Consider the following 40882-nt stretch of genomic DNA (forward strand, 5'->3'; position numbering starts at 1 on the left):
ATATCGAGGTGCTGGTGGGGGAGGACAAGCTCAGCTTCAACGGCTTTGGCCTGAGCGCCGACTTGCAGGGTCAGGTGCATATCGGCGACAACCTCGACACCCGGGGTGAGCTGCGCCTGAATGACGGACGCTACAGCGCCTATGGCCAGCGCCTGACCATTCGCCGGGCGCGATTGCTGTTCGCCGGTCCCATTGACCAGCCTTACCTGGATATCGAGGCGATTCGCCAGACCGGTGACGTGATTGCCGGTATTCGCCTGAGCGGCAGCGCCGAGCAGCCCACCACGCAGATCTTCTCGGAACCGGCCATGAGCCAGGAGCAGGCATTGTCCTACCTGGTGCTGGGACGCCCCTTGAGCACCACCGGCGAAGACAGCAATATGCTGGCCCAGGCGGCGTTGGGCTTGGGTTTGATGGGCAGTGCCGGGTTGACCGGCGACCTGGCGAAGAACCTGGGCATCGAGGATTTTTCCCTCGATACCCAGGGCAGTGGCAGCACCACGTCGGTGGTGGCCAGCGGCAAGATCACCGAGAAGCTGAGCTTGCGCTATGGGGTGGGGGTGTTCGAACCGGCCAATACCATTGCCTTGCGTTATATGTTGAGCAAGAAGGTTTACCTGGAGGCGGCGAGTGGCGTGGCCAGTTCCCTGGATATTTTCTACAAGCGCGATTTTTGAGGGGCCGATTTTTGAGGGACAGCATCCATTTCCTTGAGGGGATGGCGCTTTTTGTGGGAGCGGAGCTTGCCCGCGAAGGGGCCCTGGAGGGCGCTAAAAGCTTCGCGGGCAAGCTCCGCTCCCACAGGGCTGCGTTGTGTTCTCGGGACCAGGGGTCACAGGCGGTTACTCAGCGATTGAGGCCCTGCATCACCGCCTCCGGATAGCGCAGCCCGGCGATGGCACCGGCCGGGAAAATCGCTTCCAATACCTGCAACTCGGCGGAGCTCAGCTTCACCTCCAATGCCGCGACGTTCTCTTCCAGGTACTTGCGCTGCTTGGTCCCGGGGATCGGGATCAGGTAGTCGCCCTGGGCCAGGACCCAGGCCAGCGCCAGTTGCCCGGCGGTCACGCCTTTTTCCGCGGCCAACGCCTGCACTTGCTCCACCAGCCGCAGGTTACGGACGAAGTTCTCGCCTTGGAAGCGTGGGCTGAAACGCCGATAGTCATCGGCGGCGAAATCCTCCGGGCTCTTCAACGCACCGGTCAGGAAACCGCGACCCAACGGACTATAGGGCACAAAGGCAATCCCCAGGCGTTGGCAGGCGGCCAGGCAGCCGTTGTCTTCCTGGTCGCGACTCCACAGCGAGTACTCGCTTTGCAAGGCGCTGATCGGATGCACCCGATGGGCCCGCTCCAGGGTCTCGGCCGAGGCCTCGCTCAGACCCAGGTAACGGACCTTGCCGACCTTGACCAGTTCGGCCATGGCGCCGACGGTTTCCTCAATGGCCACCTCCGGATCGATACGGTGCTGGTAGTACAGGTCCAGGGTCTCGATGCCCAATCGCTTGAGGGTGCCGTCGATGGCCGTGCGAATGTACTCCGGCTTGCCGCTGACCCCTCGGTACGCCGGGTTGGCCGGGTCGCGCAGGATGCCGAACTTGCTGGCCAGGAACACCTGCTCGCGTTTGCCGGCGATGGCCTGGCCGATCAGTTCCTCGTTGCTGTGGGGGCCGTACATGTCGGCGGTGTCGAGCAGGGTCACGCCCAGTTCCAAGGCCCGATGCAAGGTGGCGATGGCTTCGCGGGTGTCGTTGCCGGTGGTGTAGAAATCGGTCATGCCCATGCAGCCGAGGCCGATGGCGGAGACCTGTGGACCGTTCTTGCCGAGTTGACGGGTATGCATGGTGTGGCTCCTATGGGATTTCCAACAGTGTGAACCTCGACAAAAGTGCGATAAACCGGCTAAAAGCACTATCACTATTCATTAATTCACAATAATGGAGGGCCGATGGATCGCTTCAATGCCATGCGGGTCTTTACCCGGATCGTCGAACTGGGCGGTTTCGCCAAGGCCGCCGACAGCCTGCAACTGCCTCGCGCTTCGGTGACAGTGCTGGTCAAGCAACTGGAAGCGCATCTGGGCGTGCAGTTGCTGCACCGCACCACCCGCCAGGTCAGTACCACCCTCGATGGCGCGGCCTATTACCAGCGCTGCGTGCGGTTGCTGGCGGACCTTGAGGAAACCGAGGCGGTGTTTTCCACGGCCCGGCAGAATCCGCGCGGTACCCTGCGGGTCGATATGCCGGCGGGTATCGGACGCTTGATCGTGATCCCGGTATTGCCTGAGTTCACCGAGCGTTATCCGCTGATCGAGCTGGAAATCGGCCTGAACGACCGGCCGGTGGACCTGATCCGCGACGGTATCGATTGCGTGCTGCGCGGTGGCCTGGCCCTCGACGATTCGCTGGTGGCGCGGCCGTTGGTGCTGGTCGAGCAAGTGACCTGTGCCAGCCCGGCCTATATCGAACTCATGGGCATGCCGACTTCACTGGCGGACCTGGCGGGGCATCGGATGGTCGAGTATTTTTCCAGTGTGACTGGCAAGCGCTTCGGGCTGGAGTTCCAGCAGGGCGGGCAATTGCAGGCGATCGACCTGCCCAAGCACCTCTCGGTGAGCAGTGCCGACGGTTACCTGGCAGCCTGTGAGGCTGGCTATGGGCTGGTGCAGATTCCCTATTACCACGTGACCGAACAACTGCGCAGTGGTCAGTTGTGCGAAGTGTTGCGCGATTATCCCGCGCCCGGATTGCCGTTGAACGCAATGTATCCGCCGCACCGACAGATGTCGGCGCGGGTACGGGTGTTTGTCGATTGGCTGGTGGAGATCTGTACCCGACCGGGTACCGGGTTTCGGCGCTGAGGGGGCGGCTGATCACCATCCCCGGCAGCCGTGATCAGCGGCGGTAGTAGTGCTCACCACCATAGTAACGATGGTCACCATCATAGTAACGATGGTCATGATCGTGCCAGCCGCCACCATGGGGAAAGATGATGCAACCGCTCAGGGACAGAATGATCAGCAGGGGAATCAGCAGTGTGATTCGACGAAACATGGATAGATCCTCATGGGTGAAGCCGGGAAGCTAAAACATTTCCGCGGCTGTAATATGAGACCCCGTTTGTGTCGTTTCATTCATCGACCTTTGTAGGTCATTGGTATGTATTCTGATACAAGCTGGATACATTGACCGCTTCAGGCTTTAACTTTCAGGAATACCCAATGACTCAATCGCAGCGTCTGAAATACTCGATTCTGATTTCCCTGGTGGTACTGGGGATCATGTTCGGCCTGTCCTATCTGCAAAACACCGGAGTCATCAGCGAGAAGCTGTTCCAGTACATCGCCATTGGCGTGGCGGTGCTCGTGGTAGTGATCAACGGTGTCATGCGTCGCAAGGTCAAGCCCTGAACTCAGCTGTCGAGGTCCGGGGCCTGGGGCTCGGCGTCCTGTAGTTCCAGGGTCGTGATCGCGTCCGGGTGCAGGCTGTAGCTCTTGTCCGCGTTGAGCAGCACGACGCCCTCGCTGCACAGGCGCTTGAGCACCTCGCGCACGCTGAGAAAGGACAGGGGGATACCCAGCTCCAGCAAGTGACTGTGAACCCCGCGCACACCCAGCCGGCGATTGTCTTCGCCGGCACTCAGCAGTGCATCGATGACTTTGAGTCGGATCAGGCTGGTGCGCAAACCGAAGTGTTTGAGCAACTGACGAATACGGTTGTTACCGCTGCGTTCGGCAGGTTTGGCCAACATGGCGCCCGAGCTGTAGGAAGGATCGCGTTGCAAAGAATTACCGTCCGTTGACCTGTGCTGGTCGTACATGCAAAAACTCCTTTTCAGAACCTGATCAGGAATGTGATGTCGGCGCTCCTCGATAAGGACGAGCGAGACGGATAAATCATGAAGCCTCGAATGTAGAAAATTTGTCGATATCGAGTCACAGACAGGTGATGGCACCTGGATATCGCTCAAGTTTCATGTTCAGACGCCTGGATATCCCTGACTTTTCATGTCCAGGCTCGTCTCTACCAGATGCACCTGAGCATTCCTGGCCTGCTATTGATATCGTTCATATCATTCAGTTCTGAAAGTGACTTTATTCATGATCCAGGCTGCCATGACAATCGGCGGCACACTTTCATGGAGTTCACGTCATGCCCAAGTCCATCGTTGCGGCGTTGCAAATCGGTTCCCTGCCGGGCGGCAAGGGAGACACCCTGGAACAGATCCTCGGCTATGAACATGCGATCATCGAGTCCGGCGCCTGTCTGGTGGTGATGCCCGAAGCCCTGCTGGGCGGCTACCCCAAGGGCGAAACCTTCGGTACCCAGTTGGGTTACCGGTTGCCCGAGGGCCGCGAGGCCTTCGCCCGTTATCACGCCAACGCCATCGATGTGCCGGGTGCCGAGACCGACGCCCTGGCACAGTTGTCCGCCCGCACCGGGGCGAGCCTGGTGCTCGGGGTCATCGAGCGCTCGGGGTCTACCTTGTATTGCACGGTGCTGTTCTTCGAACCCCGGGGCGGACTGGTGGCCAGGCATCGCAAGCTGATGCCCACCGGCACTGAGCGGCTGATCTGGGGCAAGGGCGACGGCTCGACCCTGCCGGTGGTGGAGGGCAAGGCCGGGCGCATCGGTGCGGCGGTCTGCTGGGAAAACTATATGCCGTTGCTGCGCACGGCCATGTATGCCAAGGGCGTGGAGGTCTGGTGTGCGCCGACGGTGGATGAGCGGGAGATGTGGCAGGTGACGATGCGCCATATCGCTTGTGAGGGCCGTTGCTTTGTGATCAGTGCCTGCCAGGTTCAGCCTTCGCCGCAGGAGTTGGGCGTCGAGGTGGCCAATTGGCCGGCGGAGCGTGCGTTGATCAACGGTGGCAGTCTGATTGTCGGACCCATGGGCGAGGTGCTGGCCGGACCCTTTGTCGGCCAGGCTGGCCTGCTGACCGCGCAGATCGACACCGAGCAACTGGTCCGCGCCCGTTATGACTTCGATGTCACCGGCCACTACGCCCGCCCGGATGTGTTCGAGTTGCAGGTCGATGAGCGGGCCAAACCTGGCGTGCGTTTTATCCAGGACTGATCCGCGCAACCACCGCCGTTATATTGACGGTCTACAACTATTACCTACACTTGAATAGCACCTGCTACAGCATTTTTCGCAGTCCGTTGGTTTTCCTACGTTAAGGAGAAGACAAATGGCTCGCTCGAAAAAATGGTGGTGGGGTTTACCGTTGCTTGCTTTGCTGTGGTTGGCTGCTCTTTGGATAACAACGCCTGAAGTCGAACAGGATTTGCAGACCCGCGTGGGGAGTGCAATTGATAGTGCTCCCGTTGCTGTCGCAGGACGTGACGTGACCCTGCCCAATGCAACATCGAAAACCCGTGACATGGCCGATCAAACCTATGGTGTCAGGCAGGTTGTCGGCACCCTGGGCGACCTGCCCGTGGCCCCGGCCGATAGCAATGTCGGCCGCCCTCCCGAAGTTGTCCCGCCCGCGCCGCCCGCTCCGGTCGTACCGCCGACCAGCGTTGTCGATGAGCCCCCGGCCAATCTGCAAAGTTCAGCCGCTGCCATGGATGCCAAGGCCTGCGAACAACAGTTCGCCGCTGCGTTGAGTCAATACAAAGTGCTGTTCGACACGGCCCAGGCCATCTTGTCACCGGCTTCGCAAACGGCCTTGGATGCGCTGGTGGCCACCGCCAGACAATGTCCCGACGAGCAGTTCGAAGTCGATGGCTACACCGACAACACCGGCAAGACGGCGTTCAACCTGGCGCTTTCCACGCGCCGGGCCGAAGCCGTGGTGGCTTATCTGGCGCAACATGGTGTCACCCCGGAACACCTGAAAGCCGCCGGATTTGGCGAGGCTGATCCGGTGGCGTCGAACGATACGCCGCAGGGTCAGGCACAAAATCGGCGGATAGAAATAAAGGTAACTGACGGCAATGCTGTGACTGCCCCGACTGATGCTAAATAACCAGGAGCAACCATCATGAGTTATTTACTTGAACAGTATTGGGGCTGGATGCTGGTGGCCGGGATCCTCGGCTTGCTGGTGGGCTGGCTCGCCAGTCAGACCGCGCGTCATGTCCACTGGGTCGCCGGTTGGTTGCATGCGGCGTTATGGGTTTTTGCCGTCGGTGTGCTGGTCGCCCTGCTCAAGTTGTTACCGGGGCGTGCCGGGTTATGGCTGGAAATTGCCTTGTTGTTGTTTGTGGCTTACCTGGTTGGTTGCTGGCTTAGTGCCTGGATTCGTTCCATGCTGGCGGCCGATGTCGCCACCAGCAGCGCCGGCTCGCGGCCTGGCACCCGGGCGGCGGAAACCGATGCTGCTGGCGCGGGCAACCGTCCGCTGGTCATGGAAAAACCCACGGGGACCCTCGATAACCTGAAGTTGATTTCAGGGGTGGGCCATAAGAATGAAGCGCTGCTGCATGAGCTGGGCATCTACCGATTTTCCCAGATCGCCCAATGGACCGATCCGCAGGTGCACTGGATAGAGCATTACTTCAGCTTTCCCGGGCGGGTCGAGCGCGAGGATTGGCGAGGTCAGGCGCGGATACTGGCGCAAGGCATTGAAACCGAGTTTGCCAAGCGGGTGAGAAGGGGCGAGGTCGATACGTCTGAAGATTGAGGCCCCGATACCCGGCGTCCCGACCAGCCCGCTCGCCACAAGCCCGCGTTCGCGTCAACGTTCGGGTATCTGGCCTTGCTCCGCAATGCCAGGGCGCTGAGTGCATCCAGGCCACTGCGCTCCTGACAATTGCTGACAGGGGGCTCTGCTAAACTGCACGCCCCCATTCGGCCAGAGCTTGCCCACCGTGTCCCGCACTTCGCGTTTACTGACCTTGCTTCAGGTACTGCGCGCCAAGAGCCGTCCGACCACCGCCGCGGCCCTGGCTTGTGAGCTGGAAGTTTCCGAGCGCACGGTCTATCGCGATATCGCCGAGCTCACGGCCCTCGGCGCGCCGATCCAGGGCGAGGCGGGCGTCGGCTACGTCCTGCGCAGCGGTTTGTTCCTGCCACCGCTGATGCTCAATGCCGATGAAACCGAGGCCATCGTCCTCGGCCTGCAATATGTCGATCAACGGGGTGATGAGGTGTTGAGCAAGGCCGCTTCCGATGCCCTGGCCAAGATCGCCGCGGTGCTGGCGCCAGCCGCCCAGGAGGCCCTGCGCAATCCGACCCTGCTGCCGGGGCCGCGGGGTTATGGCTACCCGGACAATGCGGTGCCGTTGAATGTGTTTCGCCAGGCCATCCGTGACCAGGCCAAGTTGCATATCGACTACGCCGACGTGAACCGGGTGCCCAGCCAGCGACTGATCTGGCCTCTGGCCCTGGGCTTTATGAACGAGGCGCGGGTGGTGGTCGCCTGGTGTGAGTTGCGCCAGGCCTTGCGGACCTTTCGCACCGACCGCATCGCCACGGCCCGCGAGCAGGGCGAGCGTTATCCGGGCCGGCGCAGCGACCTGCTAAGGCAATGGCGCAAGCTGTTCGACCAGGACGAACACGAGCGCTTCACTCCTGACAAGAACTGACGGAGCCCTGTACTAGGATGGCTCCACCTTCTACCAGCAAGGAGCTGTGAACAGCATGACCATTCAAACTTCGGTGCTCGCCCCGGCCATCGAGGCCTATATCAGCGCTGCCAATGCCCGCGACAGTTCGGCGGTGGCGAGTTTCTTCGCCGAGGACGCGAATGTCTTCGACGAAGGCCATCATCGGGTCGGCACCCTCGCCATCGCCCAGTGGATGGATGAAACCGCACGTAAATACCAGCCACGGGTCGAAGTCCTGGACGTGGCCCAACGCACCGGCAAAGTGCTGGTCAAACAGTTGGTCTCAGGGACTTTTCCCGGCGGTTCGGTGGAGTTGCGCTACGTGTTCCGGCTCAACGAGCAGGGCAAGATCGCCCGGTTGGATATTTCCCTCTAGGACAAGCTGGCATACTGCACGGCCTCCCGGTTGCGAGCCTGCACGACGCCATGACTGTCGATTCTCCCCTGAGTGCCTACCGCGCTGCCGTCGAGCAGCGCGGCTTTCTCCATGACCAGGCCCAATGGCAGGCGGTGCAGGCCTTGCAGCGCTGCCACGAGGCGTTGCACCAGGGCCAGGTGCCCAAGGGCGTTTATCTCTGGGGGCCGGTCGGGCGCGGCAAGACCTGGTTGATGGATCAGTTCCACCAGACCTTGCGCGTGCCGTCGCGGCGCCAGCATTTCCATCATTTCATGGGCTGGGTCCACCAGCGTTCGTTCCAGCTCAGCGGCATCGCCGACCCGCTGCGGGCCCTGGCCCGTGAGCTGGCCGTGGAGATCCGGGTGCTGTGTTTCGATGAGCTGTTTGTCAACGATATCGGCGATGCGATCATCCTCGGACGGCTGTTCCAGGTGATGTTCGACGAGGGCGTGGTGATCGTCGCCACTTCCAATCAGCCACCACAGAAGCTCTATGCCGATGGTTTCAACCGCGAGCGTTTCCTGCCGGCGATCGCTGCCATCGAGCAGCATATGGACGTGGTCGATGTCGATGGCGGCGAGGATCATCGCCTGCATCCGGGGGCCGGTGTACAGCGTTACTGGGTCGAACCCGAGGGGCCGTCGGCTCCGCTTGCCGAAGCGTTCAAGGCGCTGACCGCCGGGCAACCGCTGTCTGCTGAACCGGTCGCCATGGGCTATCGGACCCTGGCGGTGCTGCGGGCCTCGCCGACGGTGCTCTGGTGCCGCTATGCCGAGCTGTGCGAGCAGCCCCTGGCGGCCATGGACTTCATGGCGCTGTGTGATCGTTACACGGCGATTTTCCTCAGCGAGGTGCCCAACCTCAGTGCCCGCCAGCGTCCCGGGCGGATCGCCCGCGGCACCGAGGACGCGGCGCGGCGTGTCGATGCCGGCGACCGCGAGTTGCCGCAATTGTCGGTCCATGACGATAGCGTTCGGCGCTTCATTGCCCTGGTGGACGAGTGCTACGACCGCAAGGTGCCGCTGTATATCGCCGCCCAGGTGCCGCTGGATGAGCTGTACACCGAAGGTTACCTGGCATTCCCGTTTCGCCGCACCCTCAGCCGTTTGCGCGAGATGCAGTTGCAGCGCTTCACCCCGGTATCAGCCAGCCCTGAATAAGCGTGCCGGCCCACAAGGCCAGCAGGATCAGCAATTGCGCCGGCACCACCTGCCGGGCGAAGGCCGCGCCGCCGCTGGACCAGGCCATCACACACTTGGACAGGGTATTGGTACCGAAGGCCGCCAGAATCGGCCATCGGGCGCTTTCGGCCAGCAGTTGGCCGGATTTGACCAGCGCGGCCACCGACGCCGAGGCCGAGTGGACATCGGCCAGGCCGCCCAGCATCGAGGCGGCAAACAATCCGGAGATGCCAAATCGGGCCTGCAGGGCGCTGGTCACGAAAAACAGGCTTGAGATACCGGTTGCGACCATCAGCGTCAATTTGAGGTTGAAGGCATGCCCGACATTTATCGGTTGGCCGATCTGCGTGTCTGTGGAGTTCACCAGCCGCAGTGTATAGGACAAGGTCACCGCGCTGCCCAGCAGGAAGGGTAACCAGAGCCGGACAAGAGTGGCCGGGCTGATGGCGCTCAACACCAGGCTGAGCAGGATTGTCGTGGCCAGGTTCGAGAGGATCGCCGCGGTGGCGGCCTGTTGCATAAGCTCGGGTTGCTGGCGCGCGCGGCTGCCCATGGCGGCGATAGTCGCGGTGCTCGACACGAAGCCGGAGGCGATTGCGGCCAGGCTCAACCCGTACCGGGCACCCAATACCCGAATGGCGACATGCCCGAGGGCGCTGACCCCCATTATCAGTACCGTCAGCAGACAGATCGAGCGGGGGTTGATGGCCTGATAGGGCCCGATGAACGCATTGGGCACCAGGGGCATGATCACCAGGGCGGCGGTGGCCAGGATCAGCCCATCCTTGACTTCGGTTTCGCTCAACTGGTTCAGTGCGAAGCGGTGCAGGCTCTGTCGGAAGTTCAGCAACAGCGTCAGGATCACCGCCAGGGCCACCGCCAATCCGGCCTTGCTGTTGCACAAGGCGCCCAGCAGCAGGACCAGCAGCAGGGCGACCCCGGTGGTCATGCCGGGGTCCTCGCTGCGCCGCTTGAAGTAGGCCATGCTGGCGAGCATCGCCAGGGCCAGGGTCAGGGCGCTGAGCAGCAAGGGACCGCCGAGCAGCAGGCCGACATAGCCGAGCAGGGAGGTCAGGGCGAAGGTGCGCAGGCCGGCGAAGCGGCGGTCCGCTCCCTCGCCTTTCTTGCGTTCGCGTTCGAAGCCGACCAGCAGGCCCAGGCCCAGGGCCGAGGCCAGGTTGGTGGCATGAATCAAGGTTTCCATACTGCGGACCCCAGTGTGTTCGCTCAGAGTGACGTCTGGCGGGCAGCAGGCATTTGATATTCATCAAGGCGCTGAACGGACAAGGTCATCTTTGGCTGATTTCATCCGAGGAGGTGCCTTGACGTAAATCAAGCTCGTGGGGCCAGCGCGCTTCATCATGAACGCACTGTCTCGATCTCCCTGTGAAGGTGAGATTTGCCCGGTGGTATTTGAATCCATGCCACTGTGGGCCGGGAATCTGCTGCCCAGAGGTGCGCCATGTCCGACTACCACCGTATTCTTTTATTGGCTCCCGCCGAGATGAACCGCAGCCCCGCGTTCGAGCGGGCCACCGAGCTGGCCCTGTCCAGCGGGGCCGCCCTGCATATCCTGGCCTTCGACTATGTGCCGACCCTTGACATGGCCACGCTGTTCGACCAGAAGGCCATGACCCAGGCCCGCGAGGGCTACCTGGACCTGCATCGGCGCTGGCTGCGCCAGGAGACGGATCACCTGCGGGGCCGGGGCCTGGATGTAAGCTGCAATATTTTCTGGCGCCATCATCCGTTGCAAGCGATCCTTGAGTACGTCCGTGACCTGGATATCGACCTGCTGATCAAGGATGTTCATCTGGAGTCGGGGCTCAAGCGCCTGTTCGCCACGCCGCTTGACTGGCAGTTGTTGCGCGATTGCCCGGTTCCAGTGCATCTGGTGGCCAGTCATAGTCAGGCGTTGCCGCGCCATGTCCTGGTGGCGGTGGATTTAGGCAGGGAACAGTCCGAGGAGTGTTTCAACGACAGGCTGGTCCAGGCCGGGCAGGTGTTTGCCCGCCAATGCGCGGCGACGTTCAGCCTGGTGCATGTGCATGACAAGTCCCGTTCCTATGTCCACGAGATGGGCTGGGGTACCTTGCCGATGGCCGAGGGGCTGGAAATGGCCAGCCGTGCCAATGAGCAGCAGGGATTCAAGGTCCTGGCGGAGCGCAACGGGGTCGAGAAGAACCAGCGACATTTCCTCACGGGGGCGGTGATCGAGAGCCTTGGTGCCTTCGTCGAGCACAACGCGGTGGATGTCATGGTGATGGGCACCCGCCACTCCCACGGCCTGGACAGTATCCTCGGCAGCACGGCGGAAAATGTCCTGTATCGCAGTACGTGCAGTCTCCTGACTCTGAGTCCGGAGTACCAGGGCTGAAAAAAATGCCCCTGGCGCGGACCGGGAAATACGCTCCGCGCCAGGGGCTCTCGTTCAGTCTTACAGCCTTACAGCGACAGCCGATGAATCACCTGGGTCGCGTCGTCGGGGTCGCGTTCGCGACTGAAGTGCAGGTCGTCGGCCAGTTGGCGCATGTGCACATTGGACGCACTGTCGATGGAGTACATCTGGGTAAAATTGTTTTTCCGGGCCGCTTCGATCAGATGCTTCATCAGGAGCGTGCCCAGGCCGCGGTGTTGCCAGTCATCGGCGACGGTAATGGCGCACTCGCATTCGTGCTCGGCGCCCGAGGCGGCATAACGGCTGATCCCCACTTCACGCAACTGGCCATTGTCATGGGCCAGGGCCACGTAGGCCACGCGGTTGTGGGTGTCGACATTCATCAGTTGGTTCATCAGGACGGGGCTGGGATCGACGATTTCGCCGAGAAAGCGCTGGTGGCGCGATTCCGGGGACAGGCGCTGGATAAAGGCCTTTTCCCGCTCGCGGTCCTCGACACGCAGGGGCCGGATCAGGACATGGGTACCGTCCTGCAGGGCTTCGATCCAGTGTTCGCCTGTCACCGAGGAAAAGTCGGGCAGGTTCAGGGCGGGGCTATTGAGGTCGGGCATGATCAGAACTCCTCGAACAGGTACGGTCGTGGGCCGGTATCGGTGTTCTGTTTTTACGCCACGGCGGGTGCCCGCGCTTGATTCAAGTCAAGCAGGGGCACAACTTGCCTGGCTACAACGGGGTGCCGTGCTGTCCGCAACCGGCGATCAGTGCCTTCAAGCCCATCGGGTCAAGGATCTTCACTTCCCGTGCGTGGACCTCCAGCAGGTTCAGCTCCCGCAGCCGGGCGATCCCGCGGCTGATGGTTTCCAGGCGCAGGCCCAGGTAGGAGCCGATTTCTTCGCGGCGCATGCGCAGGATGAAGCTGTACGGCGAGTAGCCGCGCAGGGACAAGCGTTGCGAGAGGTTGAGGAAGAACGCCGCCAGGCGCTCGTCCGAGTTCATATTGCCCATCATCAGCAGCAGGCTGTGGTCCCTGACGATTTCCCGGCTCATCAGTTTGTTCAGGTTGTGCTGCAGGGAGGGCAGGTCCCGGGACAAACGCTCCAGCTGCGAAAAATGGATCGGGCAGACTTCACTGTCCTCCAGTGCCACGGCATTGCAGGCGTGGCGGTCTTCGCTGATGGCATCCATGCCGAGCATTTCCCCGGTCATCTGGAAACCGGTGACCTGCTCGCGACCATCCTCCGAGGTCAGGGTGGTCTTGAAAAACCCCAGGCGTACCGCGTACAGGGCGTGCAGCGGATCGCCCTGGCGGTAGAGGGTGTTACCTTTCTTGATCTTGACGCGCTGGACGATCAGGTCGTCCAGACGTTTGACTTCGGAGTCGTTCAAACCCAGTGGCAGGCACAGTTCCAGCACGCTGCAATTGGCACAGGCGGATTTCAGGCCCAAGGGTTTGAGATTGAGCTTGAGTTTTTCGCTATTGTCCACGGGGAGTTCCTCTGTGTCGGCGGTTAGAGGGCATCCAAATCGGGGAGGAACACCGATAAAACAGGCGCCGTCGGCTCAGATTAGCAGGTGTAGCGGGTTGTTTGAGATAAATCAAGCGAGCGGTCTGGAAGTGAGGCGATGGTAAGTCGTGGATTGTCCATCGTTCCCTTCTGGAGCCCCCGTCATGAGCGACTATCAACGCATTCTGCTGATTACCGATACCCACTGCCAGGCGACCCCCGCCCTGCACCGCGCGGCGACCCTGGCGCGAGCCTGCAAGGCGGCTGTGCACCTGGTGCTCTTCGACTTTGTCGAGTCCATCGCGGCCATGACCCTGTTCAACCACGGCGCCGGTACCCTGGCCCGGGAAGGCTATCTGGACAAAAAACGTGAAAAACTCGCCGAACTGGCCCACAGCCTCACCAACCAGGGCCTGGAGGTGAGCTACGACGTGGTCTGGTCGCAACATCCCCATGCGGCGATTCGTGACTACGTCAAGGACATCGCGGTCGACCTGGTGGTCAAGGACCTGCAGATCGAGTCGCAACTCAAATGCGCGCTGCTCGGCCCCACCGACTGGCACCTGGTGCGCCAGTGCAGCAAGCCGGTGATGCTGGTCCGGCACGATGCGCCACCGCGGCCGAAGAATTTCGTCGCGGCGGTGGCCCTGGAGAATGTCGGCGACGGTGAAAGCACCCGCGACGACCAGGTGATTCGCCTGGCCAGCGAACTGGCGATGATCTGCGACGCGGACCTGGAACTGCTGCACGCCTGCGATATTATCGCCGGTTATGAGTTGATGCAGGAATACCCTTGGGATTCGGACGCCGCGGCGGCCCTGCAGAAATTGCGCAGCCAGGCTTTCGATGACCTGGCCAGGGCGCATCAGGTCCCCGGTCGCCGCCGGCATTTCCTGTTGGGGCAGGCGATCCAGCGGGTGGAGGAGTTTGTCCGCGAACGTGAGGTGGACACCCTGGTCATCGGCCGCTCCCAGGCCGATGCCTTTCCCTGGCTGGGCAGCTTTGCCGAGTCGCTGTTGTCACAGCCCCCTTGTTCCGTGCTGACCCTCGGTACCGACTCGCTCTGAGCCTTGCATCCGGCGGCCGCCGCCCGGAGCGAGGCGGCGGTCGGCCTGTTCTGGCGGGCCTTGATCGAGTCGACGTCGATGAAGGTGCCGGCGAGCACGCCGGCAAGCCATCGGCGCTTGATGTAAATCAAGGGCCTGTCTGCCGGGCACCGCAGAATCGGAGATGACCGATTCTCTTTCGGGTGGCCACCTTCAATCCTTGTCTTGTGAAGTCGTTGCCCGCTACCCGGTGCGCTCGACAGGGCGTGCCTTGGAGGTGTTCCTTGTCTTCACGTCCACGTTTACTCCTGGTTGCTCCGGCCGACATGACCCATAGCCCGGCCTTTGACCGGGCCCTGGCGCTGGCCAAGGCCATGAACGCCACGCTGACGGTAGTGGCCTTCGTCTATCTCGATGGGTTGCAACAGCTTGATCTGCTCGACGCCGACCGGCAGGAGGAGATTCGCGAGGTCTATCTGCAGCGCTATCGCCAATGGCTGGAGCAGGAGGCCGAGGTCATGCGCGGCGAGGGGATCGAGGTGACGACCGAGGTCAAGTGGGACCAGTCGTCGCTGAGTGCCTTGTCCGGTTACGTGCGTTCGCAGCATCCGGATCTGCTGATCAAGGATGTCCATCAGGAGTCGGCCCTCAAGCGGATTTTCTTTACCCCGCTGGACTGGCGTCTGCTCTGCGACAGCCGGGCGCCGATCCACCTGGTCACCGCCCAGGGCATGCCCATGCCGCGCAAGGTACTGGCCTGCGTCGATGTGCTGCGCGACGATGTCGCGACGCGGGAACTCAACGACCGGATCATCGACCAGGCCGCGCGCTTCGCCACGCACTGCAAGAGCCCGTTGCATCTGCTCGGGGTGTATGACTGGACGGCCCTGTATGTCGCCGATATCGGTATCGGCAAGGTGCCGGTTTCGGTCAGCCCCAGCTATGACGAGCGCAAGGCCAAGTTCCTGCATCTGGCTGACAAACATGCCCTGCACAAGGACAACCGGCATTTCATTGTCGGCACTCCGGGAAAGGCCATTGTCGAGTTTGTCGGCCAGGATGTCTTTGACGTGCTGGTCATCGGCACCGTGACCCATCGTTCGTTAAACAAGCTGTTGGGCAGCACGACTGAAAGCCTGTTGTATCAACCGCCCTGCAGCCTGCTGGTGATCAAGCCGGTCGAACTGCCGGATTTCGCCCAGTAAATCGAAGAACAGTGAGCGGCTGTCCGGCGCTCCGAACGTCCTGCCCATGGAGGTGTGTCATGAGTCAATACCAGCGCCTGCTGCTGATCACCGATCAGCACCTGCCCCATTCCCCGGCTGCCAAGCGTGCCGCCGCCTTGGCGGCGGCCAGCGGCGCGGCCTTGCATATCACCGCGCTGGTCCAGCCACCGCCGCGCGTGCACCTGATCGAAGCGGGCATGGATGAGCCGGCCCGTGCCGCGTACTTGGATAAATACCGGGTCTGGCTGCAAGGTGCGACCGAAAGCTTGCGCGACAGCGGCCTGCAACTGACCACCGAAGTGCTCTGGACCACCCAGCCGTTGCGCGACATCCTGGTTCACGCCGATGAGATCAAGCCTGACCTGCTGATCAAGGACGTCTACCTGGAGCCGCTGCTCAGACGGGTCTTTACCACTCCCTTGGATTGGCAGCTGTTGCAGGAAAGCCCGGTGCCAGTGCACCTGGTCAACCAGATTGCCTCGGCGTTGCCCCGCAGGGTAGTGGCGGCTGTCGACACCTCCACAGGGGACGAAGGCATCACCGAGTTCAATCGCAAGATCATCCGAGAGGCCGAAGCCCTGGCGCTGCAATGCGACGCCGAGCTGCACTTGCTGTATGCCTACGATTTGTCGCCGGCGTTCATGGCCGACCCCAGCGTGACCGTGGTCTGGATCGATGAGCTGCGGGCCGCCTTGCTCGAGCCGTTCACCCGGCTGGCGGACGACTATGGCGTGCCGGCCGAGCGTCGGCATTTCCTGATGGGCTCGCCAGTGGGGGTGATTACTGACTATGTCCAGGACAATGAGATCGACGTAGTGGTGATGGGGTCGGTCCAGCCCAAGGGCCTGGGCAAGCTGATCGGTGATACTACCGAGCGGACCCTGCTGATTCCCGAATGCAGTGTGCTGACGGTCAAGCCTGACTGAGCGCGGCGCACACTGAAAAGCCCCTTGCCGGTGACCGGCAAGGGGCTTTTTCATGTCACCACTCAAGCAAGAGTCAGAGGCTTAACAAGCCCTGCCAAAGCATCCAGGCGGCCACCGCGGCGGCCAGCCAGATCAGTACCAGCAGGCCCTTGGCGAAGCCGTTGAGCGGTTTGCGCTGTGGGGTCAGCAGGTAGATCAGCGAGCCCGGGGCGTAGAGCAAGGCGCTGAGCAGCAGGTACTTGGGACCGGCCGCGTACAACAGCCAGAAGCAGTAGACGCTGGCCACCAGGGAAATCGCCAGGTCGCGGCCACTCAGGCTGTCGCGCCCGCTCTGGCCACGGTCCAGCCAGCTGACCTTGAGGGCGTAGAGGCCGCTGAACAGATAAGGCAGCAGGATCATCGAGGTGGCCAGGGAAATCAGTGCCAGGTAGGTGGCGTTCGCATACAGCGTGAGGATCAGGAACAGCTGAATGCAACCGTTGGTGACCCACAGTGCATTGGCCGGTACGCCCTGGCCGTTTTCCTTGGACAACACCTTTGGCATCACACTGGCCTTGGCCGGGCTGAACAGGGACTCGGCCGAGAGCAGGGTCCAGGCCAGCAGGGCGCCGCCCACGGAAACCATCAGGCCCAGGCTGATCATCATGCCGCCCCATGGGCCGGCGATGGCTTGCAGCACACCGGCGGTGGAGGGGTTTTTCATGGCCGCCAGTTCGGGCTGGCCGAGGATGCCCAGTGACAGCAGCGAGACCGAGATCAGCAACAACAAGGTAATGGCGAAGCCAATGATGGTGGCCCGTCCGACATTGACCCGTTCCGCCGCCCGGGCGGAATAGACATTGGCGCCTTCGATACCGATAAAGACCCAGACGGTGACCAGCATGGTGCTCTTGACCTGGTCGAGAATCGAGCCCAGGGCCGGTGCTCCCCAGAAGCCGGCAACGAAGGTGTCGGGATGAAAAGCGAGCGCGGCGCAGCCGACAAACACCAGGATCGGCACGATCTTGGCAATGGTGGTGATGGCATTGGCCCGCGCTGCGGTGCGTATGCCGCGCAGGATCATGAAGTGCATCGCCCAGAGCAGCAGCGAGGCGGCAATGATCGCCACCTTGTTGTTACCGTCGCCGAAGGCCGGGAAAAAATAGCTGGCGGCGGCGAACAGGATGACCAGGTAGCCGACGTTGCCGATCCAGGCGCTGATCCAGTAGCCCCAGGCCGAGTTGAAGCCGACGAAGTCACCGCCCAGGGCCTTGGCGTAGGCGAAAACGCCGTTGTCCAGTTCCGGCTTGCGGTTGGACAGCATCTGGTAGACCAGGGCCAGGGACAGCATGCCGACCCCGGTGACCAGCCAACCGATCAGGATCGCGCCGGCACCGGCACCGGCCGCCATGTTCTGGGGCAGGCTGTAGGCGCCGCTGCCGATGATCGAGCCCACTACCAGGGCGATCAACAGGCTCAGGGACAAGCGCGCCGCCTGCGCGACAGTCGCCGGTTTTGTCGAGGGCGTAGTCGCGCCAGGGGATGAACTCTGTTGCAAGGGCGTTGCCATGATGACACCTCCAGGATCGTGACGAAACGGAACGTCCGAGTGCACCGATCAGCAACGGTGCCTCGGTCTGAACGCATGGGGTGAATGTCTGCCCATGCGGGCCCGAAGCTGTTGATCTTTATCAAGGCATGGATGGATAGGTATTCAGGTACCGCGCAGCAGGGACCGGCGCATGAATTTTCTTCCTTTTCCCGTGTCGGGCGTGGTTACAATCAGGCTTCTGACACGCAAGAGCTCCCTTTAATGGTTTCGCCGAGGACTGACATGGACGTTGCAGACATACTGGTATTGCAAGCGAGTTACACCAACCCGGTGCATGCCGAGGCCATCGGACTGGTGCTCAATCACTATGCCGAAGACCCGATGGGCGGTGGCCGGAGCCTGGCGCCGGACGTGTTGCAACAATTGCCCGGCGAACTGGCCAAACGGCCCCATGCCTTCAGCGTGCTGGCCTTTGTCGGTGGTGAGCCGGCCGGGCTGGTGAACTGCTTCGAAGGCTTTTCCACCTTTGCCTGCCGGCCCCTGGTGAACGTGCATGACGTCGCGGTGATGAGCCAGTTTCGCGGCCTGGGGTTGAGCCAGAAGATGCTGCAGAAGGTCGAGGATATCGCTCGTCAGCGCGGTTGCTGCAAGATCACCCTCGAGGTACTGGAAGGCAACGGCGTGGCCCAGGCCTCCTACAGGAAGTTCGGCTTCAGTGGTGCGCAACTCGATCCGGAACACGGCCAGATGCTGTTCTGGAGCAAATACCTGTAGTCCCGTTCCTGGCCCTGGAGCTGGCAATCAAGGCCGAGTCAGATTACCCGAGCGCGATGGCACTGGATTCAACCTTCGCCGCCGCTCACCTGAAAACCTTCGAACCGCGCAAAATCGGCGGCAAGTAGCCGTTGCTGGAGCAGGAAAGGGCCCTCAGGGAGATCCAGGCGTGCAAGGGCGGCAGCGCCCGCCTGGCGTTGCAGATACATTGCAGCGTCATCGACCTGGCGTCGGCGCAGAAGCACTTTTTCCCGATGTCTTGAGGCCTTGCGGTCGTATCCCGATACCGCCAGGGGCAGGAGGTGTTGGTGTTAGCTGATGGCTTTCCCCTTGCCAAGGATTGCGCCCCATGCCCCCTCAACTGACTGCGTTGGAGACTTCACTGCAGCATTACCGAAACACCGTCCAGGCCCTGTTCGCCGCTCGACCGACCCCGTTGTCGGTGGCGCAGTCGTTGGTCCAGGCCGCGCTGGACCAGCACGCTCCGGCGCTCAAGAGCACGGGGCAGGCGGTCAGGGGCACTGATCTCTGGCTGGGCGAGCGGGAGCCAGGATCGACCTATCGCTACACCCGTTTGGCCGAGCTGTTGCTGCGCCGCTTCAACGAGGGGCTGGATCCCGCTTACGCCGATCCGGCTTCGGTGCTGGTGTGCCGGGCCGCCGGGACGTCGCTCAATGTCGCCATCTCTCCCGCGAATCTGCGGCGGCTGGGAACGGCAATCAACGACTGGGGCGATGCCTTGCTCGAGGTATTCAAGGCGCAGCTGGTGGCGTTCTGGAGCGAGGCGGTACCCGACTGGGCCGGCAAGGTCCCGGGTTCCGAGGCCTGGGTGCCGGGCTGGGACCGGCACTCGCCGCGCACGCCTTCGCGCTGCGCGGCGCTGTCCAACCTGCTGTTCGTCTCGATGTACGGTGCGGGGACTTCGCCCAATAGCCTGGCGTTCCAGGCCAGCCAGGTGCTGCCCAAGGCACTGGTCACTGCCGACAAGGCGACATGCGACAGTCTGCTGGGAATGCAGGCCCTGGTTCCCTACCTGCTGTACGCCAAGGGCAAGCAGGCGCCAGTGGGCAGCACGCCGGTGGCGGTGCTGTTCGCGCGGCAACTGTCGCCGCGGACGCATGCCTACCTGTTGCTCAGGCCGGGCCATGATGTGCACCGCTTGCAGGATCTCGATGAGCTCTGGACGCTGTTGCGCGGCGACCTGCCCGATCCGGGAGCCCTGGACCTGATCGCCTCGCAGGTGAATGTCTTCGACAACCTGGCCGGGGCCTTGCTGGAAAACCAGTTGCGCGCCCTGGACCGTTTGCCGCGCGGCGTCGCTGATGAAGCGGCGGGGTCCTGGGCGGCACGGGTCGAGCGCATCGTCGATCCACGACAGTGGTTCGCCGCGCCCATGCCCGCGCCGCTCAGCGCCCTGCAACGGCAGGTGCGCGAAGCGGCGCCACTGTGGTTGCTGAACGCCGCGGACCCGGATCGGCGTGCCTATGCCGCGGGGTTGTCGGCATTGCTGGCGGCACAGGGCAAGTTGTCCTCCCACGACCTGTTCGACGACGTGTTCCCCCTCTCGCGCTTCTGCCGAGCGGCGCTGAGGGCCGAGATGGTCCGGCGGCATCCACAGATGCCGGATATCCAGATGCAGGACATTCGGCTCAGCGTCGAAAAATACCGCCGCAAGCCGCTGTTGCCGGACGTGCTGGGGGAGTACGAAGCGGTCCAGCTGACGCTGCCCGAACTGGCCCTGGAAAACCTTGACGACTTCCGTTTCGGCGCAAGGCAGATGCAGGTCCGGCTCCACGGTGATACGCCGATACCGGACTGGATGAGCGTCGACTATCTGCTGGAGCTGGTCACCTCGGTGGATATCGGCGCGCGTTATCCGGCCTACCTGCGCGAGCGCCTGGTGGACGACAAGCGTTCCGCGCCGTTTCGCCAGCAACGCTTTACCCGGCAACTACGCGCCCAACTGCCCCTGGTGGCCCTGGAGCTCAAGCTCCGCGCCGAGCAGGGCCTCAGCGAGGCGGGGTATCACCTGGTTTGCGCGGTGTTGGCGTTCGATGCCCATGAACGCCAGGTTGACGGTCGGCCGGTGGTCCTCCGGGCCTTGGCGTTGCAGGCCAGCCCGGCGTCGAGCCTGGACAAGGTGAAGGGGATGTTCCTGATCGAGTCGCAGGACCTTGTCCAAGGCCCTCACGTACTTTATCGACCGCTGTTCGACCCGCCCTTGAGCGAGTACGGCAGCCGCCAGGCGCTGCTGGAAGCGATCGGGCAGGCGGGGGCCTTGCAGGACAGCGTGCTGGCCTGGCTCGCCGCCCCGAGGAAAGCGGTCTATGCCAATGGCGGTTTCCAGCATCCCCATCTCGGCGCCGTGTTGCCCGGCGATGAAACCGCGCCGTTGCCGTCGTTACCGGCACCGGCGACCCTCGGCAGCGAGGATATCAACGGGGATTACCTCGATCAGCTCTTTCATGCCTGTATCGACGCCGTCGTCCAGCAGGCCGATACCCAGTTGCTGTCGAACGCGGAAAAACGCTGGGCACGCTTGAAGGACTGCGGCTGGCAGTTGTTCAGTGCCTGGCTGATGTTTGCCAGCGGTCCGTTGACCCAGGCCGGCTGGTTGATTCAGTTGTACCGTGGCGTGCGTCAGGAGCTGCCGGCATTGCAGGGCCGCGACGAAGAGGCTCGGGCCCAGGCCTGGGCCGATCTGTTGAGCAACCTGGCAGCGTTGCTGTTGCATGAGGTGATGGCCGGCGCACGCGAAGTCCTGCCGAAGTCTTCCGAGGTACTGCCGGTGTTGCTGCAATCGCAGCCCTTGGCGGTCGAGACGCTTGCCCCGCTTGAGCGCATCAGCACACCCCAGGCCGCCGATGACATTTGGCCGCCGTTCGACCGTTCCTGGTCGAGTCCGCGCTACAGCCTGTCGGCGGCGTCCATGCAGGCCTTGCGCAAGTTCAGGGTCAGGACGTTCGAGACACCACCGGAGCGACTCGACAGCCTCGGTACGCTGTCGCCGAGCGGGCCGAAAAAAGGCCTGGTGTATCTCGCCGGGCCTGCGGACAAGGGCTGGCACGCGCTGATCGAGGACGCCCTCTATCCGGTGGCGTGGTGTGCGGACGGTCCGCGGATTGTCGATCGCTCCGGCTCCGCGGGGCCCTTCGTGGAACAGGACGAGCAGGGAGGCTGGCGCCTGGATCTGCGTTTGCGCCTGCGCGGTGGCAGCGGTCGTGAAACCGTGCAGGCGCGCCTGCAGCGCAAGCTGCGCGACCGGGCCAGTGCATTGCACGGACAAGTGACGCAGATCTCGGCGCGTGTCGGCAGCCTGTTCAACGAGGCCGAAACGCTGAGCAAGCGTCTTGAGATCATGAGCGTGGGCAAGACCGCGAAGAATTTCAACGACCGCCAGCGCAGTGACAAACGCGCCGAATACCTGGGCAAGCTGGAGGACTTGCAGGTTGTCCTCGAAGAAAAGATCCGACTCATCAAAGAGTTCAATGACAACCGCCAGGTGGTGCCGAAGCCACAGACGCTGATGGCGGCCTTGGCCGACAGCGTGCGCAATTGCCGGACACTGTTGAATGTGTCCCTGGCGGTGGGGCGCGAAGGCAGCCTGAGTGCCAGCCAGATTGGCGAGATGATCACTGCAAACACCGATGAGCGCTATGTCCAGGTCGTCGCCAACCTGAAGCACAATGTCGATCTCACCGACAAACAGATCCTCTGGAGCACCAAGGAATATGCCGCGCTCGATGAGTTGCGCGGGATTGCCGAAGGAGGGGCGGCGCAAGCCGATGCATTGCAACAAGCGGTGGTGCAGGCATTCACGCCGCTGGACTGGCAGGCGGTACAGCTGCCGACCTTGCTGGCCTTGACCCTGGACGAACTGCCGTTGCAGATCACCTTGCAACTGGACGATCAGATCTTCGCCGCCATCAAGCACAGTGCCGAGCAAACCCGCTATGTGACCAATACGATCAATCGCCTGAGTGCCGAGGACCCGCGCCAGGACCGGATCGATGCCTTGCTGACGGCCATCAGTCGCTATGACGAGACCCGCGACCTGCTGAGTTACTTGCAGGGCCTGATGCCGCAACAGCGCCTGCTCGAATACGCCACGCGCCTGTCAGGGTTGCTGGCGCAGTTGCGGGAAGGGGCGCTGAACAGCCTTTTCGAGCTATGGGGGGAGGCCGCACCGGTGGCGAGCGAACCTGCTCCCAAGCCTGGTCCGGCAGCTGGCGGCTCACGGAAGAAGTTTATCCGGACCCGCAACCGCGAGGTTTTTGTCGGCCGGGTGCGCGAGCGTACGCCCGAGCAGGAGGACGAAATCGTCGAGATCACCGATCCCAATGGCGGATTGGTGTCGGCCTTCAAGGAGAACAAGGAGGATGCCCGGGACACGTTCTGGGAGGAAGTGAAGGTCGAGCCGGCGCCGGCCCCGACGAGCCAGCGCAAGGTCGGATTGTCCAGGTTGGTGACCCAGGGGCAGGCCGAGCGCGAGGGCGTCGACGCGTTGATTCGCCAGGTCATGGCATTGACCGGAACCTCCAAGGACCCCCGCGATCTACAAGGTATCCTGGCGCTGAAGGCGCAGAAACTGAATGCCCTGGCGGACGATATCCAACAGGCACTCAGTGATGGCGGCGGGGCATCAGCGCCGGTGAAGACCGCTCGAACGCTCAAGGATACCCTTCGCCACGAAGCCACCCGACTGATCGCCGAGGGGCGCAATGCGCGTATCGCTGCGATCAAGCGCAATGTGCCGCAGCTGGCGCGTCTGCAGTACCTGAAAGAGCAGGACCAGGTGGATATTCACCGGGCCGGCGGGCGACAGGCGGAAGACCAGGGTGGTTTCCAGCAAGAGTATGTGATCAGCCACAAGGATGGTCGTCCATTGTGGTACGCGCACTTCCATTACCCGGCGGCCACCACCGCGGACAGCGGGTTTGTCAGCGCGCACCTGAAGACCCTGGCGCAACGGCGCCTGGGCAGCAAGGCCCAGGCCGCGGCCCGGCAACGGGCGGCGACGAGGATCGAAGCCGGGCAGGGTGCTCGGGCGCAGCTGACGCTGGATATCCACCGTGGTCAGATTCTCGACAGGCGCGTGGCCCAGGCGCTGTTTTTCAGTACTGGCGAAGTGGATACGACGGCTTGAAACCCTGTCGATGGGCGTCTGCAATCATCGTCTCGGCGGATATCGAGACAGACATCCGCCTGCCGCTGGGCTAAGGTGTGACAGAGCTTTTTCATCGATATCGGGAGTACCCTGCATGCAACTGGGAATCATCGGACTGGGCCGCATGGGCGGCAATATCGCGCGGCGCCTGATGCTTGATGGCCATCAGACAGTGGTGTATGACCGCAATCCCGACTTCGTCACCGCCCTGGGCAACGAGGGCGCCAGTGGCGTCGTCGATCTGGCGGCGCTGGTGGCCGGCCTGGATAAACCGCGCGCGGTCTGGGTGATGCTGCCGGCCGGTGCGCCGACCGAGGACACCATTGCCCAGCTGAGCAAACTGCTGGACGCCGGCGATGTGATCATCGACGGCGGCAACACCTTCTACAAGGACGATATCCGTCGCGGCCAGGAGCTGGCGCAAAAGGGCATCGACTATATCGATGTCGGCACGTCCGGCGGAGTCTGGGGCCTGGAGCGCGGTTACTGCATGATGATCGGCGGTGACGCCCAGGTGGTCGAACGCCTCGACCCGCTGTTCGCCAGCCTGGCCCCGGGGATCGGCACGATTGCCCGGACCCGCGACCGGGTCAGCGCCGATGATCGTGCCGAGCGTGGTTATATCCATGCCGGGCCACCGGGCGCCGGGCACTTCGTCAAGATGATCCACAACGGTATCGAGTACGGCATGATGCAAGCCTTCGCCGAAGGCTTCGATATCCTCAAGACCAAGAATTCGCCGAGCCTGCCCGAGGACCAGCGTTTCGACCTGAACCTGGCGGATATCGCCGAAGTCTGGCGGCGCGGCAGCGTGGTCTCGTCCTGGCTGCTGGACCTGACCGCCGACGCCCTGGCCAGCGATCCGAAACTCGACGGCTACAGCGGTGCGGTGGCCGACAGTGGCGAAGGGCGCTGGACCATCGAGGCGGCCATGGAGCAGGCGGTGCCGGTACCGGTGCTGTCCAACTCGCTGTTTGCCCGCTTCCGTTCCCGCCAGCAAAGCACCTATGGCGACAAGTTGCTGTCGGCGATGCGCTTCGGCTTTGGCGGCCATGTGGAGACGCCGAAAAAATGACTGCCTCCCGTACCAAGCGCAAGGTCGAGCCCGCGCCGCCGACCACGCTGTTTCTGTTCGGTGCCCATGGGGATCTGGTCAAGCGCCTGCTGATGCCGGCGCTCTACAACCTGACCCGCGACGGCCTGCTGGGCGATGGCTTGCGCATCGTCGGGGTCGATCACAACGCCATGAGCGATGCCGACTTCGCCAAGATGCTCGAGGACTTCAGTCGCGCCGAAGTCGCGGCCAAGACCGGGGAAAGCGCGGAGGCGGCGCTGGACGCCGGACTCTGGAAGCGCCTGGCCAAACACATCAGTTACGTGCAGGGCGATTTCCTCGACGACGCGACCTATGTCGCCCTGGACGAGAAAATCGTCGCCAGTGGCACGGGTAACGCGATGTTCTACCTGGCCACCGCACCGCGCTTCTTCAGCGAAGTGGCGCGGCGCTTGGGCGCGGCCGGGTTGCTGGAGGAAAGCGACGGGGTGTTTCGTCGGGTGGTGATCGAAAAACCCTTCGGTTCCGACCTGGTCACCGCCGAAGCCTTGAATGCTCGTCTGCTCAAGGTGATGAGCGAGAAGCAGATCTATCGCATCGACCATTACCTGGGCAAGGAAACCGTGCAGAACATCCTGGTCAGCCGTTTCTCCAGCGGTCTGTTCGAGGCGTTCTGGAACAACCATTACATCGACCATGTGCAGATCACTGCTGCCGAGACCGTCGGCGTCGAGACCCGTGGCAGTTTCTACGAACACACCGGCGCCCTGCGGGACATGGTGCCCAATCACCTGTTCCAGTTGTTGGCGATGGTGGCGATGGAGCCGCCGGCGGCGTTCGGTGCCGATGCGGTGCGCGGTGAAAAGGCCAAGGTGGTCGGCGCGATCCGTCCCTGGACGGTCGAGGAGGCCCGGGCCAATTCGGTGCGCGGCCAGTACCAGGCCGGCGAACTGGGTGGCAAGGCCGTGCCCGGTTATCGTGAAGAAAGCAACGTGGCGCCCGACAGCAACACCGAAACCTATGTCGCGCTCAAGGTCATGATCGACAACTGGCGCTGGGTCGGCGTGCCGTTCTATCTGCGCACCGGCAAGCGCATGAACGTGCGCAACACGGAAATCGCCATCTGTTTCAAGCCGGCGCCCTATGCGCAGTTCCGCGACACCGAGGTCGAGCGTCTGCAGCCGACCTACCTGAAGATCCAGATCCAGCCCAACGAAGGCATGTGGTTCGACCTGCTGGCCAAGCGTCCGGGGCCGGCACTGGAAATGACCAATGTCGAGCTGGGCTTTGCCTACAAGGACTTTTTCGAGATGCAGCCGTCCACCGGCTATGAAACCCTGATCTACGATTGCCTGACCGGCGACCAGACGTTGTTCCAGCGCGCCGACAACATTGAGAATGGCTGGCGGGCGGTGCAGCCGTTCCTCGACGCCTGGGGCGAGGACGATCAGGTGCAGGGCTACAAGGCCGGGGAAAATGGCCCCGCCGCCGGCGACGAACTGCTGGCCCGTGATGGCCGTGTCTGGCGTAGCCTCGGATGAAGAGTGTGGCGCAGTATCCGATTCGTTTGCTGCTCAGCGATATGGACGGCACCTTGTTGTGTCCCGATCACCGTCTCAGTCCGCGCACGGTCGAGGCTGTGCGGGCGTTGCGCGCGGCGGGGGTGTTTTTCAGCCTCGCCACCGGGCGTCCGCCGCGGGCCATGCGTCAGCAGATCGAGGCGCTGGGGGTGGATATTCCCACTGCCGCGTTCAACGGCGGCACCTTGGTCAACCCTGATGGCAGTTACCTGGTGACCCACTACATCCCGCGTGAGGCGGCGCTCATCACCCTGGAGCTGTTGTCGCGGCATGAGGCGGTTGAGGTCTGGGTGTTTGCCGACAACCATTGGCTGCTGCGCGACCCCCACGGGACCATGGTCCCTCGGGAACAGCAGGCGCTGGGTTATGCGCCGACGGTGGTGGAAGATTTCACGCCGTACCTCGAGCGCATCGACAAGATTGTCGGCGCCAGTGGCGATGGGCAATTGCTGATCGACCTGGAGGCGGTGTTGCAGCCGCTGGTGGCGGACCAGGCGTTGGCCAGCCGTTCGCAGCGTTCCTACCTGGATATCACCGCGATGCAGGCGAACAAGGGCGAGGCATTGCTGACCCTGGCGAAATACCTCGGCGTGCCGCTGGCGCAGACGGCGGCCATCGGCGACGGCGGCAACGACCCGGCGATGTTCCATCGGGCCGGGCTGGCGATTGCGATGGGCCAGGCGGAGGAGGTGGTCAAGCGCCAGGCCGACGTGGTCACCGGCAGCAACAGCGAGGACGGCGCGGCGCAGGCCATCGAGCAGTTGATCCTGGCCCGGCGATAAATCTGCTGTGGATGGCCGCCCATGGCGGTTCGCGGGCAAGCACCGCTCCCACAGGGTCATTGGTTGTGCCCATGAGTGGGGTCGACTCGGATATTGTGGGAGTTGTGCCCATGAGTGGGGTCGACTCGGACATTGTGGGAGTTGTGCCCATGAGTGGGGGCGACTCGGACATTGTGGGAGTTGTGCCCATGAGTGGGGTCGACTCGGACATTGTGGGAGTTGTGCCCATGAGTGGGGTCGACTCGGACATTGTGGGAGTTGTGCCCATGAGCAGGGTCGACTCGGACATTGTGGGAGTTGTGCCCATGAGTGGGTCGACTCGGACATTGTGGGAGCGGTGCTTGCCCGCGAACCGCCGCAGGCGGCCATCCACCGTGGTCTTGCGGTGCATCGTCCGGCTTTTGGCACATCCGCTTCCTATAGCCCGAGACGGGCCCTTGCTATAGTGGTGAATCTCTTTTCGCCCTGCCAAGGATGCCCGTCATGTCCGAATACCAAGCCTTCCACGTCGAACTGGTAGACAACATCGCCCATGTCCGGATCAACCGCCCGGAAAAGATCAATGCGATGAACGCGGCCTTCTGGAGCGAAATCGTCGAGATCTTCCAATGGATCGAGGACACCGACGCCGTGCGCGTGGTGGTCATCAGCGGCGCCGGCAAACACTTCTCCTCCGGGATCGACCTGATGCTGCTCGCTTCGGTAGCCAACGAACTGGGCAAGGATGTCGGCCGCAACGCCCGCCTGCTGCGGCGCAAGATCCTCGAACTGCAAGCCTCCTTCAATGCGCTCGACAACTGCCGCAAGCCGGTCCTGGCGGCGATCCAGGGCTACTGCCTGGGCGGTGCCATCGACCTGATCGCCGCCTGCGACATGCGCTACTGCGCCGAGGACGTGCAGTTTTCCATCAAGGAGGTGGATATCGGCATGGCCGCCGATGTCGGCACTTTGCAACGTTTGCCTCGTATCATCGGCGACGGCATGCTGCGGGAGCTGGCGTATACCGGTCGGCAGTTCGGCGCCGACGAAGCGACCCGTATTGGCCTGGTCAATCGCGTCTACCCCGATCATGCGGCGTTACTCGACGGGGTCATGGCGATCGCCCGGGAAATTGCCGGCAAGTCGCCGATTGCCGTCACCGGGACCAAGGCGATGATCAGCTACATGCGCGACCATCGGATCGATGACGGGCTGGAATACGTTGCCACCTGGAACGCCGCCATGTTGCAATCTACTGACTTACGCGTCGCCATCGCCGCGCACATGAGCAAGCAGAAAGCCGAATTCCCTGATTGAAGCCTGCCAAGGACTCCCCGATGACTCAACGCTGGACAACCGCTGTACTGGATATCGAGCAGGCCGGTGGCTGGGCCGTGGTGCATAGCCCCGCCGGTTTTCTGCTGGACGACAACGGGGTTCTGTTTCCCCGTGAGTGGATCAAGCGCCAGGACCTATCGCTGTTGGCCGAGCACGGCATCGGGCACCTGGACGGCGAGCCGGTCTACCTGCTCGAGCTGAAGTCCGGCTTCGAGCTACCGGGCGGTCGCTGGCAGGGCCTGCGGGCGTTCATGCTTGAGGGCGATCACACGATCTACCGCATGCTCGGTTATGCCGCGCAGATCGCTACCTGGGCGCGCGAGCACCGTTTCTGCGGCAGCTGTGGCCAGGCCATGACCCAGGTGCATCTGGAGCGGGCGATGTTCTGCCAGTCCTGTGACCTGCGCAGCTACCCGCGGATCTCCCCGAGCATGATCGTGCTGGTGACCCGGGGTGACGAGGTGTTGCTGGCCCGTTCGCCGCGTTTCGTGCCCGGGGTCTACAGCACCCTGGCCGGTTTCGCCGAGCCGGGTGAGTCGGCCGAAGAGTGCCTGATCCGGGAGGTCCGCGAGGAAGTGCAGGTCGAGGTCAGGAATATCCAGTACATAGGCAGCCAGTGCTGGCCGTTCCCGCACTCGATGATGCTCGGTTTCCACGCCGAGTATGCCGGCGGCGAGATCGTCCCGCAGGCTGACGAGATCGAGGATGCGCAATGGTTCAGTATCCACGATATGCCGCCGTTGCCGGCTTCGCGCTCGATCGCCCGCTACCTGATCGACCTGTACCTGGCCAGACGCCTGGGCTACGCGGAACCGCTGCTGCCGGCCTAGGTTTTGTGGGAGCCGGCTTGCCGGCGATGAGGCCCTGGAGCCTGGCGCTGTCCATACGGACGCCATCGCCGGCAAGTCGGCTCCCACAGGTTGTCAGGCCACGCTGAACCAGTGTTGCCAGGCCAGGCGCACGGTCAGGCCGAGGACCACGGTGATAAACACCGGGCGAATGAACTTCGCCCCGCCACTGATGGCGGTGCGCGCGCCGAAGAACGCGCCGACCATCACCGACACCCCCATGCACAGGCCGATTACCCAGTCCACCTGGCCGGAAAACACGAACACCGACAGCGCGGCGGCATTGCTGACGAAGTTCAGGCTGCGCGCCACGCCGCTGGCCTTGACCAGGTCGATGGGGTAGAGCAGCAGGCTGCTGACGGTCCAGAAGGCACCAGTGCCGGGACCGGCCACGCCGTCGTAGAAACCCAAGCCAAGACCCTGGGGCAGCTGCCATTTCTTTTTGATCGGCGCGTTGCTGTCCAGCGGTGCCTTGGGTGTGCCGCCGAACAGCAGATACAGGCCGCAGGCGAAGACGATCACCGGAAGCATCTTGTTCAGCCATTCGGCTGGCATGAAGTGTGCGGTCACGGCACCGATCAGTGCGCCAACGAAGGTGCCAAGGATTGCCAGTTTCCATTGCCCCGGTTGAAACAACTTGCGCCGATAGAAGGTGAAACCGGCAGTGGCCGAGCCGAAGGTCGAACTGAGTTTGTTGGTGCCCAGCACCAGGTGCGGTGGCAGCCCTGCGGTGAGCAGGGCTGGGGTGGTGAGCAGACCGCCGCCGCCGGCGATGGCGTCGATAAATCCGGCGATAAAGGCAACAATGGTAAGAATGGCGAGGGTAGTCAGGTCTACGCTGAGATCGAAAGGCATGGGGTCGGCTTAATATCGGCAAGTGGCGCGGCAGGACCGCGCTCAAAGGTCACCATCTTACTCATTACCGAATGTTGCCGCGACCTTATCGGGCTGTTGGGGTTGTGGTGTCTGGGCTGACGTCTTCGCGGGCAAGCTCCGCTCCCACAGGTTTTTCGTCGTACGCAAAACCGGGAGCGGCTCCCACAGAGATGCACTTCAACAGGTCTATCCTTATAAGTCTGTTGCCATATTCACCGCGGCTCCAGCAGCCGCGCCCCCGTCCCATGGGCACCCAACATATCGCCATAGTTGCGCAGCGGGCAGTTCTCCATCGACAGGCAGCCACAACCGATACAACCATCGAGTTTGTCCCGCAGCCGGGTCAACTGGGCGATGCGTTCGTCCAGTCCGCTTCTCCACTGTTGCGACAACTGTTTCCAGTCCGCCGCCGTCGGCGCTCGGCCTTCGGGCAGTGCCTGCAAGGCCTGGTGGATTTCCGCCAGGGCAATGCCCAGGCGCTGGGCAACCTTGATCAAGGCTACCCGCCTGAGCACCTCGCGCGGATAACGCCGCTGGTTACCGGCGTTGCGATAACTCTGGATCAACCCCTTGGATTCATAGAAGTGCAGGGCGGTCACCGCCACGCCGCTGCGGGCCGCCAGTTGGCCGACCGTGAGGGCCTTGTCCGTGGGCAGGGGCTTTTGCATTGCCATGGCGAGAAATCTCTTGACCTTGAGTTAACTGGAGGTTTTACCCTGCATGGCCTCGGATCACAAGATCCTGTCCGACTTCCTGGGGAGCCTTTTCATGCCGTCGACAGAACAAAATCGCAGTTTTACCCAATTGATCCAGTTCGAGATCGAGCCTGTCCAACTGGAGGCGCTGGTGTCTGCCTTGTCCCGGCAGACCGAGCGGCTGGCCCGGGTCGAGGGTGGTTTTATCAGCGGCACGGTGCAGGCCAGCGACGACGGTCGGCGCGTGCTCAATGCGTTGCAATGGCGCTCCAGGCAGGATGGTGAAGCGGCATTCGCCCGTTTCGAAAGCGGCGAAGAGGATTTCTGGGCACTGATCCGCGCCCACCACGCCAAGGCGGTGAGCTTCGATTCATTCCAGGTGCTGCGCAGTATCGAGCGCAGTCCGGACGACGCCTTGCAGTGTGCCCTGGTGGGCTAGATCGACGCCCCGAACCCGGAATGACCGAGGCGATCGATAGCGACTATCGAGCTGGGTGATTTTTGCCCTGCCGGCGCGCCGGGTAGCCTGTGTCCATTGCCTCACGCCAGGTTCCCGGGAGTCGCGCCATGAAACATTCATCCATGCTCTTACTGCTTCTCGGTTTTTCGCTGCTGGCCGGCTGTGCCAGTCCTTCGTCTCCCGAACTGCGGCCCTACAGTGCTGAAGAGAGCAGGGAGTTGGCGCTGGAAGCCTTGAACCGTCGCGGGCTGTCGTTCGATGAATACCAGCAGAAGAAAGCGCAACTGATGGGGCCGTCACGCAAGGTCCAGGGCTTTGATGATCAGGGTGAGATCAGCGCCGACCGTGGCAGTAACAGACACAGTCCTCAGAGCTGAAAGGTAAAACTGTATCGGTCCAAGTTTTTACCAACTGTGCGTGAGTTCCGCCAAGTCCGTGGGATAGGCTGAGTCCCTGACCGACCTTGTGGCTGGACGCTGTTCATGACTCTTTCGCTGGACCTGCTGCTGGGCTTTGCCCTTTTCGCCCTGGTGACTTCAGTGACCCCCGGCCCCAACAACACGATGTTGCTGGCGTCCGGCGTGAACTTTGGTTTCAACCGCTCCATTCCCCATATCCTGGGTATTTCCTGCGGCTTTTTTGTCTTGGTACTGGCGGTGGGCCTCGGTCTTGGGGCGGTATTCGAGGCTTATCCCGTGCTCTACTCGGTACTGCGTTATATCGGTGGCGCCTATCTGCTGTACCTCGCCTGGAAGATCGCCGGTTCCGGACCGGTCAGCGAGTCGGAGCAGGGGCCGGGTCGCCCGTTCGGGTTCTGGAGCGCCGCGGCATTTCAGTGGGTCAATCCCAAGGCCTGGGTGATGGCGATCGGCGCGATCAGCACCTACACGCCATTGCAGGGCTATTTCAGCAATGTATGGGTGATCGCGGCGGTGTTCGCCCTGATCAACGCGCCCAGCGTCAGTCTCTGGGCGGCCTGCGGCAGTCTGTTGCGCAACGTGCTGCGTGAGCCGCGCTGGCTGCGGCTGTTCAATATCGCTATGGCGCTGCTGTTGGTGATTTCGTTGTATCCGCTGTTGCATGAGAGTGCGCGGCAACTGCTGCGTTGACCCGCCCCTGTGTGTTTCCTGTCCCCCCGTTGAAACGGGCCGTCTGCTCCGGCACGATTGACGCTCGCAACACCTTCCCCGGGCCTGTAAGCTGGATTTCAGGAGCGTTCCTACGCACTTTTACTGAAAGTTATCTTTCTTTAATCGTTTTCCATCGGGTATAGCTGTTCGTCCAACCACAGGGTGGGTGATCAGCAAGAGATCGATCCGCGGGACACGCTTTATGAGTCTTTTTGCCATGAATGAACTTCCTCTGTATTTCGACTATGCCGCCACCACACCGGTGGATGAGCGGGTGATCCGGGTGATGGTCGAGTGCCTCGGCTTTTCCGGTAATTTCGGCAACCCGGCGTCCAGTTCCCATGCCTTCGGCCAGCGCGCCCGGCAGACGGTCGAGCAGGCCCGGCAACAGGTGGCGAGCCTGGTGGGGGCGAGCCCCGAGCAGATCGTCTGGACCTCCGGGGCCACCGAGTCGAACAACCTGGCACTCAAGGGGGTCGCCCAGGCCCGTGGTGTCAGTGGCGGGCATGTGGTCACCAGCCAGATCGAACACAAGGCGGTGCTCGATACCGCCCGACAACTCCAGGAAGCCGGGGTCGCCGTCACCTACCTGGTGCCGAATGCCGAAGGCTTGATCACCACGGCGATGGTCAGTGAGGTCCTGCGCGAGGACACCTTCCTGGTCTCGCTGATGCTGGTCAACAATGAGCTGGGTACCCTGAGTGACATCGCGGCCATCGGCCAGCGGGTGCGTGAGCACGGTGCGCTGTTCCATGTGGACGCGGCCCAGGGCGCGGGCAAGGTGGCGATCGACCTGGCCGCCTTGCCGGTGGACCTGATGTCGTTTTCCGCCCACAAGGTCTACGGGCCCAAGGGTATCGGTGCCTTGTATGTGGGGCCGCGCGCGCAGCAGAAGCTGCACGCGCAGATCCACGGCGGCGGCCATGAAGGCGGTCTGCGCTCCGGCACCCTGGCCACCCACCAGATCGCCGGCATGGGCAGTGCCTTCGCCCTGGCCACCGAGCACCTGGAAGAAGAAATCGCCAGCATCCGTCATCTGCGCCAGCGCTTGCTCGAGCAATTGGCGGATGTCCCGGGCCTGCGCTTGAACGGCAGCCCGACTGAACGCATCCCCCATACCCTGAGTCTGACCTTTGCCGAAGGCGAGTTCGACGGTGCGGCGTTGGCGCGGTCCCTGGCCTACTCGGCGACGTCGGCCTGCAACTCCGCGAGCCAGGCGCCGTCCCATGTGCTGCTGGCACTGGGGCACGATGTGCGCTTGGCCGGCCGGACCATTCGCCTGAGCCTGGGGCGTTTTACCTCTGAGCAGGACATCGACCGTGCCGCGGCGGCGATCAAGGCAAGCCTGAGTGCACCCGCGCCGTTCTGGGCGATTGCCCAGCCGTGAGAGTGCCGGATAACAATTGAATAACTAAGTGGTTAGCAGGAGACACAATGAGCACGCAGACCCCGAGTCAAGGAACCGTACCCGAGCGGCTGGCACGCACCCGCGAACTGATGCGCCGTGAAGGTGTGCAGGCCTTGCTGGTGCCGTCTGCCGATCCGCACCTGTCGGAATACCTGCCCGCCTACTGGCAGGGCCGGCAGTGGCTTTCAGGCTTCCATGGCTCGGTCGGCACCTTGATCGTGACGCCGGATTTCGCCGGCGTCTGGGCAGACAGCCGCTACTGGGAGCAGGCAACCAAGGAACTGGCCGGCAGCGGTATTGAACTGATGAAATTGTTGCCGGGGCAACCGGGCCCGCTGGATTGGCTGGCTGAACAGGCACCGCCAGGGGGCGTGGTCGCGGTGGATGGCGCGGTCATGGCGCTGGCGTCGGCGCGCAGCCTGGGTGACAAGTTACAGGCCCGTGGCGCGCGGCTGCGCACTGATATTGACCTGCTCGAGCAGGTCTGGGAAGGCCGCGAGGCGCTGCCGAACCAGCCGATCTACCCGCATCTGCCGCCGCAAGCGACGGTCAGTCGTGGCGATAAGCTTGCCCAGTTGCGTCGGGAGTTGAAAACCCGTGGCGCCGACTGGCATTTCATCGCCACGCTGGATGATATTGCCTGGTTGTTCAACCTGCGCGGGGCCGATGTGTCGTTCAACCCGGTATTCGTCTCCTTTGCCCTGATCAGCCAGGAACAGGCCACGCTGTTCGTGTCCTTGAGCAAGGTGAGTGCAGAGCTTGCGCAGGTGCTCAAGGTCGATGGCGTGAGCTTGCGTGACTACAGCGAAATCGGTGCGGCGCTGGCCAGCATTCCGCCGTGTGCGGGGTTGCTGGTCGACCCGGCGCGGGTGACGGTCGGTTTGCTGGATCATCTGGCTCGGGAAGTCACGCTGGTCGAGGGACTCAATCCGACGACCCTGGCCAAATCCCGCAAGAGTCTCGATGACGCGGTGCACATCCGTCAGGCCATGGAGCAGGACGGGGCGGCGTTGTGCGAATTTTTTGCCTGGCTGGAAACCGCGCTGGGCCATGAGCGGGTCACCGAGTTGACCATTGACGAGCACCTGAGCGCAGCGCGCGCGCGGCGTCCGGGCTATGTGTCGCTGAGTTTCAATACCATTGCCGCGTTCAACGCCAATGGGGCGATGCCGCACTATCATGCCACCGAGGCGGAGCATGCCTTGATCGAGGGTGACGGCCTGCTGCTGATCGACTCTGGCGGGCAATACCTGGGCGGGACCACGGACATTACTCGGATGGTCCCGGTGGGTATGCCGACGGTCGAGCAGAAGCGCGATTGCACTCGGGTGCTCAAGGGCGTGATCGCCCTGTCTCGGGCGCAGTTTCCCCGGGGCATTCTTTCGCCGCTGCTGGATGCTATCGCCCGGGCACCGATCTGGGCTGAAAGCGTGGATTACGGGCATGGCACCGGCCATGGCGTCGGTTACTTTCTCAACGTGCACGAAGGTCCGCAGGTGATCGCCTACCAGGCTGTACCGGCGCCGCAGACCGCCATGCAGCCGGGGATGATCACCTCCATCGAACCCGGGACCTACCGTCCGGGCCGTTGGGGTGTGCGTATCGAAAATCTGGTGCTGAGCCGTGAGGCGGGCAAGAGCGAGTTCGGCGAGTTTCTCAAGTTTGAAACCCTGACCCTGTGCCCGATCGATACCCGTTGCCTGGAGCCGGCGTTACTGACGCAGGACGAGCGTGACTGGTTCAACGCTTATCACGCTCAGGTGCGCGAGCGTTTGAGCCCGTTGCTCGATGGTGCGGCGCTGGAGTGGTTGAACACCCGTACGGTTGCGATCTGATCGTAGATACCGAAATACTGTGTGGGATGTATCCGCGAAGAGGCCTTTGAGGCTGCCAAAAGCTTCGCGGGCAAGCTCCGCTCCCACAGATTGTGGGAGCATTTACCGGAGCGCCGGACCGCCGCGAAGAGGCCCTTGAGGCCGCTAAAAGCTTCGCGGGCAAACCTCCCTCCCATGGGGTTTCGGTTGTGGCGTATTCAAAGCTCCAGCAGGGCATCGCTCATATAGTCGACAAACGCCTTCACCCTGGCTGACTGCCGGCGATTGGCCGGAAACACCGCATGAATCGGCAGCGACTGGGTCTGATAACCCGGTAAAATCGCCGTGACCCGACCTGCCTTCAGATCCTCGGCGAACAGCCACACCGGCGACAGCGCAATACCGAGCCCGCCCAGGACCATTTCCCGAATTGCCTCCGAATTATTGCTCTGGGCATTGCCCTTGATCCTCACGCTGTAGCGCTGTCCGTCCTTTTCGTAGTGCCAGAGGTTCTGGCTGCTCAGCAGATTGAATTGCAGGCAGTTGTGCCCGGCCAACTGTCCTGGGCTTTGCGGTTCGCCCCGATGCGCCAGGTACGCGGCGCTGGCGACTGTGATCCGTCGGGTATCGCCGATGCGCCGGGCAATCAGGCTGCTGTCGCTCAACTCGCCGATGCGCAGGCTGACATCCAGGCCTTCCTCGACCAGGTCCTGGTTCTGGTCGTTGAGCTGCAGGTCGATGTCCAGCTGCGGATAGCGCGCAAGAAAGTCCGGCAGTCGGCTGGCGATCTGCAAACGACCGAAACTCACCGATGAGCCGATACGCAAACTGCCGGCGACCTGTTCCCGGCCTGACTGAAAGCTGTGTTCGGCGTTGTCCACGGCGGCGAGGATCTGCCGGCACTGAGCGTAGTAGCGTTGGCCTTCATCGGTCAGTGACAACTGGCGTGTACTGCGCGCGATCAGCTTGCCACCCAGTTCGCTCTCCAGGGCCTTGAGGATTTTGCTGATGGTCGGCTGGCTGGTCTGCCGTTCCCGGGCCACGGCGGAAAAACTGCCGCGTTCGACGACCCGGACAAAAATGGCCATTGCATTGAGTTTATCCACGGGACGCCTCACTCATGCCAAAAGGGCATGATCACTATAGCAATAATGTGTCTTATCGGTATGAGTGACGGGGCGCATGATCGGTCTCACTTCCACTGCTCGAGATTGCCGACATGTCCCACTCGCTTGAAATGAACGCTCTGCTGGTCGACGCCGCCAATGCGCCGCTGCGCCTGGTTTCCATCGACCGTCCCGCGCCCGCGGCGGGTCAGGTGCTGGTCCGCATCAAGGCCAGTGGCATCAACCCGTTGGATGCCAAGATCCGCGCAGGTCAGGCCGCCCATGCCCGTCAACCGTTGCCGGCGATCCTGGGCATGGACCTGGCCGGGGTTGTCGAAGCCCTGGGCGAGGATGTCAGCGACTGGGCGGTGGGTGACGAGGTGTACGGGTTGGCCACCGGGATCGGTGGTGCCCAGGGCTCGCTGGCCGAGTTTGCCGTGGTCGATGCCCGACTGCTGGCGCGCAAACCGGCCAACCTGAGCATGCGCGAGGCCGCGGCATTGCCGTTGGTGCTGATTACCGCCTGGGAGGGTCTGGTCGATCGTGCCCGGGTCGGCGCCGGTCAGTCGGTGTTGATCCAGGGAGGAGCAGGGGGTGTCGGGCATGTGGCCGTGCAGGTTGCCAAGGCGTTCGGCGCCAAGGTCTTCGCCACCGGCTCAACCTCGCAACAGGCTGAGATCGAGAGTTTTGGCGCGACCTTTATCGACTATCGGCAGATGGGCGTGGAGGAATATGTCGCGCAGCATACTGCTGGCGAGGGCTTCGATATTGTCTATGACACGGTGGGTGGCGAAACCCTGGACCGGTCGTTCCAGGCGGCGCGGATCTATTACGGGCATGTCGTGAGCTGCCTCGGTTGGGGGCAGCACAGTCTGGCACCGCTGTCCTTTCGCGGAGCCACTTATTCCGGGGTGTTTACCTTGCTGCCATTGCTGACCGGTCGCGGGCGCGAGCATCACGGGCAGATACTGGCGCAGGCCGCCCGGTTGATCGAAGCCGGTCAATTGAAGCCTGTGCTCGATCCCCGGCGGTTTACCCTGGAAACCGCCGAGGAGGCTTATAGCTTGCTGGCCAGTGGCGCGGCGCAAGGTCGACTGGTGGTCGAGATCTAGGCCATTCAGTCGTCGACCCAGAGGGCGCGATAGAGGGTATCGACGAATTCGACAAAACGTTCCGGGTGGCGCAGCTACACGCTGGTGGTCGCGCGCATCAGCATCAGGGTATTGATCGGAAAGTGCGGGTTGTAGCGGAAGGCGACGCCGTAGCGGCGGGCATAGCGCGTCAGATCCTGGATCATATAAAGCCCCTTGACCGGTATCTCGGCCGGAGAGGTATTACCCGTGGCCTTGAACACGCCGCCCAGGAGCATCGGCTGATAAACCAGCTGGCTGTCGGTTTGCTCACAGAGGCCGGGCAACTGGGTGTACGCCAGGTAGGAGGCCGGGCTGCCCAGGTCAAAATAGAAATCGAAGGCTTTTTTCATGGATACAGCTCCTTGTTGTTATTGTCGTGAGGGGGGCTCACCAGCGTTCATTCCAGGGCCGCAGATCGAGCTCGAAGGTCCAGGCGTCGCGGGGCTGGCTGTGCAGGTACCAATAATTCTCGGCGATATGGGCGCGGTCGAGAATGCCGTCTTGATCCTTGAGGGCGTATTTTTCCGGGAAATTGCTGCGGATAAAAAAAGCAGCGCGCTGTCGGCGAAACGGGAAGGTTTTGCGGGCGTCGGCGTGGACGGCCTGATGAAAGCCATCGGCCTCGGTGGTGGGGCGTTCTATGGTCACTTCTCGTCCAAGGACGAACTGTTCAGCTCAATTGTCGAGCGGGAACTCAGTCAGAGTCTGGTGCGGCTGGGGGGGAGGGTGAGCCCGACCGGACGCAACTCAAGCGTTGCCTGAAACGCTACCTGAGCATGGCCCATGTCGAGCAGCCGGAGAGCGGCCGTGCCTTGCCCGCGCTGGGGGCGGAAATCGCGCGGGGGGATCTGGCGGTGCGCCAGCAGGCCGAGGACTGGATTTACCGTTTGCAACAGCGTTGGGCACAGGCGCTGGGCAACGAAAGCCAGGCCTGGTCGATTCTATCCCAGTGCGTGGGTGCGCTCGTGATGGCGCGAATGCTGGTGAGTCCGGACATGCAGTACCAGGTGTTGCGATCGAGCCATGACGAAATCAATCGGCAACTGGCAGGGGCGGTTTAGGGCTCAGCGCGGACGGCTTGTTGCAGATGATGATCATGCTGCGGCTGGTATAGCCGGCCGGGTTGAGACCGAACGGGTAATCACCTGGGTCTTCCACGGCGTCGCCGGATTTGGCAAGCACCCTATAGCCATTATCACTGCAGGAGTTGGCGGCTTTGGCGTAGCACTTTTCCCAGGAAGATGTCAGCCCGGAACAGTTGATATGCAGGCCACGTTTACCGTATTTCATCGGTTTCGAGGTTGCGGTGCAGCCGGCGACGGCAAGTACTGCCAGGACTATCAAGAAGCGGTTCATTACCATCCCTATCTCTGCCCCGGATCAATTCGTCCGGTTTGGCTTTTTCGTGCCGCCTGATTCTTCCTTGAGGCCCCTGTCCAAAATTTCCAAGGCTGGCATTGAGTTAGGTGTAAACATGTCCTATTTGAGCGGCAAATACCAGAGCTGACTCACACTCTGTTTCAATCGACTGCAACGGGCGGTGCGGAGTCCTTGCGCAGAGTCAGCGTGGCACCGACGGAGGCGCAGATAATGCAGGCGATGGCGAGCCACTGGGCTGCGGACAGGTACTCGTGGAGGAACAGCAGTCCGGACAGTGCGCCAAAAGAGGGTTCGATGCTCATCAAGGTGCCGAAGGTACGCGCGGGCATACGCGTCAGTGCGACCATTTCGAGGCTGTAGGGTAGGGCGGTGGACAGGATGGCGACGCCGATGGCGGTCGGGATCAATGCCGGGGTGAGCAGCGCGGCGCCGGCGTGGACGATACCGATCGGGGCGATGAACAGGGCGGCAATCACCACGCCGAGGGCGGCGGTCTGAATGCCGTTGTCGTTGCCGGCTTTCTGGCCATAGAGGATATACAGCGCCCAGCAGACGCCGGCCCCCAATGCATAGCTGGCGCCGGGCAGGTCAAGGCTGGCACTGGTCGCGCCGGTGGGGATGAGCAGCAGGAGTCCGCTGACGGCGAGGGTGATCCAGAGAAAGTCGATGGCCCGGCGCGAGGCGTAGATCGCCACCGCCAGGGGGCCGGTGAATTCCAGGGCGACGGCGATGCCCAGGGGCACGCTTCTCAAGGACATATAAAAGAGGAAGTTCATGCCGCCCAAGGCGATGCCATAGATGATGACGGTGCGCAGGGACTTGGCGGTGAACTTGGCCCGCCAGGGGCGCAGGACCAGGACCATGATGATGCTGGCAAACATCAGGCGCAGGGTGGTGGTGCCTTGGGCGCCGACAATCGGGAACATGCTCTTGGCCAGGGAGGCGCCGGATTGAATCGAGGCCATTGCGATAAGCAGCAGGCCGACGGGAAAGAGTGTCGAGGCCAGGCTGCGGGACGGCTGGGTCATGGGGTGGTGTCATCCGGGGTATATAGAAGGAGGCAGGTGTATATGATGCGGAACAAAGCATCGTTGAGCAATATATTGCTCAAGGTGTTGATGCTCTTCATCTATGGGCGTTGAGTGATGCTTCGCGGGTAAGCTCCGCTCCCACCGTGTGCGGGGCTGGCTGGGAGTTTGCGGTGTGACTCGGCCCTGTAGAGCTGGCTTGCCGACGATGGCGTTCTTGAGGGTGCTAAAAGCTTCGCGGGCAAGCTCCGCTCCCACAGTGTCGGGGGCTGACCGAGGGTTTGCGGTGTGACTCGGCCCTGTAGGCCCCGGCTTGCGGGCGATGGCGTTCTTGAAGCCGCTAAAAGCTTCGCGGGCAAGCTCCGCTCCCACAGTGTCGGGGGCTGACCGAGGATTTGCGGTGTGACACGGTCCCTGTAGGAGCCGGCTTGCCGGCGATGGCGTCCTTGAGGCCGCTAAAAGCTTCGCGGGCAAGCTCCGCTCCCACAGTGTCCGGGGCTAACCGATAGTTCGCGGTGCGACTCGATCCTGTGGGAGCGGAGCTTGTCGGATCGCCGCACCGC

General features: G+C 62.6%; 39 protein-coding genes and 3 pseudogenes (1 of these 42 running past the window's edge). 27 read left to right on the forward strand and 15 right to left on the reverse strand.

All coding sequences use genetic code 11. The features are described 5' to 3' along the window. Nucleotides 1-677, forward strand: partial view of a translocation/assembly module TamB domain-containing protein gene (locus tag M5B99_RS18065; RefSeq protein WP_248805314.1) — the 3' end only. 2995 nt of this gene lie to the left of the window's left edge; the window shows 677 of its 3672 coding nt (coding positions 2996-3672); its start codon lies beyond the left edge, outside the window; it ends in the stop codon at nt 675-677. 169 nt (nt 678-846) lie between these two features. Here M5B99_RS18065 and M5B99_RS18070 read toward each other — a convergent pair whose 3' ends face one another. Next, on the reverse strand, nt 847-1842 hold the full coding sequence (locus tag M5B99_RS18070; RefSeq protein WP_248805315.1) for an aldo/keto reductase: 996 nt from the start codon (nt 1840-1842) through the stop codon (nt 847-849). 105 nt (nt 1843-1947) lie between these two features. Between M5B99_RS18070 and M5B99_RS18075 the strand changes: the two genes are divergently transcribed. After that, the gene (locus M5B99_RS18075; RefSeq protein WP_248805316.1) at nt 1948-2859 is read left to right on the forward strand and encodes a LysR family transcriptional regulator; all 912 of its coding nucleotides are present in this window, start codon (nt 1948-1950) and stop codon (nt 2857-2859) included. Between the two features lie 34 nt (nt 2860-2893). Here M5B99_RS18075 and M5B99_RS18080 read toward each other — a convergent pair whose 3' ends face one another. Beyond that, nucleotides 2894-3052: a hypothetical protein gene (locus tag M5B99_RS18080; RefSeq protein WP_248796546.1), complete on the reverse strand. Its 159-nt coding sequence runs from the start codon at nt 3050-3052 to the stop codon at nt 2894-2896. Nucleotides 3053-3219: 167 nt separating this feature from the next. Between M5B99_RS18080 and M5B99_RS18085 the strand changes: the two genes are divergently transcribed. Beyond that, on the forward strand, nt 3220-3408 hold the full coding sequence (locus M5B99_RS18085) for a hypothetical protein (RefSeq protein ID WP_100943910.1): 189 nt from the start codon (nt 3220-3222) through the stop codon (nt 3406-3408). Nucleotides 3409-3410: 2 nt separating this feature from the next. Here the strand turns inward: M5B99_RS18085 and M5B99_RS18090 are convergent, their stop codons facing one another. Continuing rightward, nucleotides 3411-3818: a fe2+ zn2+ uptake regulation protein gene (locus tag M5B99_RS18090; RefSeq protein WP_248805317.1), complete on the reverse strand. Its 408-nt coding sequence runs from the start codon at nt 3816-3818 to the stop codon at nt 3411-3413. 332 nt (nt 3819-4150) lie between these two features. Between M5B99_RS18090 and M5B99_RS18095 the strand changes: the two genes are divergently transcribed. The 6 genes from M5B99_RS18095 to zapE all read left to right on the forward strand — a co-directional run bounded on the left by M5B99_RS18095 (nt 4151) and on the right by zapE (nt 9114). After that, a complete protein-coding gene (locus M5B99_RS18095) occupies nt 4151-5077 on the forward strand; it encodes a carbon-nitrogen hydrolase family protein (protein ID WP_248805318.1) in 927 nt (308 codons plus the stop codon). A 115-nt stretch (nt 5078-5192) separates the two neighbouring features. Further along, nucleotides 5193-5975 carry an OmpA family protein gene (locus tag M5B99_RS18100; protein ID WP_248805319.1) on the forward strand — a complete coding sequence of 261 codons (783 nt, stop codon included), beginning with the start codon at nt 5193-5195 and terminating at the stop codon, nt 5973-5975. Nucleotides 5976-5990: 15 nt separating this feature from the next. Continuing rightward, complete coding sequence (locus tag M5B99_RS18105) at nt 5991-6632, forward strand: hypothetical protein (protein WP_248805320.1); 642 nt, start codon at nt 5991-5993, stop codon at nt 6630-6632. Nucleotides 6633-6819: 187 nt separating this feature from the next. After that, the gene (locus M5B99_RS18110) at nt 6820-7536 is read left to right on the forward strand and encodes a helix-turn-helix transcriptional regulator (protein WP_248805321.1); all 717 of its coding nucleotides are present in this window, start codon (nt 6820-6822) and stop codon (nt 7534-7536) included. Between the two features lie 55 nt (nt 7537-7591). After that, on the forward strand, nt 7592-7933 hold the full coding sequence (locus M5B99_RS18115) for a nuclear transport factor 2 family protein (RefSeq protein ID WP_248805322.1): 342 nt from the start codon (nt 7592-7594) through the stop codon (nt 7931-7933). Between the two features lie 50 nt (nt 7934-7983). Further along, on the forward strand, nt 7984-9114 hold the full coding sequence (gene zapE, locus M5B99_RS18120) for a cell division protein ZapE (protein WP_248805323.1): 1131 nt from the start codon (nt 7984-7986) through the stop codon (nt 9112-9114). On the opposite strand, the gene M5B99_RS18125 is transcribed toward zapE, so the two are convergent. Next, the gene (locus tag M5B99_RS18125) at nt 9086-10339 is read right to left on the reverse strand and encodes an MgtC/SapB family protein (RefSeq protein ID WP_248805324.1); all 1254 of its coding nucleotides are present in this window, start codon (nt 10337-10339) and stop codon (nt 9086-9088) included. The genes zapE and M5B99_RS18125 overlap by 29 nt on opposite strands. A gap of 258 nt (nt 10340-10597) precedes the next feature. Here M5B99_RS18125 and M5B99_RS18130 point away from each other — a divergent pair, with 258 nt between their 5' ends. Next, entirely contained in the window at nt 10598-11512 is a 915-nt protein-coding gene (locus M5B99_RS18130; protein WP_248805325.1) for a universal stress protein, read from the forward strand. Between the two features lie 68 nt (nt 11513-11580). Here the strand turns inward: M5B99_RS18130 and M5B99_RS18135 are convergent, their stop codons facing one another. Together M5B99_RS18135 and fnr are read right to left on the reverse strand one after the other, a co-directional pair. Continuing rightward, the gene (locus M5B99_RS18135; protein ID WP_248805326.1) at nt 11581-12144 is read right to left on the reverse strand and encodes a GNAT family N-acetyltransferase; all 564 of its coding nucleotides are present in this window, start codon (nt 12142-12144) and stop codon (nt 11581-11583) included. A gap of 112 nt (nt 12145-12256) precedes the next feature. After that, the gene (gene fnr / locus M5B99_RS18140) at nt 12257-13018 is read right to left on the reverse strand and encodes a fumarate/nitrate reduction transcriptional regulator Fnr (protein WP_248805327.1); all 762 of its coding nucleotides are present in this window, start codon (nt 13016-13018) and stop codon (nt 12257-12259) included. A 184-nt stretch (nt 13019-13202) separates the two neighbouring features. Between fnr and M5B99_RS18145 the strand changes: the two genes are divergently transcribed. From M5B99_RS18145 to M5B99_RS18155, 3 genes are all read left to right on the forward strand, one after another. Further along, nucleotides 13203-14105, forward strand: coding sequence for a universal stress protein (locus M5B99_RS18145; protein ID WP_248805328.1), 903 nt, complete (start codon nt 13203-13205; stop codon nt 14103-14105). A gap of 263 nt (nt 14106-14368) precedes the next feature. Further along, nucleotides 14369-15289 carry a universal stress protein gene (locus M5B99_RS18150; protein WP_248805329.1) on the forward strand — a complete coding sequence of 307 codons (921 nt, stop codon included), beginning with the start codon at nt 14369-14371 and terminating at the stop codon, nt 15287-15289. Nucleotides 15290-15348: 59 nt separating this feature from the next. Continuing rightward, complete coding sequence (locus M5B99_RS18155; RefSeq protein WP_248805330.1) at nt 15349-16236, forward strand: universal stress protein; 888 nt, start codon at nt 15349-15351, stop codon at nt 16234-16236. Between the two features lie 73 nt (nt 16237-16309). Here the strand turns inward: M5B99_RS18155 and M5B99_RS18160 are convergent, their stop codons facing one another. Continuing rightward, entirely contained in the window at nt 16310-17785 is a 1476-nt protein-coding gene (locus M5B99_RS18160; RefSeq protein WP_248805331.1) for a basic amino acid/polyamine antiporter, read from the reverse strand. Nucleotides 17786-18049: 264 nt separating this feature from the next. Between M5B99_RS18160 and M5B99_RS18165 the strand changes: the two genes are divergently transcribed. Further along, entirely contained in the window at nt 18050-18541 is a 492-nt protein-coding gene (locus M5B99_RS18165) for a GNAT family N-acetyltransferase (protein WP_248805332.1), read from the forward strand. A 68-nt stretch (nt 18542-18609) separates the two neighbouring features. Here the strand turns inward: M5B99_RS18165 and M5B99_RS18170 are convergent, their stop codons facing one another. Then, entirely contained in the window at nt 18610-18750 is a 141-nt protein-coding gene (locus M5B99_RS18170; protein WP_248805333.1) for a hypothetical protein, read from the reverse strand. Between the two features lie 140 nt (nt 18751-18890). Here M5B99_RS18170 and M5B99_RS18175 point away from each other — a divergent pair, with 140 nt between their 5' ends. From M5B99_RS18175 to nudC, 6 genes are all read left to right on the forward strand, one after another. After that, a complete protein-coding gene (locus M5B99_RS18175) occupies nt 18891-23687 on the forward strand; it encodes a hypothetical protein (protein ID WP_248805334.1) in 4797 nt (1598 codons plus the stop codon). 115 nt (nt 23688-23802) lie between these two features. Next, a complete protein-coding gene (gene gnd, locus M5B99_RS18180; RefSeq protein ID WP_248805335.1) occupies nt 23803-24783 on the forward strand; it encodes a phosphogluconate dehydrogenase (NAD(+)-dependent, decarboxylating) in 981 nt (326 codons plus the stop codon). After that, nucleotides 24780-26303 (forward strand): glucose-6-phosphate dehydrogenase, encoded by a 1524-nt coding sequence (zwf, locus tag M5B99_RS18185; protein WP_248805336.1) that lies wholly within the window; start codon nt 24780-24782, stop codon nt 26301-26303. The genes gnd and zwf overlap by 4 nt, the downstream gene beginning before the upstream one ends. Then, entirely contained in the window at nt 26300-27124 is an 825-nt protein-coding gene (locus M5B99_RS18190) for an HAD family hydrolase (protein ID WP_248805337.1), read from the forward strand. Before zwf ends, M5B99_RS18190 begins: the two co-directional genes overlap by 4 nt. A gap of 483 nt (nt 27125-27607) precedes the next feature. After that, entirely contained in the window at nt 27608-28420 is an 813-nt protein-coding gene (locus tag M5B99_RS18195; RefSeq protein WP_248805338.1) for a crotonase/enoyl-CoA hydratase family protein, read from the forward strand. A gap of 20 nt (nt 28421-28440) precedes the next feature. Then, nucleotides 28441-29271 carry an NAD(+) diphosphatase gene (gene nudC / locus M5B99_RS18200; RefSeq protein WP_248805339.1) on the forward strand — a complete coding sequence of 277 codons (831 nt, stop codon included), beginning with the start codon at nt 28441-28443 and terminating at the stop codon, nt 29269-29271. A 93-nt stretch (nt 29272-29364) separates the two neighbouring features. Here nudC and M5B99_RS18205 read toward each other — a convergent pair whose 3' ends face one another. Beyond that, the gene (locus M5B99_RS18205; RefSeq protein ID WP_248805340.1) at nt 29365-30144 is read right to left on the reverse strand and encodes a TSUP family transporter; all 780 of its coding nucleotides are present in this window, start codon (nt 30142-30144) and stop codon (nt 29365-29367) included. Between the two features lie 233 nt (nt 30145-30377). Then, the gene (soxR, locus tag M5B99_RS18210; protein WP_318654576.1) at nt 30378-30839 is read right to left on the reverse strand and encodes a redox-sensitive transcriptional activator SoxR; all 462 of its coding nucleotides are present in this window, start codon (nt 30837-30839) and stop codon (nt 30378-30380) included. Nucleotides 30840-30933: 94 nt separating this feature from the next. Here soxR and M5B99_RS18215 point away from each other — a divergent pair, with 94 nt between their 5' ends. The 5 genes from M5B99_RS18215 to M5B99_RS18235 all read left to right on the forward strand — a co-directional run bounded on the left by M5B99_RS18215 (nt 30934) and on the right by M5B99_RS18235 (nt 35693). Further along, nucleotides 30934-31299, forward strand: a complete 366-nt coding sequence (locus M5B99_RS18215; RefSeq protein ID WP_248805341.1) for an antibiotic biosynthesis monooxygenase — start codon at nt 30934-30936, stop codon at nt 31297-31299. A 128-nt stretch (nt 31300-31427) separates the two neighbouring features. Further along, nucleotides 31428-31697, forward strand: a complete 270-nt coding sequence (locus tag M5B99_RS18220; protein WP_248805342.1) for a hypothetical protein — start codon at nt 31428-31430, stop codon at nt 31695-31697. Between the two features lie 105 nt (nt 31698-31802). Then, complete coding sequence (locus M5B99_RS18225) at nt 31803-32429, forward strand: LysE family translocator (protein WP_248805343.1); 627 nt, start codon at nt 31803-31805, stop codon at nt 32427-32429. A gap of 238 nt (nt 32430-32667) precedes the next feature. Continuing rightward, entirely contained in the window at nt 32668-33837 is a 1170-nt protein-coding gene (locus tag M5B99_RS18230) for an aminotransferase class V-fold PLP-dependent enzyme (RefSeq protein ID WP_248805344.1), read from the forward strand. Nucleotides 33838-33884: 47 nt separating this feature from the next. Beyond that, entirely contained in the window at nt 33885-35693 is a 1809-nt protein-coding gene (locus tag M5B99_RS18235) for an aminopeptidase P family protein (protein ID WP_248805345.1), read from the forward strand. A 197-nt stretch (nt 35694-35890) separates the two neighbouring features. Here M5B99_RS18235 and M5B99_RS18240 read toward each other — a convergent pair whose 3' ends face one another. Further along, nucleotides 35891-36778, reverse strand: coding sequence for a LysR family transcriptional regulator (locus tag M5B99_RS18240; protein ID WP_248805346.1), 888 nt, complete (start codon nt 36776-36778; stop codon nt 35891-35893). Nucleotides 36779-36891: 113 nt separating this feature from the next. Here M5B99_RS18240 and M5B99_RS18245 point away from each other — a divergent pair, with 113 nt between their 5' ends. Then, a complete protein-coding gene (locus tag M5B99_RS18245) occupies nt 36892-37890 on the forward strand; it encodes a zinc-dependent alcohol dehydrogenase family protein (protein WP_248805347.1) in 999 nt (332 codons plus the stop codon). An 11-nt stretch (nt 37891-37901) separates the two neighbouring features. On the opposite strand, the pseudogene M5B99_RS18250 reads toward M5B99_RS18245, so the two are convergent. Then, nucleotides 37902-38261: pseudogene (locus M5B99_RS18250) on the reverse strand (DsbA family protein); the annotation flags it as partial. A 37-nt stretch (nt 38262-38298) separates the two neighbouring features. Continuing rightward, nucleotides 38299-38457 (reverse strand): annotated as a pseudogene (locus M5B99_RS18255) (glucose 1-dehydrogenase); the annotation flags it as partial. Between M5B99_RS18255 and M5B99_RS18260 the strand changes: the two are divergent. Further along, nucleotides 38413-38972: pseudogene (locus M5B99_RS18260) on the forward strand (TetR/AcrR family transcriptional regulator). The pseudogenes M5B99_RS18255 and M5B99_RS18260 sit on opposite strands and share 45 nt — an antisense overlap. Here the strand turns inward: M5B99_RS18260 and M5B99_RS18265 are convergent. Together M5B99_RS18265 and rhtA are read right to left on the reverse strand one after the other, a co-directional pair. Then, on the reverse strand, nt 38944-39267 hold the full coding sequence (locus M5B99_RS18265; protein WP_248805348.1) for a hypothetical protein: 324 nt from the start codon (nt 39265-39267) through the stop codon (nt 38944-38946). The pseudogene M5B99_RS18260 and the gene M5B99_RS18265 sit on opposite strands and share 29 nt — an antisense overlap. A gap of 164 nt (nt 39268-39431) precedes the next feature. Further along, the gene (gene rhtA / locus M5B99_RS18270) at nt 39432-40319 is read right to left on the reverse strand and encodes a threonine/homoserine exporter RhtA (RefSeq protein WP_248805349.1); all 888 of its coding nucleotides are present in this window, start codon (nt 40317-40319) and stop codon (nt 39432-39434) included. Nucleotides 40320-40882: the final 563 nt, after the last annotated feature.

It is taken from the genome of Pseudomonas sp. MWU13-2100, from assembly GCF_023242365.1.
Classification (GTDB): domain Bacteria; phylum Pseudomonadota; class Gammaproteobacteria; order Pseudomonadales; family Pseudomonadaceae; genus Aquipseudomonas.

Coding starts and splice junctions, on each gene's coding strand:
- zwf (WP_248805336.1), top strand. CDS start 24,780: ATGACTGCCTCCCGTACCAAGCGCAAGGTCGAGCCCGCGCCGCCGACC.
- M5B99_RS18105 (WP_248805320.1), top strand. CDS start 5,991: ATGAGTTATTTACTTGAACAGTATTGGGGCTGGATGCTGGTGGCCGGG.
- M5B99_RS18230 (WP_248805344.1), top strand. CDS start 32,668: ATGAATGAACTTCCTCTGTATTTCGACTATGCCGCCACCACACCGGTG.
- M5B99_RS18085 (WP_100943910.1), top strand. CDS start 3,220: ATGACTCAATCGCAGCGTCTGAAATACTCGATTCTGATTTCCCTGGTG.
- nudC (WP_248805339.1), top strand. CDS start 28,441: ATGACTCAACGCTGGACAACCGCTGTACTGGATATCGAGCAGGCCGGT.
- M5B99_RS18235 (WP_248805345.1), top strand. CDS start 33,885: ATGAGCACGCAGACCCCGAGTCAAGGAACCGTACCCGAGCGGCTGGCA.
- M5B99_RS18135 (WP_248805326.1), bottom strand. CDS start 12,144: ATGCCCGACCTCAATAGCCCCGCCCTGAACCTGCCCGACTTTTCCTCG.
- soxR (WP_318654576.1), bottom strand. CDS start 30,839: ATGGCAATGCAAAAGCCCCTGCCCACGGACAAGGCCCTCACGGTCGGC.
- M5B99_RS18170 (WP_248805333.1), bottom strand. CDS start 18,750: ATGTATCTGCAACGCCAGGCGGGCGCTGCCGCCCTTGCACGCCTGGAT.
- M5B99_RS18075 (WP_248805316.1), top strand. CDS start 1,948: ATGGATCGCTTCAATGCCATGCGGGTCTTTACCCGGATCGTCGAACTG.
- M5B99_RS18165 (WP_248805332.1), top strand. CDS start 18,050: ATGGACGTTGCAGACATACTGGTATTGCAAGCGAGTTACACCAACCCG.
- M5B99_RS18175 (WP_248805334.1), top strand. CDS start 18,891: ATGCCCCCTCAACTGACTGCGTTGGAGACTTCACTGCAGCATTACCGA.
- M5B99_RS18130 (WP_248805325.1), top strand. CDS start 10,598: ATGTCCGACTACCACCGTATTCTTTTATTGGCTCCCGCCGAGATGAAC.
- M5B99_RS18225 (WP_248805343.1), top strand. CDS start 31,803: ATGACTCTTTCGCTGGACCTGCTGCTGGGCTTTGCCCTTTTCGCCCTG.
- M5B99_RS18080 (WP_248796546.1), bottom strand. CDS start 3,052: ATGTTTCGTCGAATCACACTGCTGATTCCCCTGCTGATCATTCTGTCC.
- M5B99_RS18265 (WP_248805348.1), bottom strand. CDS start 39,267: ATGAACCGCTTCTTGATAGTCCTGGCAGTACTTGCCGTCGCCGGCTGC.
- M5B99_RS18090 (WP_248805317.1), bottom strand. CDS start 3,818: ATGTACGACCAGCACAGGTCAACGGACGGTAATTCTTTGCAACGCGAT.
- M5B99_RS18070 (WP_248805315.1), bottom strand. CDS start 1,842: ATGCATACCCGTCAACTCGGCAAGAACGGTCCACAGGTCTCCGCCATC.
- M5B99_RS18215 (WP_248805341.1), top strand. CDS start 30,934: ATGCCGTCGACAGAACAAAATCGCAGTTTTACCCAATTGATCCAGTTC.
- M5B99_RS18100 (WP_248805319.1), top strand. CDS start 5,193: ATGGCTCGCTCGAAAAAATGGTGGTGGGGTTTACCGTTGCTTGCTTTG.
- M5B99_RS18195 (WP_248805338.1), top strand. CDS start 27,608: ATGTCCGAATACCAAGCCTTCCACGTCGAACTGGTAGACAACATCGCC.
- M5B99_RS18190 (WP_248805337.1), top strand. CDS start 26,300: ATGAAGAGTGTGGCGCAGTATCCGATTCGTTTGCTGCTCAGCGATATG.
- gnd (WP_248805335.1), top strand. CDS start 23,803: ATGCAACTGGGAATCATCGGACTGGGCCGCATGGGCGGCAATATCGCG.
- M5B99_RS18155 (WP_248805330.1), top strand. CDS start 15,349: ATGAGTCAATACCAGCGCCTGCTGCTGATCACCGATCAGCACCTGCCC.
- M5B99_RS18160 (WP_248805331.1), bottom strand. CDS start 17,785: ATGGCAACGCCCTTGCAACAGAGTTCATCCCCTGGCGCGACTACGCCC.
- M5B99_RS18245 (WP_248805347.1), top strand. CDS start 36,892: ATGTCCCACTCGCTTGAAATGAACGCTCTGCTGGTCGACGCCGCCAAT.
- M5B99_RS18095 (WP_248805318.1), top strand. CDS start 4,151: ATGCCCAAGTCCATCGTTGCGGCGTTGCAAATCGGTTCCCTGCCGGGC.
- rhtA (WP_248805349.1), bottom strand. CDS start 40,319: ATGACCCAGCCGTCCCGCAGCCTGGCCTCGACACTCTTTCCCGTCGGC.
- M5B99_RS18115 (WP_248805322.1), top strand. CDS start 7,592: ATGACCATTCAAACTTCGGTGCTCGCCCCGGCCATCGAGGCCTATATC.
- M5B99_RS18205 (WP_248805340.1), bottom strand. CDS start 30,144: ATGCCTTTCGATCTCAGCGTAGACCTGACTACCCTCGCCATTCTTACC.
- M5B99_RS18125 (WP_248805324.1), bottom strand. CDS start 10,339: ATGGAAACCTTGATTCATGCCACCAACCTGGCCTCGGCCCTGGGCCTG.
- zapE (WP_248805323.1), top strand. CDS start 7,984: ATGACTGTCGATTCTCCCCTGAGTGCCTACCGCGCTGCCGTCGAGCAG.
- M5B99_RS18145 (WP_248805328.1), top strand. CDS start 13,203: ATGAGCGACTATCAACGCATTCTGCTGATTACCGATACCCACTGCCAG.
- M5B99_RS18220 (WP_248805342.1), top strand. CDS start 31,428: ATGAAACATTCATCCATGCTCTTACTGCTTCTCGGTTTTTCGCTGCTG.